This is a genomic window from Rouxiella sp. S1S-2 (assembly GCF_009208105.1).
Lineage (GTDB): Bacteria > Pseudomonadota > Gammaproteobacteria > Enterobacterales > Enterobacteriaceae > Rouxiella.
In genome coordinates this window covers 3,339,263-3,396,933 of the sequence record NZ_WFKL01000001.1, presented here as the reverse complement: position 1 = coordinate 3,396,933, position 57,671 = coordinate 3,339,263, and the positions used below count along the sequence as shown (strand labels likewise).

The following is a 57,671-nucleotide window of genomic DNA, read 5'->3' as shown; positions in this document are numbered from 1 at the left end:
TGGGTCGCTTCTTTGACCATCACGACTTCTCGCAGTATCCACTCGACGGACCGTTCCCTGACGTCGGCGATTTGGGACAAAACACCTTCCGTTCCACCACTGACCAAATTAAACGTCGTGCAAAAGAAGAAAATCTGTCGCTGCGCGATATTGCTTTCCAGACCACGCTGCCTAAAGGCGAGTTCTTTGGCACGCCTGAGCAGGTTGCCGACACCTTTATTCGCTGGGTTGAAGCCGGCGGTGCCAGTGGGTTTATCATCAGCGGCCCGATATTGACCGAAGCGCTGGACGACGTGACGCGTCTGGTTCTGCCTATTCTCGCCGAGCGTGGCTACTGGCATCCGACGAGTGAAGTGCAAACACTGCGCCAGCGTTTAGATATTCCGTTTAAAACCAACCGTTACGCCAATAAGAACAAAGTGCGTGAATCTAACGCCAGCGTCGCGGCCAAATAAATAAAAGGATAGGCACGTGCAACAGGGACCTTTTACCACTTCTTTGATAACCGGCGCGCGACTGCGCCGGTTTGTTTTACCTCTGATGATGGCCACGGCGCTCTCCGCCTGTGACAAACCCGCCGCCTCCTCCAGCGCAGATAATAAAGCGGCACCCGAAGCGCCGCACGTCGGTGGAAAACTGGTAATAGGGATTGATACCGATCCCAATTGCCTCGACCCGCAGCAGGTAGGGAATAACAATTCGCTTAATATTGGCCGCCAGTTAACTGACTCATTAACAGATCAGGATCCGGCGACCGGTAAAATTGTGCCATGGCTGGCCACCGATTGGCAGGTCAGTGACGACAACCGCCGCTTTACCTTTACTCTGCGCGACGGCGTAACCTTCAGCGACGGCACGGCGTTTACGTCCCAATCGGTGAAGGAGAATCTGCAGGCGATTGTTGCCATGGGGGCGCGCGCCTCGCTGGCTTCAACCTACCTGAAGGGCCTCACAGAAGTGGACACGCCTGATGCGCAGCACGTCACCATCGTTTTCGCTCAGCCGAATGCGCAGTTCCTGCAGGCAACGTCGACCATGAGTTTAGGATTCTTTGCCAGCAAAACGGTGCAGGCCACGGTTGATGCGCGCTGTCAGGGCGAGTTGGTCGGCACCGGACCGTTTGTGCTCTCGACATTTATTCACAACCAGAAGGTCGATATCAGCCGCCGCAACGGTTACAAATGGCCGTCTTCCCTGGCGCAACATCAGGGCGACAGCTATCTCGACGGCATTGAGTACCGCGTTATTCCCGAATCGGGCGTGCGCTTCGGCAGCTTGGTGTCGGGCCAACTCGACCTCAATGCAGGCGTTACGCCGCAGGATGAACCGCTGATACTGGCTAAAAAGTTACCGATTATTGCCCGCACGAATCCAGGGCTGGTTTACAGCCTTTACCCTAATCAGTCGATGGCACTGATGGCGGATAAAAACGTCCGACAGGCACTGAATCTCGCCGTCGACAGAGCTGCGCTACAGCCTATTTTGTCGCGTTATCAGGCACCTGCCAGCTCGGTATTAGCGAAGACTACGCCACTGTATCAGGACTTGAGCAGCGAGCTTAAACACGACCCGCAGGCGGCAGCCGACGTGCTGCAAAAAGACGGGTGGGTGCTGGGTGCGGATGGAATTAGGGTGAAAGACGGCAAGCGGTTGAGCTTCACGCTGACCTTCTGGCAGTCAGCACCGTTTATAGAACTGGTACAGCAGCAGTTTAAAAAAGTGGGCATCGATATGCAGCTTGAAAAAGCGCCAATAGGGCAGGTGATTGCCCGTCAGTCGAGTGGCACGCAGGAAACTGAGTTCTATAACCTGACGCGTTCCGATCCCGACGTTTTACGTACGGTGTTTGACGCCGGTCCGGGCGGGCGAAATGTCAACAAGCGCACAGCCAATGAGATTGACACCTCGCTGCAGCAATCAAGCCAGACGTTAGACACAGTGAAACGCCAGCAACTGGTGACTGACGCCGCTAAGGGTCTGATTGCAGATGGCGACGCTATTCCACTGGTGGAATTGGCGACCGTTATTGCGACTGGCAGCAACGTGCACGGTTTCCGCTATGATGCATCGTCACGGTTCCAGCTTTATGACACCTGGCTCGCGCCGAAGTCTTGATTGAGAGAGGAAACGCTATGACTGACAAAGCCTGGATCTCGGATAACCCGATCGACAAGATCAATGTCCCCGGACTGCGCCTGCATTGGCTGCTGAAGAGGGTGTTGATGAGTTTAGCGGTGCTATGGGCGGCGTATTCGCTGACGTTTCTGATCCTCTACATTTTACCGTCTGACCCGGTGACCATCATGCTCAATCAGGGTGAGCAGAGCACGGTGGACATCGCGCAGGTTAATGCGCTTAAGGCGCTGTACCACCTCGACAGGCCGTTTTATATTCAGTACGCCTGGGCACTGTGGGACCTGTTGCATCTTAATTTGGGGCGTTCAATCGTGAGTGGTGACCCAGTAACGCGTCTCGTGTTGCAGGCGCTGCCACCGACGTTGCTGCTGGCGCTTTGTGCGCTAGTGGTGGCGGTGTTGATTGGCGGAGGGCTGGCGGCGGGCGTCAGCGTACTGCCCGCGGGAAGAGTAAAATCGGCACTGTTGGCATTGCCTTCACTGGGGGCGGCGTTGCCGACCTTCTGGCTTGGGTTGCTGCTGTTGCAGGCTTTTTCGTTCAGCCACGCCTGGTTTCCGGCAATGGGTAATCAGGGATGGCAATCGCTGGTGCTGCCGACCTTAACGCTAGCGGTGCCCACGGCGGCAACGCTGGCTCAGGTGATGAGTCGTTCTCTGGCCGAAGTGTGGCGCAGGCCGTTTATCGACGCACTGCGGCTTAAAGGCGCGAGTACGGCGCATTTGCTGTGGCGGCACGTGTTGCCAAACGCGGCGATACCTCTGCTGACGCTGGCTGGCATGATTTTTGGCCATCTTTTGGCCGGTGCTGTGGTCACCGAAACTATCTTCTCGCGCGAAGGGCTGGGGCGACTGGCACAGGGCGCTGTCGCAACGCAGGATATTCCGGTGGTGCAGGGTGTGGTGCTGACAGCAGCGGTGGTGTTTGTACTGGTTAACTTCGTGGTCGACTTGCTTTACCCGCTGCTTGACCCGCGTTTGGGCAGCGTTTCTTCAGGAGGTGGAAAATGAGCCTCATTCTTCCCGCCGAACAGCGGCTTGCTTTGACAGCGCGTTTTGCCTTTACGCTATGGCTTAGCCTGGCGATTTTGCTGCTGGTTGCGCTGTGGGGCATTGCGCCGGGTATTTTTGCCCATCAGGATCCGCTGGTTGGCAATCCGCTGGTAGCGCTGCAGCCACCCTCGGGCCTGCACTGGTTTGGCACTGATCACTTGGGGCGAGACATTTACAGTCGCACCGTGTTCGGTACCGCGCTGACACTTAAGGCAACGCTGTTTTCGGTGGCGATTGCGCTGGTGGTCGGGGCTACGATTGGGGTGGTTTCTGGCTATGTCGGCGGACGTACCGATCAGCTGTTTATGCGCGTTATCGACGTGCTAATGGCCATTCCCAACCTGCTGCTGGCAATGGCCATTGTCACCGTATTGGGTTTCGGGACGCTGCATATTGCTATCGCCGTCGGCCTGTCATCGATTGCCACCTTTGCCCGTTTGTCACGCGGTGAAGTGTTGCGCAGCAAAGTCAATCTCTTTGTTGAAGCCGCTCGTGCTGGGGGCGTCAGCCATCTGACGATTATCCGTCGTCATATTATTCCTCACGCGCTGGCACCGGTGCTTTCGCTGGCGGCGCTTGAGCTGGGGTTTGCACTGCTTTCCGTTTCGGCACTGAGTTTTTTGGGGTTTGGCGCACCACCGCCGCAGCCTGAGTGGGGGCTTCTGGTCTCCGAAGGCCGTAATTACATTGCCGCCGCCTGGTGGTACACCACGCTGCCGGGACTGATGATTGTGCTCGCCGTGTTGGCAACGAATCGGGTAGCCGGGTTCATACAAGACAGAGCGGAGGAACAATGAGCCACACTATTGAACAGGACATTCAACCGGATGCTCAGCAGGGAGCTCGGCCCGTGCTGCTGTCGGTAGAGCAGCTCATCATTGACTATGTCTTGAAAGACGGGCAAACGCTGCGCGCGGTCGACAGTCTCGACTTACATCTCGCGCCGGGTGAAGTGTTAGCTATTGTGGGAGGCTCAGGTTCAGGAAAATCGACCACCGCTTCAGCGCTGGTCGGTCTGTTGGGCAAGCAGGCACGCCGCATTTCAGGCTCGATTGAGCTTGCCGGACAGCGGCTGGAAAATGCCAGTCAGCGTCAGTGGCAAAGGCTGCGTGGACTGGATATCGGTTTTGTTCCGCAGGACCCCGCACAGTCGCTCAACCCAATACAAACGATTGGCAAACAGATGCTTGAGGCGCTGACGCTGCACGGCGTCGGTAAAAAACAGGCGGCGCTGCGGGTTGAAAGCCTGCTGGCCGAAGTGGAGTTGCACGACGCGCAGCGAATATTGCACAGCTATCCGCATCAGCTTTCCGGCGGTATGCGACAGCGCGTACTGTTGGCGATGGCGATGAGTCATCATCCGAAACTGATTATTGCCGATGAACCGACCAGCGCGCTGGACGTTAGCGTGCAAAAACAGGTGCTGGATGCCCTTGAAGGTATTGTGCGCAGCAAAGGGATTGCACTGTTGTTGATAACACACGACCTGCAGGTGGCGCTTGAACGGGCAGACCGCGTGCTGGTGATGCAGCACGGTAAGGTGGTTGAAACCGGTCCGGCCTCCGCGCTGTTTAATCAGCCGCGTCATGCCTATACGCGGCAGTTGCTGCAGGCTTCACCGGCCTTTTTTGAGGTGCCGCGTCGGCCAGTTTTACACCCTACCGAGGTGCTGCTGCGTGCCGGCCAATTAGTTAAACGCTTCGCTTCAAGCCGCGGACAGGGCAGCTTTACCGCGGTCGATGGTGTTTCATTTCCGGTAGTGCGTGGCGGAACAACCAGCCTTGTCGGCGAGTCAGGCTCGGGGAAATCGACCACGGTGCGCATGCTTTTGGGCCTTGAAATCCCAGACAGCGGTCAGATTGAGTTTGACGGGCGTGATTTTAGCGCACCGAGTCGGGCCGAATGGCAGGCGTTTCGCCGTCGTGTGCAGGTGGTGTATCAAAATCCCTATGCTTCGCTGAATCCCAAACTGACGCTGGAGGAGATTATTACCGAGCCGCTGAGTGCTTTTCGCATCGGCGATAGACAGAGCAGGAGAGCGCGCGCCGAGTGGCTGATGGACAGCGTAGAACTGCCGCAGCGTTTGCTGGACGTGCGCCCGACTGCGCTCTCAGGTGGGCAGCGTCAGCGAGTGGCTATCGCCCGCGCACTGGCGATTTCACCGGAGCTGGTGGTGCTAGATGAACCGGTATCGGCGCTGGACGCTGCCGTGCAGTCACAGATTCTAACGCTGCTTGACCGTTTGCAGCGCGAGCTTGGGCTTAGCTACCTGTTTATTTCTCATGATTTGGCGGTGGTGAAGCAAATTTCTGATTATGTGGTGGTCATGCAGCACGGCAAGGTGGTCGAGCAGGCCGCCGTGGCACAAATTTTTGATAGTCCGCAGACGGACTACACGCGCCAATTGCTGAGCCATATTCCGGGCCGGGGCAGGGCAGCAGACGCACTCAGCGCCGTTAGCTAAGATCCTTCATCAGCACGCACCAAGTCAAGATAACCGCCGAATTTTAGCCTCGGCGGTTTTTTTATCCATCAGAATTGATATTTTTTAGTTTTGTTAATTTTTTATGGTAAAAATGATTTATTGCATCGTCTAATAACTATTAACAATAGAACTATTTTCTTTCAGGGATCCATCATGCCTCCTCCTTCCGCTAACCCGGATTCGCTACTGCAGCACCGCTCCTTTGTCGCCTTTTGGATAGCACGCGCCTCTTCAAGCTTTGGTTTTCAGATGCTGACCATCGTGGTGAGTTGGCAGATTTACTCTTTGACTGGCCGCGCTCTGGACTTGGGCCTGATTGGTCTGGTGCAGTTTTTGCCCTCAGTATCTTTGGCGCTGGTTGCCGGACATATTGCCGATCAGTTCGACAGGCGACGAGTGGTAGTATTGGCGCAGTGTGTGCAGGGCTTGGCCATTATTGGCCTGGCCGTACTGACCTTCACTCATCACGTTGATGAATGGGTCGTGCTGGGGTTGGTGTTTATCAACTCAACGGCTAAAGCCATGGAGGGGCCGTCTTTACTGTCGATGCTTCCGGCGCTGGTGCCACCGGCAATATTACCGCGCGCGATGGCGGCCAACAGCATTGCCGGTCAGGCGGCAGGTATGGTGGGTCCCGCCTTGGGCGGCGTGCTGTATATCGCCGGAGCTGAGGTGGTGTATGGCGTCTGCGCCGTGCTTTATTTCACCTCGGTGTTTATGGTCAGTCGCCTGCGATATGAACAAGCGCTGCCTCGCCGCGTGCCGGCTACCTTCAAAACGCTGTTTGCCGGCATTCACTTTATCCGCAACCGCCCTGACGTGCTGGGGGTTATCTCACTCGACCTGTTTGCCGTATTGCTCGGCGGTGCCACCGCGCTATTGCCGATTTTTGCTCACGATATTTTGCACACCGGTGCGTGGGGCCTCGGCCTGCTGCGCGGTGCGCCTGCGGTAGGTGCTCTGCTAGTGGGATTCTGGCTCAGCCGTCATGCGCTGACTCGCAATGTCGGTATGATTATGTTTGCCGCCGTGGCCGGCTTTGGCGTCGCTACGCTGGTGTTTGCGCTGTCGAGTACCCTGTGGTTATCAATGCTGGCGCTGTTTGCTCTCGGCGGATTTGACATGATAAGTATGGTAATTCGCGGTGCGCTGGTGCAGCTTGATACCCCGGACGATATGCGCGGCCGCGTTAGCGCGGTAAACTCAATCTTTATTAATACTTCCAACCAGCTTGGCGAATTCGAGTCCGGCATGCTGGCTGCCTGGCTGGGTGCCGTTCCCGCCGCGGCGGTGGGGGGGATAGGCACTCTGGTTGTGGTGGCGCTGTGGATGAAGTGGTTCCCAGGCCTGCGCCGTCGTCAGCAGTTGCAAAATGACCCGCCGCGGGTTGAAAGCGTAGCCTGATAGGAGAATGTATGCGAAGTGATACGGGTTGGCAAAAATGGGGTGCACTGTGCTTCAGCCTTGGCGGATTACAATATTTGCTGGCAGAAAAACTCAGCGCTCTGAGCTGGGCCAATCCACACTATTCATACAGTCAAAACTACATCAGCGACCTCGGGATCCCGCTTCGTTCCCCACTGCATGACCTGATGAACGGCGGATTTGCGATTGAGGGTGTACTGTTTTTCATCGCCTGCTGGTTGCTGCGCCATAATTTTAACGGTATCGGGCGCGGTGTGTTTATTGCCACCGGATTAATTCACGCCGTGGGCGGCGTGATGATTGCTCTGTTTCACAGCGGCGGTGAAAGCACCGGCGTTACACCGCATCAGGTCGGTGCCGTCATGGCCATCGCCGGCGGTAATTTGTGTCTAATTACCGTCGGCTGCGTGATGTGTTTCAGAGCGGGATTTCGCCGTTACGGCGCATTAAGCCTGATATTAGGCTGCCTTGGCCTGCTGTGTATGGTCACCCTTACCTATAATATTTTTCCTATCGGCGTTATAGAGCGCGCCTCGGTTTATCCCATTACTCTGTGGCAAATATTGACCGGCCTGGGCTTACTAATTAAAAGCCGCTAGGCTTAATACAATGAAATAATAAATCCTCCGGCGAAGAGCAGATAAAACCCGGCGCAGATAAGGTCGAAATAGCGGCGCGTGCGCAAGAAAAAGGCTTCGGCGGAGCGGGCCGAAAATGCTAGCGCGTAGAGGCAAAAAATTATCATACCGGTTAACGCACAGCTGCCAATCAGCAGGAATACTCCCCATGAAGGCGTGGCGGCGCTCATGCCGACGCTGGTTACCGTAAACCAGGTCAGTACGGCTTTGGGATTGGTCAGGTGAATGCCCAAGCCTTGAAGATAAAATCCCAGCGTTGAAGTCGGCGAAGTCTGCGGCTTTCTTGCCGATGCAGGTTTATTAGCAACGGCGCTTCTGACGGCTTTGCAACCCAGCCACAGCAGATAACAGGCACCGGCGATTTTTAGCCAGAAAATAAATTTGCCTGATGAAGTCAGCAGCGCCGACATGCCGAAACCGGTCATTGTCCCCCAACACAGCGAACCGGAAATAACGCCCGCGGCGAGGGTAAACCCTGCTCTTCGTCCATAGTTCATGGCGGCATTGGCAATAGAAAGATTTCCCGGTCCCGGCGTTGCCGTTCCGACGATATATACCAGCATCCCTGCCAGAAAAGCTGAAAGGCCTGTCATGATCATCCCAGTATCTAAGAAGTATGAAGTCATCATACTTGAGACATCGGGCAGATTTTAAGGTACAGAATCCCTTTATTTTTTGCAGTACAGATAACGCATTACTTTATTTCGTGCAGTGGATCGCGGCCATAAAGCGCTGAGCCTCACTGATTTGATTATTAGATAAGCATTACCATTTAAAGTATTTGCATAACCCTCGGTCAGCCCTTAATTTTGTTAAAAATTAGTGCGTTGTCACCGATTCTCCGTTTTACTTTTATCGCCGAAAATATCATTGGCGGACTGAATTATTGCAACTTTATCTGGGGTAGTAATGAAAGTATTATCAAAGGCAATCTTTTTTGCTGCCATGAGTCTGACGATGTTCAACGTCACGGCGGCAGAAAATAATAACAGTAACAGTATTATCCGCTACGCTATCTGGAGTAATCCAAGCGGAACTTTCCATCCTACTCTTTATTTCACTGATTATGATCGCGCCATCATATTTACCGTTTTCGGCCGTCTTTTTACGCTTGATGAAAATCAAAATCCCAAACCGTCGTTGGCAGAAAAATACGATTATTCCAATGACGGTAAAACGCTGACGCTGCATTTAAGGCCGGGTGTAAAATGGCACGATGGCGTTGCCTTCACCACCAACGATGTCTATTTCACTTATGCCACCGAAGCCGATGGCGGATTCCCTAAAGACACGCCTGATTTTGTGAAACACCTGGTGGGATATGAGGATTATCACGCCGGTAAGACGTCAACACTGGCGGGTATCAAGGTCATCGACCCGCAAACTATCAGTTTTACCTTCAATGCGCCGTATGCTGCTGCGTTCTCCCATTTTGCCGATCGTCCAGTACTGGCCGAACATATTTGGAGCAAGGTGCCAGTCAAAGAGTGGAACAAAGCGACCGAGTTGCTGCGAAAACCGGTCGGCACTGGACCTTACAAGTTTGTGGAATTTTTACCCGACCAGTACGTCAAACTTGAACGAAACGAAGACTACTTCGGCGGTGAACCTAAAACCAAGACGCTGATTTTTAAAATATCCAATGCGCAGACGGTTCAAAATGAACTGATTAACGGCGACGTTGATATTGCCGAGCTTTCGTCCTGGAACGGTCGTGATTTACAAACTTATAAAAATGCCGGTATTCAAATTGTTGAACAACCGGGCGTCGGGGCGCAGTATTTATCGCTCGACACGCGCAATAAAAATCTGGCTGACCGGCGGGTTAGACAGGCGTTGGTCTATGGCATCGACCGCCAGGCAATTGTCGATAAGCTTTTGTACGGACACGGCGAACTGTTTAACACTAAAGATAATCCGCACAGCCCTTACTATCCTAAAGACCTCAATAATTACGCCTACAATCCTGAAAAGGCCAAGGCGCTATTAAAAGAAGCAGGGTGGTCCGACACTAATGGTGACGGTTTTGTTGATAAGGACGGCAAGGATTTTATCTTTACCCTTAACTATCCGACGGGTAATAGAACCCGTGAACTGACAGCACCTATTATTCAGCAAAACCTGAAAAAAATAGGTATTAATGTCGTGCTTAACGTCGCCGACTTTAACGCAACGCTCTCCATTTTGCAGGACAAGAATAAGCGCTATGACGGCGTATTGATGGGCGGAACTTTCCGGCCCGGGCAATATGATAATAACTTCTGGTGGGAAAGATTTTCCACGCCGCAGTTAGACGGCGATGCCAATCAGTTTAACGCCACTATCGACCCTGACAAGCTTAAGACCCATATTGGCGATTGGCTAAAGGCCGTCAATGAAGAAGTGCCTCACGTCTGGCTCTACATTCCCAATCAGGGGTATGCGTTGAGCAAAAGGGTGACGCATTATCACTCTTATCCGTATGAACCTTTCGCCGATGTAACTAACTGGACCGTTAAACAGTAACCCATTCACAGTACAGGGTTTTATAGTGCAGACTGGCTATAAAACCCGTTCACTCTATTTCGGGAATTTTATGATAAGGGTTATTTTACGCAGAATACTTATTTCCATACCGGTGCTGATTGGCATCTCGCTGGTGGTATTCTTCTTAATAAAATTGCAGCCCGGCGATCCACTTGTTGGCATGATTTCACCCGAAACCACGCCCGAGCAAAAGCAGGAAATGCTGCGTCAGGCCGGTTATCTTGACCCCGTCGGGATTCAATATTTGCGCTGGGCTTCACGTGCGATATTTGGCGACTTGGGTTATTCGCTGCACAGTGGTGCACCGGTATTAACGCTTATCAATGAAAGAGTGTTAAATACGCTGCTTCTGGCGGGCAGTTCGCTTTTTATTACCCTGCTGATTGCTTTACCGCTCGGAATTTATCTCGGCCTGCGACGGGGTTCTTACGCAGATATCAGCGTCTCACTGTTGTCTTTTATTATCGTATCCATCCCGGTCTTTTTCATCGCTATATTGTTGGTGAAGGTCTTTGCCATGAATCTGCACTGGTTTCCGGTCTCGGGGGTCTCCACGCTGGGCAGTAATGACACCGGTATCGACAGAGTGATTGACGTTGGCAAACATCTTGTTTTGCCCGCAGTGACCCTGGCAGTAGGCAATATCGCGATATTTAGCCGCTATTTGCGCGCCAGCATTAGCGAGCTAACCCGTCAACATTTCATCAGGGCGTTGTTTGCCAAAGGGATGAAAAGGTCAGGCGTGATTTTCCCTCACTTGCTGAAAAATGCCGCCAAGCCACTCATAACAATGATCGGCATGGAGATCCCCGCGCTGCTCTCATCAACGCTGTTGACTGAAATTATCTTTAATTGGCCGGGCATTGGGCGCTTGAGCTTTGACGCTATTCAGGCACGTGACTACCCGTTATTGATGGGCGTAGTGCTGTTTTTGGCCGTTATTACCCTGGCAATTAATATTATCGCCGACATTCTTTATGCACTCGCCGATCCACGAGTGAGGTTGACACCATGATGCTCGAAAATGAAACCCTCGCCCGTCGGCAGAAGTCTCGATTACACCCGCTGTTTAAAGACAAGTATTTTGTGAGTGGCATAACCTTGCTGGTTATTCTGGCTGTTTTGGCGGTATTTGCGCCTTGGCTTACCGCCCACAGCCCCGACGAAATGGATTTATACGGTATTGAGGCACCGCCAAACGGTGAACATTGGTTGGGCACGGATGAAATTGGCCGCGACGTATTGGCAAGGCTGCTGTATGGCGGACGAGTTTCCATCATGGTGGCGCTGGCAGCGGTATTTTTTCAGGCCGTGCTCGGCATTTTACTGGGCAGTATTGCCGGTTATAAAAGCGGTATTGCCGATATGCTTATTATGCGCGCCACCGATATTATTATGTGTTTTCCCTTCTACGCGATGGCGATTACGCTCGCCGCTATCCTTGGCGCAAGCTCATGGAACGTTATTTTAATCATTGGTGTGCTTCACTGGACCGGAATAGCCCGACTGGTGCGAGCAGAGTTACTTTCGCTTAGAGAAAGTGGCTATGTTCAGGCCGCCAAGTCGATGGGGGTTAACAGTTTTACTGTCGTTTATCGGCATCTGCTGAGGAATGCCTATGCGCCGATAATCGTTAATCTCACGCTGGCGGTCGCGAATGCCATTCTGGCCGAAGCCGCGCTGAGTTTTATCGGACTGGGCGTTAAGCAGCCGCAACCCTCGTGGGGAAATATGCTTTCGGCGGCGCAGAGTATCAGGGTTATTGACTACGAATGGTGGCTGTGGGTCCCGCCAGGACTGACGATTGTGCTGATGGTATTAGCCATCAATTTTATCGGTGAGGGACTTTCAAGAGTGCTAAACCCCCGACCGGCAGTGCCGATTAAAGATATCCACCTTACCTAGCTGAAACTATCTCTACAGGAGAGACGTATGAGTCAATCACTTCAAGAAAACGGCTTTACCGGAAAGTTATCCGCAGAGGAAAAGATTTTTTCGGAAAAAATTGAGCACTGGTTTGAGCAACATCGTGAAGAATTTATTCAGGACCTGCTTAAGTGGGTGGCTTATCCGAGCATTGCCGACGAGAAATTAGCGCAGGACGGCAAGCCCTTTGGCATCGAAGTGCACAACGTTTTTCAGCATGTCAAAGCACAAGCGGAAAAACTCGGCTTTGCCACCGAAGAGCATCAGGGATATGCCATTTCTGTGCTTTCTGATAATCGTACCGATACGCAAGACCTGGGGTTAATCTCACACCTCGACGTGGTTCCGCCCGGCGACAACTGGACCTTTGCTCCTTTCGAGCCTTTTCACAAAGAGGGGTTCGTGATTGGGCGTGGCGCATCGGATAACAAAGGCCCGGCGCTGTTGGACCTCTACCTGCTGCGCGCTTTCCGTGACTTGGGCGTCTCACTGCATCATAAACTGCGCATTATTTATGGCGGGGCGGAAGAAATTGGCATGGGCGATATTAAATATATTGCCGAAAATGGACCGGTTCCGCGCTTTTCAGTGATTACCGACGGCGGCTTTCCGGTCAACTATGCGCAAAAAGGTGGCCTGAATCTTATTCTGCATATTCCAACCGGTCCGCTGTTAACGCGACTCTCGGCGGGCGTGGCGGAAAATGCGGTTCCGGCCAGCGCGACGCTGCGTTTTGCCGACACAGCGCTTTCGAAAATTGAAACCGCCATTGCAGGCCTCCCTGTCGCGTTGCGAGATAAAGTTTCGGTAAGCCTTGATGGCAGCGATGTTCTGCTGGTCTCGCACGGTAAATCTGGGCACGCGGCTTTCCCTGAAAACACCCAAAATGCCATACCGCTGCTGCTTAACGCCGCGGTTGCCGCAGGCTTGCTTGCCGATGCCGACCTTGCGGCCGCTAAACTGATTGCCCAACTGCTTGAAGACCCCTGGGGTGAGGGCGCAGGCATCGCCTTTGAGGACCAGCAAACCGGCAAGCTTACGCTGAATGGCGGATTGATTATTCCGGGTGAGCATGGTGTTGAGGTCTATTTTGATATTCGCTACCCAATATCCACCGACAAGGCGGCGCTGTTTGCCGCGTTGGAACGGGCGATTGAACCGATAAAGGGTGACCTAACGGTATTGCGCGATGACTCGCCGATGCACGTCGATAAAAATAGCCTGCTGGTGCAGCGCCTGCAGCAAACCTTTGATTCAATTGCAGGCACTAAAACCGAGCCTTATACCATGGGCGGCGGCACACACGCCCGCGTGCTGCCAGACTCCATCACCTTTGGCCCCGGCTTTGGGCGTAATCCGGCGCTGTCGTTTAACGGTGAAAGCGTTTCTGTTCGACCTGATTTTATCCCCGCCGGACATGGATCTCCGCATGGTCCCGATGAGTTTGTTTCTATCGAGAATCTAAAAAGGGCGTTTAAAGTTTACGCCATTGCTATTCCTCGATTAGACAGCTGGCTGGAGCAGGGGCTTATCACGCATGCCCGCTAACCCGCCACTGTTGAGTATTAAGGGGCTGTCCGTGCGCTATCGCGGATACGGCGGTGAGGTGACGGCGGTTAATCAGGTTAGCCTGAGTCTGAACGCCGGTGAAATTGTTGCGGTGATTGGCGAATCGGGTGCCGGAAAGTCAGCCATCGCGCAGGCCATTCCGGGCCTGCTGCCAGCGAATGCCGACATTAGCGGAAAGATCCTCTTTCAAGGGGTCGATCTGCTCGACTTAAATCATGCACAACTTTCCGCCCTCAGAGGGCGGGAAATCGCCATGATATTTCAGGACCCCAGTTCCTCACTCGACCCCGTGTTCTCGATAGGCAAACAGCTGGATGAATCTATCGCCCTGTGTGAGCCGCACCTTAACGCCAGGCAGCGCAAATCCCGCGCCGTAGCACTGTTGTCACAGGTAGGCATTGTGCAGCCGGAGAAACGTCTGAAGAATTTTCCCCACCAGTTCTCGGGTGGGCAGATACAGCGCATTATGATTGCCATGGCGCTGGCCGGACGACCGAAAATATTGATTGCCGATGAGCCTACCACCGCGCTTGATGTGACCACCCAGCAAGAGATACTCGACTTGCTGTTTAGCCTCAATCAGCAGTTTGGTATGGCGCTGCTGCTCATCACCCACGATATGGGTGTGGTGGCCGATATTGCCCAGCGAGTGATAGTGATGCGTCAGGGGAAAATAGTCGAAAACAGCGCGGCCAAAACGCTGTTCCACACCCCGGAGAATGCCTATACGCGGCAGCTGTTGGCGGCCATTCCGTCCTCTCACTCCGCGCTAACCGCGGTAAAGGAAAATTTCACTCCGCTTTTGCAGGTCGATGATGTGCACATAAGCTATTCATCAGGTTTTGGAAAGAAACATACCATTGTCAACGGTGTCTCTTTCAGCGTCGGCAAGGGCGAGTTTCTTGGCCTGTTGGGAGAGTCTGGATCGGGTAAAACCACGCTCGGGCGTAGCCTGCTCGGGGTGATAAAACCAGACCGTGGCACCCTGACTCTGGCGGGAGAACCTATTTATCAGCCGCGCAGTAAAAGCATTAAATCGCGCATCGGGGCTATTTTCCAGAACCCGTTAAGTTCGTTAAACCCGAGGATGACGCTGGGGCAATCGGTCGCTGAACCTTTACAGACTCACAGTGCCATGAATGACAGCCAAATTTTGAAGCGAGTTAAGTCACTGATTGATCAGGTTGGCTTGCCTGCAGAATGGCATCAAAAATATCCCTACGAGCTTTCTGGCGGCCAATGTCAGCGAATTGCCATCGCGCGTGCGATTGCGCTTAATCCACAGTTGCTGATTGCCGACGAGCCGACCTCCGCGCTGGATGTGTCAATCCAGGAAAGCATCCTTGCGTTGTTAAGGAATTTGCAAAAGGAGTATCAATTTGCCTGCTTGTTTATCAGCCATGACCTGGCGGTGGTGCGCAGTCTTTGTCAGTCGGCGCTGGTGTTAAAAAACGGTGCTGTAGTGGAGCAGGGAAGGGTATTTGAGCTTTTCTCACGACCGGCCAGCGATTATACCCGCTCGCTAATCGACAGTATTCCCGCAGCCGATCCGCTGTATCAGGAGCAAAAACGTCGTGCTCGAGCGCCCTGGCTGTTTGCTGATAATAACGCCGTCACTATGCGCTGATGCTGCCGATAATCCAGGTTTTTAACGCCTGAACGTCAGCGCGTTGGGCCTTCTCCTTACGGGTGACAAAATAATATTTGCCGCCGGGAAGGGCGTGTTCAAACGGTACGACGAGAATGTTTTTATCAATAAAATCTTTTGCCAGCAGGCGACTGACAATAGCGACACCTTGCCCGGCAATCGCCGCCTGAATGGCGTGAGTTTCGTCGGTAAACCGCAGTCCTGCATCGATATTCAACGACTCAGGCCCGTAAAGGCGATGCCAGTGCTGCCAATCGGGAGAAGGATTGGGAATATGACGATTCTCAACGTGAAACAGCGTGGTCCGTGTCAACTGATCGCGTTGGGTGAGTTCCAAATTCGGGCTGGCGACCAGCACAAAACTGTCTTCGTGCAGCAGGGTTGAGTCCAGCGTTTCATCAGGCTGCATACTGTAACGAATGGCAACGTCTACTGAATCCTTAACCAGGTCAACCAACTCTACGCTGGTGTGCAGCCGTAAATCCAACAACGGAACGCTGGCCTTGAGCTGTGCAAGGCGCGGCACCAACCAGTGGGTGAGAAAGTTTGAGGTGGTGGACAAGGTTAATGCGGGTGGCAATTGGGCGCGATAAATGTCGTTAACCGCCTCCTGCAGGTCGGCAAAGGCGCGCACGGTGGCCTGCTGCAATCTCAAGCCGGCCGTTGTGAGAGTCACTTCACGCGCATTGCGCACAAAAACCACCGCGTTCAAAGACTCTTCCAGCACGCGTATCTGATGACTAATGGCGGTAGGTGTGACCCCAATTTCATCGGCTGCGCGCTTAAAACTGCCAAAACGGGCGACAGCATCGAAAGCCTTAAGTGACCCAAGCGGTGGCAGGCGCTTCTCTTTCATGATGAGATATTTTCATCCATGGCTGAATTCTTTGACTTTGATTGACCCAAAGTAAGGGATGTAAGCTTGATTTGCAACGTTGGATAGATGAAATAAATTTATCTATGACAGACGTGAAAGCGCACAGAGGATGAAAAGAATGAGCAGCGAATCACAGACAGAAACTAAACCACTCAATCGGCAAACCCAGGGCCGTGTCCTTATGACCGTCTTATCTTCAGGACTGGCCACGCTGGCCATGGTGGGCCTGCTATTTGCCCTGGCAAGCTGGGTGCAAAACGGGTTAGCTTCCGAACTTAATCATCGCGCAAACGGCGCTGCAACGCTGCTACTGTTACTGCTGTGGGTAAATGAAAAATACAGCCCACAGCCGTGGATTAACAGAAACCTGCGTGCTCAGACCCGAAAACTAGCCACCGACTGGGCGGAAAGCCTTTACACGGTCATCGCGGGCGTGACGCTGATTTTGATTGCTGTTGCGTTTTATCGCGCCTGAAACATTGAGCCGTATCGGACCTTGGGCTGGCGAGGCGCAGAATAGGCAGGTACTATTTACCTCTCTGATGACGGTGTTGTTCATAACACTGACTGTGCAATGTTTAGGCCCCCAATGAGCACTGATAATACCGATTTTGAGAAACAGCCTTTCGAAACGATTGTCCTGCAACGGCTTACCGACCGGGTAGTTGTGGTCACTTTACATCGGCCGCAGGCTCACAACGCCTATAACAGCCAGATGGTGAGAGAGCTGGGCGAGGTTGTTGCCTATGCGGAAACAACCGCGACCATTGATGTGGTTATTCTTACCGGCAGCGGTGAAAAAACCTTTTGTGCCGGTGCTGACTTGCATGAAGCCTTTGTTGATGGCGGAAAGGGGCTACTTAATGCCAGCGGAGGATATAATCCTCTGCAATTTATGCCAAGACGCAAGGTGTGGGTCGCTGCCCTCAACGGTAATGCCTTCGGCGGTGGTTTGGAGCTGGCGCTGCAGTGCGATTTACTTGTTGCGGAGAAAAACGTTCGGTTGGCGCTGCCGGAAACACGTCACAGTCTGCTGCCAGTCGGCGGCGGTGTATCTCAGCTAACCCGCTTACTGCCTGCGGCGGTGGTCAAAGAGATGATTCTCGCCGGCACCGCGCTGGAGGCGGTGCGCGCCGCCGAGCTGGGGCTGATTAATCGGCTTAGTGACAGAGAAAGCCTGCTCAACGTGGCGCTGGAATTAGCGAACCGTATTACCCGCAATGCACCACTGGCGGTGCAGGCGTCTAATGCGCTGATAAACCACGGTCTTTATGGCGATCGAAGCACGCTGGAGGCGCAGATTGCGCAAGAGTTGCAGTGCATACAGCAAAGCGATGATTTTTTAGAAAGCGGACGCGCTTTTAGCGAAAAGCGTGAACCGATATGGAAAGGTCAATAATACCGCCCTTATGTCCTGGCTCAGGGCGGGTAATGGCATCAAAACTCAGCGGCTTTAAACAGTGCGCTGAGCCCAATACCCCCGGCGATGCCCAGCATGGCCATGGCAAACTGTGAGTCATTAGCCTGCGTCTCGGGGCTTTGCTGGCGTATCAGTTGGCTAAAAATTCGCGTCACCATAATTCCCCCCGACGCGCCATAAGGATGTCCGAGCGCAATCGCGCCGCCCTGCAGATTGATGCGGTTTTCGTCAATATTCAGGGCATCAATCGATCCCAGAACCTGAGCAGCAAAGGCCTCGTTGAACTCAATAACACTGATATTTTCTATATTCAGGGCCGATTGGCGGGCGAGCAGTTTTTGCGTGGCAGGCACCGGACCCAGTCCCAAAAGGTTGGGATCAACACCAGCGCTACAGGCATCAACAAATCTTAGGCCGCGGGTATAACCCATTTCGACGGCCTTTTTACGGCTCATGATCAGCACTAACGATGCACCGTCGTTCAGAGGACAGCAGTTTCCCGCCGTGACCGTTCCTCCTTCTGTAAACACCGGCGACAACTTTTCCAGAGCGCTGAGTGAGGCATTGTGGCGCGGGCACTCATCCAGGCCCAGCGGCTTGCCCTCAACCTCAACCGGCACAATTTCGTCTGTAAACAGGCCATTTTTGATAGCCTCGACCGCGCGCTGGTGGCTGCGCAATGCAAAATTATCCTGACGCTGGCGACTGATCGCACATTTCACCGCCACGTTTTCTGCCGCAAAGCCCATCTCTGGGTCGCCGATTTCATCGGGTGAGAATCGCGCTCGGGCATAAAAACGCGGCATCTGCTTGAGGCTGGTCGGTTTTTCTACCCGCCATGGCGCCGTGCTGACACTTTCAACGCCGCCGGCAATAAAACACTCACCGGCACCGGCCTGAACCAGGCGACAGGCGTTGATAATCGCCTCAAGTCCTGAACCGCACTGGCGGTCTATAGTGACTGCCGGAACCGACTGCGGCAATCCGGCGTGCAGGGCGGCCAGCCTTGCAATATTGCCGCCACCGCCCGTGGCATTGCCAAGAATGACTTCATCTATTTGCGCTGCGTCGATTTTTGAGTGGCTGAGGATTTTTTGAAATAACGGGGCAAGCAGCGCTTCCATCGGTAGAGTAGCAAACATGCCGTAGGCCTTGCCGACCGGTGTGCGGTAGGCTTCAACGATAACCGGTTCACCGTCGGGCGCAGGCTGATAGTTGAGTGCGATGTCATTTAATTTCATGATTGATGTACATTTTCTCCAGAACGCTGCGTTTGATTTTTCCGCTTGGCGTCAGCGGCCAATGGTCCAGCTTGCAGAACTGGGCAGGGATTTTATATTTCGCCAACTGTGACCGGCAAAGCGCAGGCAGTTGATCGGTTTCAAGAATATTACTTTCGAAAAAGGCGATCGCCTTTTTGCCGAGATATTCATCATCTACCGCCAGCACGACGGCTTCAATAACCTCTGGGTAAGATTTGAGCACCGATTCAATTTCTGAAAGATAGATATTATTGCCCCCGCTTATCACCATGTCACCGCTGCGACCGATGACGTGCAGCTGGCCCTGCGGGTTAATATAGCCGATGTCGCGCACGGTAGAACCCCAGGATTCGGTTTTAAAGGCGTTACCGTCGTCGCCCCACAAATACCCCGAGCAGACTTGCGCACTGGTCAGATAAATAAATCCGGGTTTGTTTTGCGCCAAAGGATGGCCGTGCTCATCACGAATCGACCAACTGACCTCAGGAAAGGGCAGGCCGACGGTTGGCAGCTGGCGCTCGACATTTTCATCATCCAGAGTAGAAACAGCAATAAAGCCCAGTTCCGATGCGCCATAATATTCTTGAATACGCGCATGGGGAAAAAGCCGGCGTGCAGTACGGTAGTGGTTCATTTCGAGCTTGGCACCGGCGCTGAGCAGGTGAGTGATGCTTGAAAAATGCGGTGCATCGACCGATTCAAGGCGTGCAAAAGCCGTCAGCATGGTCGGCACCAGCACCAGACGCTGCACCTGATGTGTCAGGATAATCTCAAGCGCCTTTGACGCCTGCCATTTCTGCATACAATAAAATGAGGTGCCTGCATCCAGTGATTCATTCAGGCAATAAAGGCCAATGCCGTGAAACAGCGGGCCGGGGAACAGCGTAGAAGATGCGGTGGCTAAATCAAAAATCTGCTGACCGTTCCTAAAGCTTTCCCGCCATGAATGACGAGAACGCATAAAGGCCTTAGGCGTGCTGGTGGTGCCCGACGTGAAGTTAATCAGAAAAGGGGTTGTGGCGTTTACGTCCTGCACAAAGGCGTCTTCATAAAAGCCAAGATGCGCGTCGGCGAGGTTTTCGACGTCCTCAATCGGCAGGCTGTCAATGTTTAGGCTTTTTGCCAGCGAAATAATTGCCGTTTGCGCACGCTTCACCAGAATCAGGCGCGGTGAAAGTCGGTTTAACACGTCGCGCAGTTGCTCGGTAGGTAACTGGGGGTCGATAACCGCACACACGTTTTTGTTGGCGGTGGCGGCAAGCCAGGCAGGCACAAACTCCAGGTCATTACCCAACGCCACGGCGATAGTCTGTTCTGTGTCAGGATCTTGTACCAGGGCGGCAAATATTGACAGCGCGCGCTGGAACAACTGCTGCCAGCTCAGGGTTTGCTCCTCGATATTAACGGCGGTGTGCGCCGCTTTATTTAAAGCGTAATATTTAACTTTATCGTGAACCGGCATGATGCGCATTTTCCCCGAGAGGTTTATTCTGCTGACCTTCTGCCTCAATAAAGGTAAATTTATTAATCAGCTGCGTTCGCGTCTCTTCGGGAATAGGACGCGGTTTATTGTCATCAATATTTACACAGACCCAGACCAGTTTTCCTTCGGCACAAATTACCTGTTGGGCTTTGACTGCAAGTTTGATATTAAAAATCAAACTGCTGTTGCCCAGTTTTTCAATATAAACCACAGGTGTAATAATATCGTCAACCGACAGGGGATGGAGGAATGTTGCCTCACATTTTTTGACATGATAGGACACGCCTGAAGTGGCGGGGCGGAAATACTGCATCATACCGTGGGCGCGTAATTGATTAACTACGGCATCTTCGAAGTAATCTAAATAGACTGAATTATGTACGTGCCCGTTGAGATCAATATCGCGCATTGATACTCGAAACGAGTCAGTCTCATTATGGCTATTCATTGATGCAACCCATATTCACACGACCCATTCTCAATTATCCTTAAACCCATTACACTAGCCCATTAAACGGCTTCTCTTAAGAAATTTTACATGAAAGATAAAGTGGTCACCAGAGCAATAGTCAGAGAGTTCGGTCATATCCGCGACGTTTTACATCTCGAAAATGTGGCGCAGCACGACCTTGCGCGAGGCGATGCTCGCGTTAAAATGGTCTATGCCACCATCAATCCTTCAGATATTATTACCATTTCTGGTGCCTACCGTTCACGTATTGCCGTGCCTTTTGTACCGGGTTTTGAAGGTGTTGGGGTGATTGAACAGTCACCGCTGGGGAGTCAACTGCCGGTCGGGCAAAGAGTGTTGCCGATAGGCAGCATGGGCAACTGGCAGACTTATAAAGATACGCGCCCCGAGTGGTGCTTTACGTTGCCGGATTTCATTAGTGACAGGCAGGCGGTGAACAGCTACGTGAACCCGATGACCGCGCTGCTGATGCTCACCGAGGCGCTGGACAATAAACCCGGACAGCGGATTTTGATTAACGCCGCGAACTCGGCGATCGGTAAAATGCTTATTCGCCTGGCCAATAATATGGGATTAACCCCGATAGCCGTGGTGCGCAAACCTGAAAACGTTGATATTTTCGACGACTGTCGGCTCGAGTCGGTGCATAATTCCAGCGATCCCGCTTATCCGCAGGCGTTAGCTGCCATTAAGCGCAGCGGCGGCGTGGAGGCTATTTTCGACTGTATCGGCGGTGACGAATCATTGGTATTTGCCGAAATGCTGAACCTTGGCGGACAATTTATTCACTATGGGCTGCTGTCAGGAAAACCTGTTCCCCCGCAGTTCTGGCGCTCACGACCGGATATTCGCTTTATGAATTTCCATTTGCGCCAGTGGGTGCACAGTCAGGAAAAATCGGCTGTACAAAATAAGATTGATCAGGTAATGGGGTTAATTCAGCGCGGCGTAGTGCACACTGAAATAGCCACGGAATTTAGCCTGGAGAATATTTCCGATGCTGTTGAAGCTGCATTGACGCATTCCAGCAAAGGCAAGATTTTGATTAGAATGTGAAAGCGTTAAATCCCGTGAGTCAATTAAAGCTGCGTCATAGTCTACGCAGCTTTTTAATTCTAACGGCTCTCTAAAGTCGGGTAGGCTTTTCTGACCGGCCTGACGATAAGCACCGCAAGAATAACTTTAATAATGTCGCCTGGGATAAAGCCCATTGCGCCGATCGCCGCCTGTGAAAGTGATATCTTAGCAAATGCGGCAATCCACGGAATGCCCGACGAGTAAATAATCACAATCCCGCCGAGGGTGATAAATAACGCCTCTTTGGCTACTGTAAGCGAGCGTATATTTTTTTCATACAGATAGCCAATAACCCAGGCGGCAATCGGCCAGGCGAGAATAAACCCGCCGCTCGGGCCGAGAAATATCCCTAGCCCCCCGCGTCCACCGGCCAGCAGCGGCAGACCAATCATCACTAACAGGTCAAAAAGGACCATCGCCAATGCGCCTCGCTTGGCACCCGCAATGGCTCCGGCCAGCATCGGTCCCATCGACTGTGCGGTGATCGGTACGGCAATAATCGGCAGAGTGAAGGCGGGGAAAAGCCCCATCGCGGCGGTGATGGCTGCAAATAATGCAATATAAACAATATCTTTAGTCGACATTCTGTTTCTCGTTTTTTGAGGATTTTTTGGTTCTATAAGGAGACTGTGGATCGTAGGCCCGCGCCTCGAGCGCCGCGGCAATACTATCCGCCATTTTGAGCGTGCGGACAATGACCGGAATAGCCACAGCAATCACGCTGTTATTTAAGCCTCGCGCCTTTTGCGCCTCACGCACATCATGCGTAATGGCCGCCAAAACCGGAATAAAACGCAGCGCCAGTGAGAGTGCAAGACTGATTTTTGCCGGATTAACGCCGATGAAATATAACCACGACAGCCGTTTTTCGAGTGCGTCTATCATGTCTGAGCTGCGGGTGGTCAGCGTGATCAGTGAGGCGGTTAGCATCAATGCGCACAAGCGCACCACCACCAGCGTGCCGGACTGCCAGTTCACCATAAATAGCTGAACCAAAAACAGCAGCACCAAAATAGCCATAAGCGGCCTAATTTGCCTGAGCATGACCCGAAATGAAATACCGGCCAGCGGATAGAGCAGCACAATAATCGCCAGCGTGGCGCAGGCAAACGACATGTTTGGAAATACGAAAAGCAGCGTGCCGAGCAGCGCTAAGAATAAAATTTTCAGCCCCGGTGGCATTCGGTGAATAAGCGAATTTCCCGGCAGGTATTCACTGACTGTCATGACATCATCCTGATATAGGCCGGTAATGCGACGGCGGGAATATCATCAATGACTATTTTTCCCTGTTCGAATACCAGGATGCGTTCGAAGTCCTGCAAAAACTCCAAATCGTGAGAAACCACGACGGTTTTTTGTTCCATCTCATTAATCGCCTGCGCAATACGCTTTTTATTTCGCAGGTCCAGCAGCGTAGTCGGTTCATCAAAAACGATATAATCAGGCTGCATCACCAATACGCCGGAAATCGCCATCAACTGCTTTTGCCCGCCGCTGAGCAAGTGTGAAGGATGCTGCCTGAAAGACTCCATGTCGTAACGCGCCAGCGTGGCATCAATACGTTCGCGGATCACTTCTTTCGACAGACCGAGGTTTTTCATGCCAAACGCCAGGTCCTCTTCAACGATAGGAAAAACAATCTGATTATCAGGATTCTGGAACACAAACCCCACTTTGCGCCTGACGGCTTTTCCGTTGTCGCGGGTGTTCAGGCCATCAACAATAACCTCACCCTGCTGCGGAATGAGCAACCCGTTGAGAAGACGGGCAAATGTGCTCTTGCCACAGCCGTTGCTACCCACGACGCCAATGCGTTTTTCATTGAGCTGCAGGCTAATATTGTTCAATACCTGACGCTCGCCGAACGCGTGCGAGACTTGTTTTAGTTCCAACATGTAAAAGGGGTACTCATTATTGGGAGGGACAAATGATGTTCATTATCTTCTCATGCGGCCGATCGTCAGTTGTTCCACCATGGCGGCCGGAGATAATGACATGACAAATTCTATAGCCCGACAAATGTCCAGGGTTTCAATCATTTGCTGCGACTCAAGGCCTGAGCCTCGGGCCATGTCGGTATCGACCACGTCGGGGCAAAACACGGTCACTTTAATGCCCTGCGTCGCAAGTTCGCGACTCAACGACAGGCTGTAGCCAACCAGTGCGTGCTTGCTGGCAGCGTAGCCTGCAATGCCGCCAAACGCCTGAATGCCGCTTACCGAGGAGAGGTTAAATATATGCGCCTTCGGTGAACGGGCCAGCGCTGGAATGCAAAGCTGGCAAAGATGATGAACGGCCGTGACGTTGGTGTCGAGCATGGCAGAAAAGTCACTCAAGGTAGCCTGGCTGGATCCCGGTCGAAAAATGCCTGCAGCATTCACCAGCACGTCGAGTCGAGAGACATTAGTCAGCGCGGCGGCAATCTTTTCTGCCACGGCGGGTGCATCACCGATATCGGTGGCAATGGTTTGCACCTGCTGATGGGGCTGAATGGGCAGCGACCTGGCAGCGGCCTCAAGGCCAAAGGGATCACGGGCCAACAGTATCAGACTGTAGCCCCGTTGGGCAAAATGCTCGGCAACCTGTCGCCCAATGCCCCGACTGGCCCCCGTAATCAGCGCTACTTGTTGAGTCACGAAAAGCCTTTTCTGTTTTAACTGATTGATGAATATATAACTATTTGAAAAGTAGGGTTTTGCTGGCCGTTAGCCGCCGTACATTATTCCGTTTTTATCACAGAAATACAATTTAGGCCCGCACGTCGTGTTCAAACAGTTGGTTTATTGACTGCGTTTGAATCGTTTCATACAGCGAAAACTCGTCGATAACGGCAGCACCCAGTGCGGACTCGAACGCCGCTTTATTAGGGTTTCCGGCGCTGACGTGGCCTTTCTCTGTGCCGAGATTGGACTGGAAAATGCCCGCGGCGCTGACCGGTAAAAAGTCTTCATAAATAATCGGTGTAACCACAACGATACCCTGTTCGATCAGTGCGTCAAGATGCTCGGGAGCGCGTTGGTCTTGTGGAATGACTGCACCAGCACTCAAGGAATAGCGGAAATAGCCTAACCCCTGGCAACGCAGTGGCTCAATCTCGTCGGGAAAGGCAGTAAAAATCGCGTCGAAATGACGCTGATGGCTGTCGTTATCTTTCGCGGTGTTAGATGACGAAGCCTCAAGCAGCAGTTTGTCATACAGTGCGCGGCCTTGAGGCGTCAGTGCCAGCCCACGCTGTTCAATTTCGCCAAACCGAGCAGTATGTTTGCCCTGCGCCGAGTCGATGAAAGTGATTTTTTCGCTGAGCGCCTTGAAGCTGGTTTGACGCAGCAAAATTGGCACGCGGCGGCGGGGCGGCCCTTCGATCACCTCTTTTGGCGTGATGCCGTAGTCGGGCATTTTATGCTGCACCGTATCGATATCCAGCGTTCGTGGCGTGAGGTGATTAATGTGCGGCCCCTTAAAACACACCACGTCGGCAATCAGACGATGATGCTCGAGCAGCGCAGTATACGTTTCGAGGTCTACCAACGCCTCACTGTGCCAGCGGAAGGTTTTCAGTGCTTCGATGACGAACTCGTTGGCCTCTGCATCGTCGAGTCCAGCCTGCTTCTTGCTGAGCGCAATCAGCTCGCGTACGCGTGGGGAAAATATTTCTCTCGCCGCCAATATCTGGCGCGCTTTTTCTCTAAGCTCAAGATTATCAATCAGCTCAAGACGCAGCAGCGAGGTGAATACCCGGAAAGGGTTAATCTGCAGCGCCGCGTCGCTTACCGGGCGAAACGCCGTGGAGTGCACCGGCACACCGGCTGCTGATAAATCGTAATAACCCACCGCCGACATGCCCATCACTGCGAACAAGTCCTTCATGGTGGTCAGTTCTCGAGCACTGCCCAGGCGAATTGCACCGTGCCTTTCCACGTCGAGCCGGTTTAGCGCCAAGGATTGCTCTTCGGTGGCAAAAGTAGCGGGGTTTTGACTCAAATAATGCGCGTTGGTTTCTTTAACAATTTCCAGCAACGTGCCGTACTGAGGCACTTCCTGCTGATACATGCGTGACATGGCTTTGGAAAAACGGTCACGGATTTGGTCTTGAGCAATCGTTTTTTTTTCCATCTCTGTCGCCTTATCCTTTTTTCAGTATTGACTGTCGCTTAATCAAAGATACACTGAAATCATTCATCAACCAGATACTAATAAGGAGGAACCCCCATGATTTTATGTGATTTGATTAAACACTCACATTTCTTTGGTGATCGCCTGTGCTCAAGCGTTTCCGGCCTCGTGCTGCGATAACCCTGCTTGAGCGAAGACATCAAGAGTTAACCTCGCACTTCCCTTCAGCATTCCGGGTTGTCGTCAGCTTTTTTGACGACGGGCATTCTATTGCCTGCAATTCTGGAATACATAATGAGCACATTACTATCAGCCCAATCTGTCTCCTATGAGACGCCGTTCGGTCCTCTGCTGACTGAGATTTCGTTCAATCTTAAAAAGGGCGATCGCGTTGGCTTAATCGGCCACAATGGCAGCGGGAAAAGTACCTTTATCAATCTTCTCAATGGCAATTTATCTCCGACCTCAGGCAGAGTAACGCGCGCGGGTCACTGCCTGTTGGCAACCATTGAACAGCATCTGCCTGAATCTTTAAAATCCCGCCCGCTGCTTGAGGTTATTAATGAGCGTCTGCCTGAAAGTCAGCGTATCAGCGAAAGTTGGCGCGCCGAAAAACTGCTCGCCACGCTAGACTTTGCTCCCTCAAGCTGGTCACAGGCGGTATCAACGCTGAGTGGCGGACAGCATACGCGTTTGATGCTGGCGCGCGCGCTGATCCTCGAACCTGATCTGCTGCTGCTCGATGAACCCGGTAATCATCTGGATTTGCCCACGCTGCTGTGGCTGGGTGATTTTCTACGGCAGTGGAACGGCAGCTTTATCTTGGTTTCCCACGACGCGGTTCTGCTCGACAGTCTGACTAATAGCACCTGGATCCTGCGTGATAAAACGCTGCACTACTTTGGATTGAGTTGCAGCGAGGCGAGAGCCGCCTTGGCGCATCGCGATAAAACTGATGCCGAACGGCATAACGCCGAACAGCGCGAAATAGACAGAGTGGAGAAGAGTGCAAACCGTCTGGCGATGTGGGGCAAGGTTTATGACAACGAAGGCCTTGCGCGCAAAGCTAAACAGATGGAGAAGCAGGTCGACCGAATGAAGGATGACCAAACGCAGATGGCCGCGGCCAATGCGTGGCGACTGCAGCTGTTGGGTGAACGCCTGGACGCCGACCGCGTGCTGGCGCTCACCGAACTGAACGTTTGCCCCGCTAAAGACGCAGCGCCGCTGTTTTCACTGCAAAATTTGCAGATTAAAAGCGGCGACCGTATTGCGATTATGGGCCGCAACGGCTGTGGGAAATCCTCAATGTTGCGTCTGCTGTGGCGTTCAATTGGTGACGGTGAACTGGGCGTAAACTGGCACCCTCGCGCCGAGGTGGGCTATTACGACCAGAGCCTTCAGCAGTTGCGCGACGACGACACTCTCAGTGAGGCGTTAAGCGCCTTTGCGCCGTTAACCGAAGAACAGCGGAAGAGGGCACTGATTGGTGCCGGTTTCCCTTATGTGCGTCATCAGCAGCGGGTGGGCGTTTTGAGCGGTGGTGAACGCTCGCGCCTGCTGTTTGTTGGGCTGACGCTGGCGAAATACTCGCTGTTGTTGCTCGATGAACCCACCAACCACCTCGACATGGAGGGCAAGGAGGAACTGGCCGAGACGCTGCGTGAGTTTACCGGCGCAGTGCTGCTGGTAAGTCACGACAGGGCACTGATTGAAAACAGCTGTAATCGTTTTTGGTTAGTGCATGAGAACAGGCTTGAAGAGTGGTATCAGCTTGAGCCGGTTTATGGACTGCTCAGTGGAAAAACCACCGTGCAGGGTGCGATGTCTGCCGAGTCTGGCTATAAGCTGCCACACCTGGTTGAGGCGGATGCGCCGATGTCTAATGAAGATTTGCTGTTGGCACGACTCTGCGAGCTTGAGCAGCGACTGGAGAGTGAGCTGATGCGCAAGGCGAAACATCAGAAGCCCGCCTTGCAGCAGCAAATTCGCCTCGATATTGAACGCGTTATGCAGCAACTGGGTATCGAATAGCTTTAAACAGCAGAGAAAAAGCCCTCTACTCACCACGAATAGAGGGCTTTCACACCGTCAATCGTCACTTAATGATGCAAAACAGGCTTGATATGTAAATAAAAATGATTATCATTTTCACTGTCATTTAATCGCCAATGGCCTCTACTATGTTGAGAAGCAGTCAAATTAATGCCATCCCCGCTTTTCAGTCAGAGAGTGAATCTTTGGCACCGCTGCTCATGCTACAAATTTTACACCGGTTGGCGTTTATTCAGCCTCAATGCTGGTCTATTGAATCCAGCATGCGGATGCAGGGCATTGATCTGTGATTTTTACGACTTTTTACCCGTTGGCGCCATATCCTCTATGAAGAGGGGATGCTCAATCTGCTACAGAATAATGAGTGGCAGTTTAAGCCTGATTTTTGGTAATTCCGATGACGGAATAAGCTCTCTAATGATGAGCCTTAATAATGTGTCTGTTTTCAATTTAATAACAAATAAGCATAAATTGTAACAAACACATTGTAAGCTTGAGTCAAGATTCGTAAGGAAAGGGCGGCTTCAGGTTACCCCTTCACTGTATATTCTCAGGGCGTTTTATTGCAGCCCCGGCAGGAGTATTCACGAAGCAAGCTACGAAAGTTGCCTGACAGAGTTATATTTTCTATTAGGGATCTATCATGAAGAGTACAGAATGTGCCTTTGGAAGGGTGGGGCGTTGGTTACTCGCACTCTTATTGGGCTTTTTCGGCATAGCCATGATTGCCGGAGGCGTTTGGCTTATTGCGCTTGGCGGTAACTGGTACTACGCGATTGCAGGGATTCTCAGCGTTATCAGTGCAGTATATCTTGCTCGCAGATCATCGAAAGCCACCGGGTGGTTTGGTGTGCTGTTCATCTTTACCCTTATCTGGACTATCGTCGAGTCCGGCACCGATTACTGGGGATGGGTGCCGCGTTTCGCCCTGATGCTGATTTTCGCCATCGCCTTCTCGTTTTTACTGCCTACCTTACACCGTGGACTCGCACGACGCGTATCTCGTACGGTATCAGGCATTCTGGTGCTGGCTTTCATCGTGGCAGGCGGACTGGCTTTCGTGCCGTACCATGTTACACAAGCGAAGGACGTGCCTACCGGAACGGATAATACATTCCAGGCTGACACAGGGAGCGGCGTGAATCACGTTATTCCGTCTACTGACTGGACATCTTATGGTGGTAATCAGGCCACAGACCGTTACTCTTCAGCCACGCAGATAACGCCCGATAATGTGAAGAACCTTCAGGTTGCCTGGCAGTCCGAAGCGGGCGATGTGCCTAAAGATACCCGCTGGGGCGTGCAGAATACGCCATTGAAGATTGGCAACACGCTGTATGTCTGCGGCTATCTTAATAAAGTGGTCGCCCTGGACGCATCAACAGGCAAGAAGCAGTGGGAGTTTGATCCGGGTATTACGCCTGAGTCGGTGCCTTATACTCCGTCATGCCGCTCTATGGCCTACTATCAGGACGCTGGCGTTTCCACCACAGCAGCCAGCTCTGGTGCTGCTGCCTGTGAACGCCGCGTCATTGTCGGTACGCTCGATGCTCGCGTTATTGAGCTTGATGCGCAGACAGGCAAGCGCTGTCAGGACTTCGGCAAGAACGGCGAGGTCAGCATCACCGATGATATGGGCAAGATTTATCACGGCTATGTCTCAATCACCTCACCTCCTGCGGTTATCCGTGACACGCTGGTGGTTGGCCACACCACGGTTGACGGGCAACGTGCTTTTGGTCCGGCAGGTGTGACGAAAGCTTACGACGTCAAGACGGGTCGACTGAAGTGGGTATGGGATGCCGCCGATCCCCAAAACACCGCGCCGCGTACCGGCGATGATCAGTACAAACGCGGTTCACCGGACGTATGGGCTCCCTTCACGGGTGACGACAAGCTGGGCCTGGTGTATCTGCCCGTAGCCAACGCTTCAGGGGATTACTACTCGAGTAGCCGCACGCCAAACGAGAACAAGTATTCTCCTTCACTGACTGCGTTGGATATTGAAACCGGCCAGCCGCGTTGGTCGTTCCAAAATACGCATAATGACGTTTGGGATTACGATCCGGGTGCTTCACCTACGCTCGTCGATTATCCTCAGGCGGACGGCACTAAAATTCCGGCAATAATCTTCCCCACCAAGAACGGTGAAACCTACGTGCTTAATCGCGCGACCGGTAAATCATTGTTCGGTGTTGAAGAACGCGCCGTGCCGCAGGGTGGCCTTGAGCCGCAGGCGCGCAGCAAGACTCAACCCTTCTCGCTGTTTAATTCGCTGGCCAAGCCTGATCTCAAACCTGAGAATATGTGGGGCCTGACGCCGATAGACCAATTGGTGTGCCGTATCCAGTTCGCTCAGGCGGATTATCGCGGTAGGTTTACGCCACCGAGTCTGGATAAACCGATCATCGATTACCCGGGTTACAACGGGGGCGTTGACTGGGGTGGTGTGGCGTTCGATCCGGCCCGAGGCCTGATCATTGCTAACTACAATGACATGCCCAACTATACCAAACTGGTCAGCCGTAAAGATGCGGATGCTATGGGCTGGAAGGCGCGTGATGTTCTTAATGACCCCGTCGCCGAAGCGCGTGCCGAAGGTGCTGGGGATCCACAAGAAGGCGTTCCTGTTGCGGTAAATGTTAATGCTGGCTGGCAGCTCCCGTTCACAGGTATGCTTTGCAAAGAGCCACCGTACGGCGGGATCCGCGCAATTGATATTCGCGATGGTCGAACTGTCTGGGATCGCCCGCTGGGCACCGCGCGCGAGAATGGTCCGTTTGGCTTGCCGACCGGTTTGCCTATCAACATTGGTACCCCGAACAACGGTGGCTCAGTGGTGACCCAGTCAGGTCTTATCTTTATTGCTGCCGCCACGGATAACCTTTTCCGTGCCATCGATATCACCACCGGCAAAACGATATGGTCAGTCGCCTTACCGGCGGGTGCGCAGGCTACACCGATGGTTTACGAGCAGGGCGGGCGCGAGTTTGTAGTGATTACCGCGACAGGTCACCATTTCATGCATACCCCACGCGGTAACTTCGTGATTGCCTACGCGTTACCTCAATAAACGTCGTTGTTAATTATCCCCTTATGAGTTTGACGCATAAGGGGATTTATCTCGTTTCACCCTTTCAAGAAATAATTAAGTCTATACACAAGAGCTAGGCTTTTTGGTACGTCATTATTTTGTCATTTTCTCGACAGACTTTTGTTGGTTCTCGCTGGGTATATTGTGAGTCACACCTTCACTTGAGTATCCATTATGAAATTACGCAATCTGTCTTTAATCGCCTCCCTTGTGCTTGCTGGAATGAGCGCCTCTGTTGTTCATGCCGACACAGCAACCAGCACAAAAACAACGTCTCCACAGGAAGTCACCAATATTGTTCTGGTTCATGGCTTATTTGCTGACGCCTCCAGTTGGTCTAAGGTTATCCCGTTGCTTCAGGCAAAAGGCCTCCATGTGACGGCAGTACAAAATCCAACGACCTCACTTGATGATGATGTCGCGGCGGTTAAACGTGCGCTTGCCTTGCAAAATGGCCCGGTTATTCTGGTGGCACACTCCTATGGCGGAATGGTGATCACCCAAGCCGGTAATGAGCCTGAAGTGAAAGGTCTGGTCTATATTGCGGCCCGCGCACCGGCCGCAGGAGAAGATTACCCGGCCCTGACAAAAAAATATCCAGCAGCTCCGGCTTCAGCAGGCTTAACATGGAATGACGGTTATGGGGCTTTGAGCGAATCGGCGTTTATTCATGATTTTGCGGGAGATTTACCTGTCAGTGAGGCCAAAGCCTACTACGCCGTACAACAGCCGATGGGTAAGGCTATCACCATGGCCAAAACGACAGTAGCCGCATGGCAATTCAAGCCAACGTTTTATGCGGTATCTACTGAGGATCGCACCATTAACCCCGATCTTGAGCGCTTTATGGCTAAACGTATGCACGCTCAAACGATAGAGTTAAAATCCAGTCACGTATCGTTAATATCCCAGCCAGTGGCTGTTGCAAATCTCATCATGAAAGCCGCCCACGTGCCGGGCTATTGAAAGTTCACGACGATAAAAAATAGAGACAAAGGGCGCATCATGCGCCCTTTGTCTCTATTCACAGATCCGAAACTGATATTACTGCACTAACCCTATATACCCTCAAGACTTTTTAAAACGCTTGCGTGAGCATTCGTGCTTTCAATGGGATGATACGTTCTAGGGGAAATATCTATCTGAAGTGCAGACATTTCTAATTTATTTACACTTGGTTACATTATTTTATTTAATTAGTATAATTGCAATCACTGCTGATACCAGTAGTAAATAATAACGTTAAAGGATGAACGAATGAAACGTATAACCCAAGTTGCATTGTGTGTCTCACTAGGACTGGCTTTTTCCACTGCTTTTGCGTCAACTGAATATCTCAGCAATGTATATATTGATGGCCCGACTACGATTAGCCGCGAATCAACACATGCGCGCTTTGAACTTAAAAATTCCGATGTGAATGAAAATGACATCAGTTGGTTTATTAATTATACAGCGTTAGGTGAATTCCCAGCTGAACGTGTTAGGGCAGTATTCCTTAAATCTTCTGGCAAAACGGCAACTACGGGTATTCCTTCGTTCCTGCCACGTAAGTCTCGCTTGCAAGCTGTTGTGGACAATAATGGTAAGTATGATGTCATCACCCATACATTTTGCCAGGATGGTTCGTTTTTTAAATGTGATGGCGTGAAAGTTACTGATTATGTAAACGCCGGGGCTAAAGCAGAGATCTCATTTGATATTCTCAACGGCAAGGAGGAACAAAATAAAAAATTCACCTATAAATGGGAAATGGACAACGCGACTACGCAGTTGTTGAAAAATACCAAGGTTGAAATTAACCATGACAAGCTTTCATTTATGGCGCCAAGTATCAGTAAAAGCCAAAAGGCAAAGTTTACAACAATTATCACAGTACCTACTGATGAACGCCGGTTAGACGTTGAAATATGCATTGTGGGCGCGGATAAAGGCAACTGCGGTGGGGTGGATAATAGTTCGCCGGCTGTATCTGATATCACGGCTTATGACTATTTATTGAGTGCTGATAAAATGGGGCAAATTGAGAAGGGTGATGTAGTGAGTTACAGAGGGATTATTTACACATGCGTTAATGAAGCACGATGTAATGCAATCGATCCGCAAGAACCTGTCATGGCTGATAATGCCTGGATTCGTAGTTATTTTTAAAGATATTGACCTTAGGAACCAAAGATTTTAAAGGGTTGAACAGATGATTTTAAGTTGCGGATTTTACTGTCGTTAAGAGACATGGGGTGGTCACTCCATAATCGAAGCGAAACGACCCCCAAATCAGGCCATCAATCTGAGTAACAACCGTAAAAGCAAAAAGCCCGCGCAAGTTTCCTTGTGCGGGCTTTTCTAAATTTGGCTCCTCTGACTGGACTCGAACCAGTGACATACGGATTAACAGTCCGCCGTTCTACCGACTGAACTACAGAGGAATCGTGTGAACGGGGCGCATCATATCCAGAGGGCGTGGGTGTGTCAACGCCAAATTACGATACGGCGTTCGACTGCTCAGCAACTGAGCAAAGTGAGCCAGAAATCAGCGTTCACCGGCATATTTTGGCTTACGTGGTGGAATGCTAACAGTCGCAGACTCGTCCACGGGCCTGGCGCATCAGGGGATCTTGCTTATAAAAACGGGTGAAATGGCCATAAACCAGTGGGAAGCGTTCAGAAAGAAGATCGGGGGCACTAAAGAAGTATTCGGAAAGCACCGCAAAACATTCTGCGGGGTCTGTTGCGGCGTAGGCGTCCATGCTGGCGGCCTCTTCGCCGACCATGTCAATTTCGTCCTGCAGGTTTTCCATGGCGGCGTGCAAGTCATGCTCCCATGCTACCACCTCACGTAGCGGAATAGGCGGAATACCGGTCGCCTCGCCGCCGTTGCGGATGTCAAGCTTGTGGGCGGCCTCGTGGATAACCAGATTAAACCCTGATGTGTCGAAAGAGTCCTGTACGTCTAGCCAGTTCAGGACGATTGGACCCTGATCCCAGCTTTGACCTGACTGAGTCTGCGTGCCGGAATGCACAATGCCGTTCTCGTCTTGCCAGGGTGTACTCACGATGAAGGGGGAGGGATAAAGCAGGATCTCATGAAAACCGTCGAGCCACTCAGCACCCAGTTCCATCACCGGTAGGGCGAAAAGCAGCGCAATTCTCGCCTGCATGGCCTCTTCAAGTTCAACACCTTGCAGGAGTTGCAATTTTTTTTGCTGCAAAAGCTGACCCGCGACGTGGATGAGCCGCTGTTGTTCATGGCTGTTTAAATCTGAAAAAAGGGGGATGTCTAGCGCCTGCTGCCATACTTCGCTTTTATCAATTATCAGTTCATTACTTTTCCACGGCCACTTGATCATGATTTTGCTCGCAAAGTGTGAACATTCAGTAGGTTATAAGAAAGTAGGGCTTAAATCCCGAAGAATAGTACCAATAATGGCGACTTATGCCACTTGAGCGTTCATCTTATCAAACGTAGCTCACGTTATTGTTTTCGTCGTGCCTGTTTCAATCAATTTTAGCGCTCTGCGCCAGTCTGTCTCTAGTATATAAGGCAGTATGCCTAAACAATTTGTCACTATTAATGATTCATTCTTGAAGCTAAACCCCTTAAAATTCGGCTCTTATAGCCCGCATATTGGCAATTTATCTGGGAAATTCCATGATCCGTTCTTTCAAAAAAGTGCTTTCCGTTTCTTTTCTGGCGTTCGCGTTGACCTCGGCCGCCGCTGTGGCCGCAGAGGCTCCCTCTTACGGGCCTCAACTGCAGGGTTTTGATTATCCTTATCCACTTAAACATTTTTCATTTAACTCTCAGGGTGTCCCGCTGCAAATGGGCTATATGGACGTGCAGCCGGTGGGTAAGAAAAATGGCCAAACGGTGGTGCTGATGCACGGCAAAAATTTCTGCGGCGCGACGTGGGGTGACACCATTAAGGCATTGCTGGGTAAGGGATACCGCGTCGTGGCGCCGGACCAGATAGGTTTTTGCTCTTCAACCAAACCGGAGCATTATCAATACACTTTTCAGCAGTTAGCGACGAATACCCACGATTTGCTCAAAAGTTTGAAAATTTCCAAAGCCGTTATTATCGGTCATTCAACCGGAGGCATGCTGGCTACGCGCTATGCGCTTATGTATCCGCAGCAGGTATCAAAACTGGTGCTGGTGAATCCTATTGGTCTTGAAGACTGGAAGGCCAAGGGCGCGCCTTATCGTACGGTGGATCAATGGTATGACCGCGAATTGAAACTGTCGGCCCAAAGCATCCACGACTATGAATTGAAAACGTATTATGTCGGTAAATGGAAGCCAGAATATGACCGCTGGGTCGATATGCTCGCGGGACTGAATAACGGTCCTGGGCACAAGCTGGTAGCGTGGAATTCGGCGCTGATTTACGACATGATCTTTACCCAGCCGGTGTTTTACGAGCTGAAAAATCTGCGTGTACCGACCACGTTGATGATTGGCACCTCCGATACCACCGCGATTGGCAGCGACATTGCTTCACCGGAGGTCAAGGCAAAGCTGGGGCATTACAACGTGTTAGGCAAGCAGGCGGCGAAGCTTATTCCGCATTCTAAACTGGTTGAATTTAAGGGATTGGGGCATGCCCCACAGATGGAAGAACCCGAGAAGTTCAATCAGGCCTTGTTCAAAGTACTGCGTTGATTGATCGCTCAATATAGTGATGAGAACCCATGAATTTGGGGGATCCTGCGATAATGGATCCCCTTTTTGAGCGACGTAACGATGTCCAATTTACGTGAATAAGTGATTAACGTAGATTTTCAGGAAAATCTTGGGGTAATTCACTGGCCGCGCAGTTAATCACGTCGTCATTGTCCGTACCACAGTCGCGCACAAAAGTGATAGTGGCGAATTCGTCAATCACTTCGGTTGGATAAGCCGGACCTGCCTCGCGGTAGGCTTCCATTTTTGCAATATGCTCGTTTTGGAAGCAGACGGTTTTTTGAGGATTGTTCATCACCCAGCGCGGAAAGAATATTGTGCCGTGAAACACCTTGTCGGCTAGGTTGACTATCAGGCTGACGTCGGTTCCGGTCGGCTCGGTCCATGAAACTTTATACACAAGCTGCGCCACCCTAACGATGTAGGCATGCTGGTCTTTGACCCAGCGGTTGGCCACGATGCCGCTGTGAATGCGGTAGTCGAGCGTGGTGGCATTTTTAACGTAGATCTCATAGTTCCAGCCATTATCGTAGGTATAAACCACGTGTTTGCCCAAAAAACCGCTTAAGTCTGTTTTATCAAAGCTGCTCATTGTTATCTCCTCGATGGCCTGTGATGCCGTGATTTGTTGCGATAGAACTAATCTACTCCTTGCAAATTCGATTGAATAACGCTGATATACGATGATATATATCTAATAATTAGATGGATTAGCTATGGAACTGCCACATACTACGCTGGAACAGTGGGTTGTATTACAGACGGTGGTCACTGAAGGAAGCTATGCTCAGGCGGCGGCAGTGCTGTTTCGCAGTCAGTCTTCAGTTAGTTATGCGCTTTCTAGCCTACAGGAGCGGATTGGGTTGCCGCTGTTGAAAGTTGTTGGGCGCAAAGCCGAGTTAACCGAGCAGGGCAGAGCGCTGCTGTCTCAGGCGCAGCCGTTGATCGCAGCCTTTACTCAGCTTGAGGCCCGAGCGCATGGATTACGTCAGGGAGCACGCACGCAGATAAGCCTGGTGGTGGATGCAGTGTTTGCCAAAGAAAGCCTTTTTTCAGCCCTGCAGGCTTTTCAACAGACTTTTCCCGACACCCAGCTGCAGTTGACTGAAATTTTACGTAATGAAACCGATCGCCAGCTGCAGGCGCGCACTGCCGATATCTACATCACCACTCAGCCCGCCGAAAATACCCTTAACAGCCGCTGGTTGGTTGACGTGGAGTTTGTACCGGTGGTCAAAAGCGGCCACCCTCTGTTGTTGAGTACAGTGCCGATTAGCAATACCGAGTTGGCGCGTTACCCATTGATAACGCTGGTAGACCGGGACTCGCAGCGTGACGAAAAACGTAAGCCTTATGAGACGGTAAACTGGAGTTTTACCACGATTGAATCGGCTATTGAGGCAATTGCACACGGCGTGGGCTACGGCTGGGTGCCGCTGCACAGCGTAAAGGCGCGTTTGCAGAGCGGTGAACTGATCATGCTGCCGTTGGGGAAACGCGCGGTGCGTAAAACGGCGCTGTATCTGAGCTACAACAGTGAAAAACACAGTTATGACCCGACGCTCAACGCCTTTGTAGCAGAAATTGAGCGGCGGGTCGGTTCATCATGATTTACTGGGCCGTTCTACAGCTCTTAAAGATATCCAGCGTGGGATCAATAGCCGCGGTTTTAACGTCCATGGCATCAAGAACGGTATGGAACAGGTTATCCTGCGAATAGTCATTCTTTGCCGCTTCGGCCTGTAAACAGCTCAGCGAAATTCCCTGTGCTGACGCGTACTGCGGCGAAAGCCAGAACATCATCGGTACGTGAGTTTGCTGCGGCGGTGCAACGCTGTAAGGCGTGCCGTGCAGATAGAGGCCATCTTCGCCCAGTGACTCCCCGTGGTCCGACAGATAAATCATCACGACATTGTACTTGTCCTGGTACTGCTTCGCCTTGGCAATCACCTGCGTCAGCACGTAGTCGGTGTAACGCACGGTATTGTCATAGGTATTGACCAGCTGTTCGTGACTGCAGTTTTCAATATCACTTCTCTCACAGTCGGGCATAAAGAAGCGGAAACTGTCGGGATAGCGCTGATAATAGGTCGGGCCGTGGCTGCCTATCAGGTGCAAGCCAATCAGTTTGTTCTTTCCGTCATCGACAATTTTGTCGTCCAGGTTTTCGAGCAAGGCGGCGTCGTAGCAGGTTTCACCGTCGCAGAATTTGCCGTCTTTTTTGGTATCGAGGGTGACGTTTGGCACACGATCGCACACGCCTTTACACCCTTCGTCGTTGTCTTTCCAATAAACGGAGACACCAGCACGCTGTAAAATATCGAGGAAACTGTCACTGCGATGCGCTCGTTCGTTGTTGAAATCGACGCGCTTCATGTCGGAAAACATGCAGGGGACGGAGACGGCCGTGGCCGTACCGCATGAACTGACATGATTGAAGAACACCGTGTCCGGCGTTTTTTGCGTGAAGCTATTGGTTGGCTTGTCGTACCCGTTGAAGGACTGATTCTGGGCGCGGCCTGTTTCGCCAATAACCAGGAACATCAGCGTCGGTTTTTCTCCGGCTTTTTGTACCAGTTTGGCATCGGTGCCCACTTTTTCATACGGCAACGGCGTGCTCAGATACTTGTGATTAATGTACTGAAAACCGCTGTAGAGGTAGTTGGTCGGCAATATTTCGAGATTTAGTGTACGGTTATTGCGGCCCACCGAGGCATAGTCTTTGTAATAAAGGGTCGCTACGCCCCCGATAAGCGCGAGTGAGACAAGCATTGAAAGTACGCGCACGCCGAGCCGTTTAAGTACCGTCTGATTATAAACGACCGGCACTTTGAGCAGCAGCAGCGCGGGCAACAGGCCGGTGAGCACAAACCAGATAACGACAGACGCGTTTAAATAAGAGGAAGCTTCACTTTGCTGGGTTTCAGCAATGTTTTCAATCATCCCACGGTCAAATATCACATGGAACACCAGCTGCGCATAGGCGGCGATGGCACTTATCAGTAGCAGGATAATAAAGAACGGCTTTAAAAGGGGTTTAAAGGTAAAAGGCGTAAATACAAAGTTCAGTGCGGCAAACAGCACCACCGGAATAGATAAGGCAAAGCCAATTTTGTAAGCCGAAAGAGCATGCAAGATTTGATAAAAATGCTGCAGAACCGGGAAGTTGACTACAAAAGTGAAATAAAGGCTTAGCAACAACGTCAGCCAAAAATAGCTGATTTTAGGAATGAAATTTCGCAATGCTGGCTCCAATTGGCTCAGGTTGGCAAAGATGCCTAAGAAAAACTGGCTTTAACGCATGCCGCGTTGAGCCGATCGCACATGCTGAACCGTTAAGCTTAAGAAAGCATTAATAATTAATTTCACGAACGTTCAACCCTTACAAGGTTCAAAAAATATATAAATTAAACCATGCTGGGTTAGCTGCCATTTTTCTTTAGTCTATGTGAGTCAGGTCACGTTTGGGCTTTGTTAACGCATGAGTCCCCCTGCATACCGCAGACAAAGAGTATTCACTCTCCTTTTCCTGCTCATTCCCTCCTTAATTTCGCCTTATGCGAATTAATTGCCGGTGTTTGTTTTCCTGTTCTCAGGGGAAGGGACATCTGGAGATTTTCTAACGTGATCCACTCTTCTGCCGTTATCGCGGGTAACAGTATTATTGAAAAGGGCGCGATTATCGGTGCAAACGTTCGCATCGGTCCCTTTTGTCATATTCAAAGCAATGTAGAAATAGGTGAGGGAACGATTGTTCTTTCCCATGGCGTGATTAACGGACATACCCGCATCGGCAGGGATAATTTTATCGATAGATTCTGCTCACTCGGTGAGATTAATCAGGATTTGAAGTATCGGAATGAGCCGACTCGGCTGGAAATTGGCCATCGTAACCAGATTGGTCAGAAAGCGACGTTTCATCGCGGTACTGTGCAGGGTTCGGGCGTAACGACCATCGGCGATGATAATATTTTTCTTAATCAGGTGCATATTGGACACGATTGCGTGGTGGGTAACGCAGTTGAAATTGGCCTCGGCGGCGTGCTGGCCGGACACGTTGAGGTAGATAACCAAGTGTGTCTCGGCAAGCTTGCCGCGGTGCATCAGTTTTGTATTCTTGGACGAGCCTGTGAAGTGTTGGCTGGCTCATGCGTGGTACAGGATGTTCCGCCGTTTGTCCTCGCCGAAGGTAATAGATGCAGGCCGATTGAGGTCAATGAAGCGGCGCTGCTGCGCTGGGTCGAGGACCCGCATTTAAGGCTAATTATTCGCCAGCTTTATCAGCGCATGTATCACTGTGCGGAGCCTATCGAGGACGTGAGGGAGGAAATTGCACACCAGCAGCAAGAATATTCGATGCTGGTGTGCTTTGAACACTTCTTTGCTCGCTCAAAGCGCGGCATTATTCGCTAAGCGCTGGCACAGCCTCTGTTCTCGCCCAACTCGGTGATGGCAGAGGCCCTGTGGTTATCAGGCCTCCAATGCCAGCAGGGCAAACGTTGCCAGCCAGTGTTCACCCGCATAATCGCTGTCGAGATGACCCAGCGCGCTGTTCAAGTGTTTATCGGCTGAGCGAGTCAGCAGGGTAATGCGAGCATCCCCAGCAGGCAGTGCGGCAGCAAGCGAACGCTGACACCAGGCACGGCTGAGGTTTAATCCATCCAGGTGACCAATTTTTCCGTCGGTGCGGTCGGTGACCGTAGCGGGAACAAACAGCGTTTCAGGCTGCCCCTGCGCCAGATGCGGCAGAAATCGACCAAACCAGGTAATAAACGCCTGAGGTGCCAATACGCGGCGCATCAGTTCGGCCTCCATTAGCGATGGCGAAAGAAACTCATCACCTCCCGGTTCCCACGCTTGACAGTTCACGTCTTCCAGATGCCAGCGCAGCGCCGTCTCTTCAATCAATGAAGCCAGCTTTTTACGCGACGCACTGCGGGCGTAGTCGAGCGTCAATGCCAGTGCGAAAGCCGTATTAAAATGGCTGCCGACGCGCAGAGGATAAGTGGCCTTGGGCAAAAAATCGCAGAAGCTTTTGACGAAAAATTCAGTCATTGGTGCCAGCGTTTTTGCCCAGCCTTTCGCCTGCGGTAAGGTCATGGCATCAAGCTGTTGAGCCAGCGCCAAAAACCATGCCCAGCCGTAAGGACGTTCGAAGCCGTTATGCTGTTTTTGTTGCAGGTAGTGCATCTCGCCCGCCACGTTCTCAGCGGTAAAATGTGCGTCTACCACGGCAATAATTTTGTCACGCTCTGGCAGTTCGGGATAACGCTCGAGCAGGCGCAGCAGCAGCCAGTAGCCGTGAACGCAAGAGTGCCAGTCATAGCTGCCGTAGAAAATAGGGTGCAGCGCGCGCGGTCCCTGTGCGTCTTCGGGGCCTGAAAGCGCGTGCGTCAGCTTATTCGGGTATTCACGGGTTAAATGATTTAACGCCAGTGAGGCAAAGCGTGACGCCATCTCTGGCGTCAATTGTAGGGTATTCGGCTGATTCAATTAACCGCCTCCATGAGTGTGCAGCTTCAGTTAGAAGCGGAACACGAAGAAATACAAAAACGCCGTGTTGACCAGCAGCAGTAACAGCCCGGTCATCGCCTGGGTTTTGATCACCGCATACTTGTCCTGTAACTCCAGCAGCGCCGCAGGCACGATGTTGAAGTTGGCGGCCATTGGGGTCATCAGCGTGCCGCAGAAGCCTGAAAGCATGCCGATTGCGCCCATAATGGCCGGATTGCCGCCCAACTGATGAACGATCAGCGGTAAGCCGATACCGGCGGTCATCACCGGGAATGCAGCAAAGCCGTTACCCATGATCATAGTAAATAATGCCATGCCAAAGGTGTAGGCGATCACAATTGCCAGCGGTGAGCCCATCGGGATCACATCTTTGACCAGATTGGCGACCACGCCGCCCACGCCCGCCAGTGCAAACAGGCCGCCCAGCGCCGCCAGCATCTGAGGCAAAATGGCCGCCCAGCCAACGGTATCCATCGTCTGTCCCGCGGCTTTAATCGATTTGATTGGCGAGTCGCGCAGCATCAATAATGCGACTAAAAACGCGACCAGCGTGCCGATAACCAGCGAAATCAGGGTCACGTTCTTGGTTTCGACCAGCGGTGTATATTTTAGTGTCAGGGTGCCTACCAGAGTGACCAACGGAATCAGCAGGGCAGGGATAAACAGTTTGTTTCCAAAGCGTTTGGCGTTGGCTTCGCGCTTAAGCTCAACGCCGGGCAGGTTGGCGTCATTTTTACCTTTACCTAGCTGACCGGTTCCTGCAATAACGGCCAGTAAAATGGCCATGCAGCCGGTAACAAAATGCGGTAACTCCGTGCCGACCAGGAAGGTTATGGCATAAATTCCCCAGAACAGCGCATTGATGAAACGTTTTGGATTGGTGTTATCGCGCAGGTTAAAAATAGCAAAGGCGGCAAACAGCAGTCCGGCAATAATATATACGGTATTTAAAGTGATCATTTGCCGAGGCTCCCGTGCTGGCCGTCAAAGCGTTTGGCAAGCGAGCGGTCAAGCAGCCAAAGGCGAATAAAGTGGATAATCAGGGCGGCGATGGCCGTTGGGATCGCCCACACGGAAAGATGCAGCGGTTCCACAAACACGCCATTTTGGTCCAGAAAGCCTTTGATCAGCAGGATCGACTGCACGGCAATAAAAATATCTTCACCAAAGAATACCGCGATGTTATCCACCGCAGCCGAATTGGCGCGAATTTTCTGGCGTACGTCGTTAGGCAAGTCGCCATATTTGGTGGTCGCAGCGGCCTCTGCCATCGGTGCGATCAGCGGGCGAACCATCTGTGCGTGGCCACCCAATGAGGTCAAACCCAGTGCGGCGGTTAACTGACGGATTAGAAAATAGAGCATCAGCACGCGACCCGTGGTCGCCGCATGTATTTTAGAGATCAGATGCTTAGCCTGCTCTCTCAGCCCGCTGCGCTCGAGAATGGCAATTACCGGCAGGGTGAGCCACACCAACCCCATATAGCGGTTGTCGGTAAACGCTTTGCCGAATGCGCTAACGATTTCGACCGTTTGCATACCGCCGGCCAGACCGGTCGAGATACCGGCAATAGTGACGACCAGCAGCGGATTAAACCGCAGCGCGAAGCCAAGGACGACGATGGGAATACCAATAAGAACCCACATTTTTTAACCCCTGTTGTTAAACTTTTTATACAAAAGTAATCGCGTGATGTAGAGTGAAAACAGTCTTATAAGATTGATTTATAGGTATATGTTTTTTATTAAAATATTTAATTAAAAATGCATTTAAAACAGCAAGACCGGAAAGTAACAAGCAGCGGCTCGTTAAGCAAGTTTCATTGTCGGAGGCATCATAGGATTTTGCGATAATGTGGAGGCGGGCAGAAAAAGCAGGGCATAACCCGACGCAAGGCCGGATTATTGAGTGGCGGGACGCACGGCGTATTATTCGTCTTCATCGTCCCCATAAAACTTCACGCCCAGCTTAATCAGCTCGCGGCCCTGAGATTTACGATGCAGGTTAGTGTCGCGTAGTGAGTACACGCAGCCGCAGTACTCCTGTTGATAAAAGTGTTCGCGTTTGCTGATTTCAACCATGCGTGCCGCACCGCCTTTTTTACGCCAGTTATAGTCCCAGTAAACCATTCCCGGATAAGGCGCGGCCGAACGGTGACCGCAGCCGTTGATCTGTTTCATGTCTTTCCAGCGCGAGATGCCAAGCGAACTGGAGATAGCGGTGTAGCCGTGCTCAAACGCGTAAAGTGCGGTTCGCTCGAAGCGCATGTCAAAACACATGGTGCAGCGAATGCCACGCTCTGGCTCTTTTTCCATGCCGCGTGCGCGTTCAAACCAGTTATCAGTATCGTAATCTGCATCGATAAAAGGAATGTTATGCTGTTCGGCAAAGCGAATGTTCTCCTCTTTGCGCAACAGGTACTCCTTTTGCGGGTGAATATTGGGATTATAGAAAAATATCGCGTACTCGATCCCTGAAGCCTGAATAGCCTCCATCACCTCGCCGGAGCAGGGCGCACAGCAGGAGTGCAGCAGCAGTTTGTTATGCCCGTGCGGCAGAGAAAGAGTGTCACGAATTAAATCGGTCATGTTTTAGCCTGTCAGTTCACATTGCTTTGTTTACTTTTAATAAATAGATGATAGAGAACTGAATTCTCCTGTCAAAAGTTTGATGAACCTGGCTTATGATTCTAGGCGAAGAAAGTTCAGTGCTATGATGTTTAAAAGGGCGGGGCGTGACCCGTGATTACGTTAAGTAAGGATGCAGAAATGCAAATAATGAGACCACATCATATCCGTTGGCTGAGTTTATTTATCATCCTGGGCGGGCTATTCGTGATCCTTCCGCTGCATCTATTGGGATGTTTTATTTCGGGCTTTATCGTTTATGAATTGGTTAATGCGCTGACCCCACATTTTCAAAAAATCATTCGCGGTGAACGTGCGCGTTGGCTGGTGGTGGCGCTGATTAGCACCGTCGTGGTGAGCGCGCTTATTCTGGCGGTGATGGGCATAGTGACCTTCCTGCTGCACGATGTTCGCAATCCGGCGGCCTTTAATGACAAGGTGAGTCACCTGCTTAGCGATGCGCAAAGTCGGCTTTCACCGGTGATGCTGCACTATTTGCCGGCTAACCTTGAGGAGCTGCAGCGCGAGTTTATTCAATGGATGCGCGAGCACGTTGTAATGCTGCAAACAGCGGGAAAAAATGCGGCGCACACCTTCGTGACCATGCTGGTGGGGATGATTCTGGGGGCGATTATCTCGCTGCAAAGGGGCGTTGGAGAAGAACAGCATGCGCCGTTGAAAAATGACCTGATGCAGCGGATGCGTTTGCTGAGTCAGTCGTTTCGCAATGTTGTTTTTGCACAATTTCAGATTTCACTGATCAATACCGTTTTGTCGGGCGTGTTCCTGTTCGGCATTTTGCCGATGTTCGGCATTCATTTACCGCTGTCGAAAACGCTGGTGGTGTTTACCTTCGTCTGCGGACTGCTGCCGGTGGTGGGGAATTTAATCTCCAATGCGGTTATCTGTATTGTGGGTTTGTCGATTTCGCTTTGGGTAGGAGCCATAGTACTGGGCTATTTGATTATTATTCATAAGGTTGAGTACTTCCTGAACGCCAGGATCGTCGGTACGCGCATCAATGCAAAATCCTGGGAAGTGCTGCTGGCGATGCTGATATTTGAATCAGCCTTCGGCTTGCCGGGTGTCGTTGCGGCACCTATCTACTATGCTTATCTCAAGAGTGAGCTGAAAACTGCACGACTGATTTAATCCCTCTTACTCCAGCGTCCCTGCAAGACGTATCAAATATTGGTTAAGCCTGTACGCTGTGCAGCGCTTAACCAAAAATCTTGAAAAAAACAGATTTAGGCAAGTACTGGCGAGGATCGTTATAACGATGTTCCTTTTAAAGTCTTCATAATCCATACCGGCGGCGACCCTCTGGTCGTCGCCTGAATTCTTTCGTTATCCCTCAGGAGAAAACAGATGACTCTTAACGTCCGAGGTTTTGCCGCACAGTCCCCAGAGACCGAGCTGGCACCCCACAACTTTATCCGCCGCGACCCACGCGATACCGATGTTGTTATCGACATCAAATACTGCGGCGTTTGTCACTCCGACATCCATCAGGCGCGTAACGAATGGCACCAGAGCGTTTATCCGCTGGTTCCAGGTCATGAAATCATTGGTCACGTGACGCACGTTGGCTCAAAAGTGACTCAGTTTAAAGTCGGCGATTCCGTCGGCGTTGGCTGCATGGTTGACTCTTGTCAGCACTGTGAAAATTGCGAAGCAGACCTCGAGCAGTACTGTCTCGAAGGCGCGACCATGACCTACAACACGCCTGACCGTCATGACAACATGATGACCTACGGCGGCTATTCTGAGCAGATCGTTGTTTCCGAGAAATTTGTTCTGCGCGTGCCAGAAGCTCTCGACTTTAAGGCGGCTGCACCTCTGCTGTGTGCGGGTATCACCACTTACTCTCCATTGAAACATTGGGGCGTGAAAGCGGGCCATAAAGTCGCGATCGTCGGTCTGGGCGGTTTGGGCCACATGGGTCTGAAGTTTGCTCACGCGATGGGCGCAGACGTGACACTGTTCACCCGTTCTGCCGGCAAAGAGCAAGAAGCTCGCCGCCTGGGTGCCAACCACGTTGTGCTGTCTACCGATGAAAAACAGATGGCAGAAGTGAAAGGCCACTTTGACTTTATTCTCGACACCGTGCCTCATCAGCACGACCTTAACCCGTACCTCGACACGCTAAAACGTGACGGCGTACATATTCTGGTGGGTCTGATTGAGCCGGTAGAGCCTGCGGTTCACGCCGGTAAACTGATCATGGGCCGTAAAAGCCTGGTTGGTTCACTGATCGGCGGTATTGCTGAAACTCAAGAAATGCTGGACTTCTGTGCCGAGCACGACATCGGCTGTGACGTTGAGATGATCAAAATGGATGAGATCAACGAAGCCTACACCCGCATGTTGAACAGCGACGTGAAATATCGCTTCGTTATCGACATGGACTCACTGAAAAACGCGTGATAAACCGCGCTTTTTAGTTATTTAGACGTTTCTGGCGCCTGTTCACTGCCGTGGACAGGCGCTTCTTGTTTAAATTTCACCTTTCCTTTCCCTGCCGACTTCTCCCGCTGTTGCCGCAGTGGTATTCTTCTGCTTTCGCCGAGCGAAGGAAAATCAGTGGCTAAGAATTTTGATGAATTAATCAGAGATATAGATCTGATTATTGAACACGTAGACAACCTGAAGAACCTGCCACCGCGCAACAAGCCGAGCCCGCAGAGTGCGCCTGCCGAAAAGCTGGCCTACGACTCGTTCTCTGAAATTTTTGCGCTGAAAGCAGTGATGCGGGCTTTTATCTCGTCTGTTGATACCATCGTTAAAGTACAGATCGCTCATAAAGTCGAGCAGGACATCGGCCATCTTGAGAACCGGGTGCGTTCGATTGGCGGAGACAGTGCAAAAGCTGAGGATTTGGCGCAAATCACGGCCTACGTGCGCCACGCCGTGTCAGAAATGATGGAGTAACCTCCTTACAATCTACACAAACCATTGACGCTGAATGTTTTTCCCGACATCAATTTCGGATAAAAGCCTTCAGCGTTTTTTTATTTCCATTTTCTTAAACCGTTTTTAACAGCAACTTATTTAAAAACAGCAGCATAAACGATGATTAAACCATCGTTATGCTCGTAAATAAGACAGTTTAGGGTGATTACTCACAGTAACTGTTAAAAAGAGTTGCTATTGATCGGCAGTCATGAGTAAATAGCTCTCGGCCTGTGGTACAGACCTATTTATGCACGACATCCTGAGTAAAGTTGTTCCAATTTAATGAGTTATCTTTGATAACACTGATCTGACGAATTTCCTTCTTAGTGCCTCCATAAGTAACGACTGAAATCCGGCTATAACATGCCCATGGCGGCAAAATTTATATTTAAAAGGTAATTCGCATGTCAAATTTGATGAAAGGTCAAGTTAAGTGGTTCAACGAGTCTAAAGGCTTTGGCTTCATCACTCCTGCAGACGGCAGCAAAGATGTATTCGTACATTTCTCTGCAATCCAGGATCAAGGTTTCAAGACCCTGGCTGAAGGCCAGAACGTACAGTTCTCTATCGAGAACGGTGCTAAAGGTCCGTCAGCGGCTAACGTTACCGCTATCTAATCTCGCTTATTCGCTGTTTTACAGCGCATAAAGTAGATTACAAAAACCCGCTGATGCGGGTTTTTTATTGTCTTTTTTTGGCCTCAAGAATAATTTCCTTTTCCGACGCCAACCTCTTAATCTCTGTATCTCCTCATCTTTTTCTTGCGCTTTGTCATTTCCCTCGCGCAATGTACTAGAATAAACTGACGATGAAGACATCCATACTTCACGCCATCGCGGCTCAAATCAATTTCACGAGGCACTCTAATGAAGGTTAACGATCTGGTGACGGTAAAAACTGACGGTGGTCCGCGTCGCGAGGGTAAAGTTCTGGCAGTTGAAACATTTTATGAAGGGGTGATGTATCTGGTCTCGCTGGAGGAGTATCCGGCAGGCATTTGGTTCTTTAACGAAACACAAAGTAAAGACGGGACTTTCGTTGAGCCGCGTGACGCGCATTAATCTCCGTATTGCTGGTGTAGAATGTCCCACCTGCGTCCAGTTTTCTTTGCAGGTGGGAGAGTTCTCCCGTTCGGGGCACGAGAATATTAGCCCGTTACACCTCTTTTCTGCATTCAATCATCGATTGTAGCGCCAAATCAATATCAACTTCTTCCGTCATCCAGTTGACCAGCGCCGCGCGAATACCGGGTTTACCGGCTAACGTAGTCGCCGTGCAGCGAACCACGCCCCCTTTGTCTAAGAGTTTAAGAAACTGATTACGTCTGGCGACTTCAACCGGCGTGCCATCGGCGGAATCAAGGGCAAAACAGACCACATTCAGTAAAACCGGTGTCAAAAGCCTAAATCCCGAGGTGTGTTCTAATTTACTTGCCAGTTTTTTTGCCAATTCAACGTTTCTATCGATAATCTCGGCGATGCCGTCACGGCCATAGGCCTTTAGTGCCATCCAGACCGGTAAAGCGCGAAAACGACGCGAGTTCTCCGGCGTAAGATGCAGGTAGTTGTCTGGCCTGACGCTCGGTGGCTCGAGATAGGCAGAGTGATTTTGAAATACCTGAACCTGCAAGGCGAGATGCTGCCCGGCGGTAAACTGCACCGCGCTGTCGTAGGGTACGTTCAACCATTTGTGAGCATCAACGGTGATAGAGTCGGCCTGTTGCCAGCCTTCAAGCAGTGGCGCATAGCGCGTAGATGCTGCAGCTACGCCGCCAAACGCCGCATCAACGTGCAGCCAAAAGCCAAAACGTTCACGCAGTGACAGCAGGGCGGGCAGGTTGTCGAAGGCCACGGTATTAACCGTTCCGGCACTGGCCAGCACCAGGGTTGGCAGGCCATCATTTTCGATGAGCGCCTGTTCCAGGGCTATCGGGTCAATGGCTTCACTGTTGGGCAGCGTCGCCACGTTGACCAGCGCATCGCGGCCAATTCCGAGCATGCTTAACGCCTTTACGCTGCTAGAGTGCGCCGCCGCAGAAATCACCCTAATAGGGCCGAGTGCGTGCAGGCCCTGTTGGGCAACATCTACGCCGCGTTGTTGTCCCAGCCATTGCCGCGCAATCGCCATGCTAACAAAGTTAGCCATGGTGGCGCCGCTGACAAAAGAGCCGCACTGGCTCTCCGGCAGCCCCAGCAGCTGTTTTAACTGGCTAATGGTTGCCAGTTCGATAGCCGATGCTACAGAGTCAAAATGCAACTGGGTATTCTGGTCAATCGCGCTCACTAGCCAATCTGCGGCCAGCGCCGCCGGCGTCGCCCCCCCGGTGACAAACGCGAAGTAGCGAGGGCCCGCGCTGGCAGAGAAACCTTGAGCATAATCTTGCCAGAATTGTGCTATTGCCTGCTGCGCTCCCACGCCGGTTTCCGGCAGCCGATCGTCACCGAGCTTTAAGTGTTGATGTTCTTCGGGGGCACAAACGGGGCGTTCAGGGAGAGCGCTAAGGTGTGCTAGCGCAGTATCACAGGCCTGTTTCAGAATCTCGGGTAGGTGGTCCAAGTCGTGTTGCAAAAGAGAATGCATAAATAACGTCCTGTTGAAGTCGCAATAACGGAGGAAAAGCGGTAATAAAATCTACGCTAGCTTATTTATTCGACGCTGAATAACGACTTATTTTCATGTTGAAGCAGATAAATTACGGACGTAAAGGCTCATTGGTTGCCATCCTCAGAAAGGATACCGGGCGTTTTTTGTTTATGACGTGTAACAGAATGGTCTTAAAAATCATTGTATAAGCGGGCCGTAATGCCAGGGATGAACGGCTTTACAGGTAATGCATATTTTATGCTCAGCCCGCGTGTACTCTAGCCTTAACACGCCGGAACTGCATTATGTTGCAAGCACTTTATTAGCCGAATGAATTCAATTTATGGTACTCGTGATGTGAATTTTAAGTTAGCCTTGAGGTCGTAATTTTTAACCTCGATGGCACCGCTGTTTAACGATGTTTGAGTTTGCTCGCATCCCAGAAAGTGCTGTCGGGATCATACATTTGCTAAGCCAAAGGAAACCTTTCCGGCATGGAACGAAGAGCATTTATTAAAGCTTCAATGGCGTTTGCTGCCTATTGTGGTGTGCCTGCAATGGCCTCACTGTTCACCGGTTCTGCCGAAGCGGCGCAGGGGAATGTAGCCGACGGCGGCGCTACCGCCTTTGATTTCTCCGTTTTGCAGAAAATGGCCGCTTCTTTAGCGAAACAACCCTATGGCGGCGCACCTGAGGCACTGCCGGATACGCTGGCGAACCTTACCCCACAGGCCTACAACAGCATTCAGTACGATCACGCCCATTCACTGTGGCACGATATTCCAAACCGCCAGCTGGACGTTGAGTTATTCCACGTCGGCATGGGCTTCAAACGCAGAGTGAAGATGTTTGCACTCGACGGTGACAAGAATCAGGCGCGTGAAATCCACTTCCGCCCAGAGTTGTTTAACTATCACGATGCGGGTGTTGATACCAAGCAGCTTGAAGGCAAATCGAATCTTGGATTTGCCGGTTTTAAAGTGAACAAGGCACCTGAGCTGACACAGCGCGACGTGGTCTCCTTCCTGGGTGCCAGCTATTTCCGTGCCGTTGACGACACCTATCAGTACGGTTTGTCTGCGCGCGGCGTGGCGATAGACACCTTCACCGACCAGCCGGAAGAGTTCCCGGATTTTGTCTCTTTCTGGTTTGAAACCCCTAAAGCTGACTCCACCACTTTCGTGGTTTATGCGCTGCTTGATGGCCCAAGCGTCACCGGAGCCTATCGCTTCACTATTCACTGCGAGCCAACGCGCGTAGTCATGGAAATCGACAAGCATTTGCATGCCCGTAAAGACGTCAAGCAGCTGGGCATTTCACCGATGACCAGCATGTTCAGCTGTGGCACCAACGAGCGTATGCGCTGTGACACTATTCATCCGCAGATCCACGACTCCGATCGTTTGGCAATGTGGCGTGGGAACGGCGAATGGGTTTGTCGTCCGCTGAACAATCCGCAGAAACTTCAGTTCAACGCCTATGAAGATGAGAATCCAAAAGGTTTTGGTTTGCTGCAGCTGGATCACGATTTCAATGATTATCAGGACGTGATCGGCTGGTACAACAAGCGACCTAGTCTGTGGGTAGAGCCAAAAGGCAACTGGGGTAAAGGATCGATTAATCTGATGGAGATCCCGACCACCGGCGAAACCCTCGATAACGTAGTGTGCTTCTGGCAGCCTGAAAAGCCGATTAAAGCGGGAGATTCAGTAGACTTTAGCTATCGCCTTTACTGGAGCGGCGAGCCGCCTGTGCGTAGCCCAATGGCCAAAGTATTGGCAACCCGCACCGGCATGGGCGGATTCCCAGAAGGCTGGGCGCCAGGTGAGCACTATCCCGCGGTGTGGGCACGTCGTTTTGGCGTGGACTTCATTGGTGGGGAGCTCAAAGCCTACGCTGATAAAGGTATCGAACCAGTGATAACGGTGTCATCAGGCAAGATAGGCAGCATTGAGATTCTTTACGTTCAGCCGTTTGACGGATATCGCATTCTTTTCGACTGGACGCCAACCAGCGACTCGGTTGAGCCGGTTGAGCTTCGTATGTTCCTGCGTTCGCACGACCATGCTCTGAGTGAAACCTGGTTGTATCAGTATTTCCCACCGGCAGCGGACAAGCGTAAGTACGTAGACGATCGCCAGATGTCTTAAACTGGAAAGTTTTTGATTTCAGAAGATAAGTAGTGGCAGGTGCAAGTGAATGCCGTATATTTTACGGCGTTCGCTTTATTTCTTGCTTGCTCGTGACATTGACTTCGGTATTTAACGAATTAAAAAGCCTTAACCAATAAACCGCTTTTAACGTCGTGACCGTGCTTAAGCAGATTATCAAAAGACCCTTCCGTTTTTTTCAGCTGTTCCAAAAACTCCTCAGGCGATAAATCGTGCGCTTTGCTGCTCATATAGGCCAATGCTAATTCTTTTGCCTGATAACGTTGAAAGTTGTACATAAAATTCCTATTAATCATCATTAATAATAAAATAGATAGCTTACAACGTGCTGGCTTTAGCAACTGACTATCTCTCTCGATGGCGTTATTTTCGCGGATCGACTTCGCAAGGTAAAACCGTTTTTATAGATAGATTTGATAGTTGAAATTAAGCAAAAGCTAAGTGGTTTTTAAGAAATACGGTCAAATCAATAATAACCCGACTGAATATTATTATTAAGTTAACTAAGTGTTATAAAGTTGTTTCGTTGAAGGTGTAAAGATTAAATATTGAATAAAATTATTTTAACTTATTGATTCAATGTCACATTTTAGTTATTTAGTCACGATTATTTCACCCATCGGTAATGAGTTTTGGTGTGTTGGAGACTAAGCTGAACGCCATGCATTCAGTAAGGACTATTTCCCAATCATAAAAACCAATCATAAAAACTTCCAATACAGAGGTGTGAATTATGAGTAAATTTATCTTTTCTTCCCCACGTAAATACGTTCAAGGTCGTGGCGTAATTGACGAACTCGGCGAATACCTCCCCGCGCTAGGCGGAAAATCTTTTCTGATAGCGGATGAAATGGTGTGGGGTATTGTCGGTGAGCGAGTCAAGCGCTCGTTGGATAAAGCCAATGTTGAATTCAGCTATGAACTGTTTAACGGTGAAGCTTCAAGCAACGAGATAACCCGACTGGTAAACCTGGCGCGTAAGCAGGGTACCCACGTCGTGGTTGGACTCGGCGGCGGTAAAACGCTGGATACCGTTAAGGCCATCGCCGACGAATTAAAGCAGTGTGTCGCGATTGTCCCTACCGCCGCGTCAACCGATGCACCCTGTAGCGCACTCTCGGTTATCTATACCGATGAGGGCGTGTTTGATACCTACCGCTTTTACGATAAAAATCCTGATCTGGTGCTGGTGGATACTCAAGTCTGTGCTCAAGCACCGGTGAGGCTTTTTGCCTCGGGTATTGCCGACGGTTTGGCAACCTACGTTGAGGCCCAGGCGGTGCTGCGCTCCCACGGCTCTTCAATGGTCGGCGGGTCGCCGACTATCGCCGGTATGGCCATTGCCGAGGCCTGTGAGAAAACGCTGCTCACCCACGGCTTTAGCGCCTACGCCGCTGTTGAACAAAAGCTGGTTACGCCAGCTGTTGATGCAGTGGTTGAGGCCAACACGCTGCTCTCCGGTTTGGGATTTGAAAATGCCGGTCTTGCCGGTGCTCATGCTATTCACAACGGTTTTACCGCCATTAAAGGTGACGTGCATCATCTTACGCACGGCGAAAAGGTTGCCTATGGCACACTGACTCAGATGGTGCTAGAACAGCGTCCCGATGACGAGATAGCAAAATACGTGCGTTTCTACCGTTCTATCAATATGCCAACAACCTTGAAAGAGATGCATCTCGACCAGGAGAGCTATGAAAATCTGGTTAAGGTGGGGGCATTAGCGGGAGGTGAAGGGGATACGCTGGGCAATCTTAACCCGAATCTTACACCGGAGGACGTCGCCAATGCCATTCTTGCGGTAGATGCCTTCAGTAAAACGGTGAAATAACAACACGTGGAGTTCTCAAGCCGCCTCAAAGAAAACTCATGTTTTTATCAGGCGACTTGGGAATATACTTTTTATTATCAGTCAGTAACGTGTTAGCGAACGTATTGCCATACCATTGGAACAACCTGAGGAAGTTGTGAAATAAGGTAAAGTATCAGCCCGATCCCCGCACCGACCAGCGTGCCGTTGATACGAATAAACTGCAGGTCTTTACCAATATTTAGCTCAATCTGTCGCGACATGTCTTTCTCGTCCCAACTTTTAACTGTATCGCTAATGTGGCGGGTCAGGAACTGGGCGAAATCAGGTGCCATTTTCTCGGCCAGTATTTCCATTTGTGTATTCATCGACTCACGCAGACCAGGGTCACGGCTCAGCATATTTCCGAGCCACAGGCCTGATTCAGTAACCCGCGCATGCAACATGGAGTCAGGGCGGTCAAGATCGTCCTTAATCCACTGACGCAGATCGCCCCAAAGTCCGATAACATATTGATTAAGCTTTGGATCGTTTTTCAGGTAACGTTTAATTTCTTCCGCTTTAGCCGCCATTGTCGGATCGTTTTGCAGACGAGTAATAAATTTTTCCACAACCCGGTCAAAGCTTTGGCGCAGGGCGTGGCCGCGATCGTTGCCGATATCATCAAGCAGCGAATTGACTGCATTTGACACCATCGAGGCACCGTTTTCACCCAGCCACTCCGTTGGCAACATTTTTGACTTGATCGGGTGCTCACGTTTCACCCAGCGCACTATCTGCATGGCAATAAACTCCCGGCTCGCCGGTTGCTCAAGCAGGGCAATAAGTTTTTGCATCGCCTGGTCCAGCAGTGCCTGATGTCGACCGTCTTTGGTCAGGCTTTCGAGCAGTGTGGCGACCGATTTCGACAGGTCAACCTTATCAATTGCCGCATAGAGCGCGTCTTTTACCAACTGCTGAATGCGCCGGTCGTCGGTAATATCGAGAAAGTTGCGCATGATGCTGACCAGATATCCGCCAAATTGTCGGGCGTTATCCTCGGATGTCAGCCAGTTGCCGATGGCCTTCGCCGGATCATGCTGGCGAATCAACCGTACCAGTGACCCTGGGTCAAGAAACTTTTCCTGCACGAAAATCGCCAAATTATCGGCAATCTTGTGTTTGTTTTTGGGAATGATCGCGGTATGTGAGGCAATAAAGGGGATGGGCACTCTTTTAAACAGCGCCACAACCGCAAACCAATCGGCGAGTGCGCCCACCATAGCCGCTTCGCTGATGGCTTTTAACCCGGAAACCCAAAAGTTTGGCGGCAAAAAAAGGGTGATCGCGAACAGCCCTGCGGCAGTTAACAGCAGCAGCAGCGCGTTACGTTTACTTCTTCTGAGTTCATTTTCTTTGTCCATTACAGAAGTTTAGGACGATGTGACACCGTATGTCAGCTTTTTTACGCACGCTTTCAGACTTTAAGAGTATGAGAGAAAATGAGAATTAGTCTTGATCTCATTGGCCGGGCCTTTACACTGCGTCCAGTCAAAAAATTAATAGAGATTAACGATAGATGGAGCTTTTGCGCGTCGTTTTTAAACAATATCGCTGGCCGTTCCTCGGCGTGATTGCGTTAAGCCTGGCCAGTGCGGCGTTGGGGATTGGACTCATCGCCTTCATTAATATCAAGCTTATTGTAACTTCACACGCCTCTATGGCCGTGCTGCCGCAGTTTTTGGCGCTTTTACTGCTGCTGATGCTGATTACACTCGGCTCCCAGCTGGCGCTTACCGTCCTCGGGCACCATTTCGTCTATAAGCTGCGCGGTCAGTTTATCAAACGCATTATGGATACTGATATTGAACGCATCGAACAGATTGGCAATGCGCAGCTGCTCGCCAGCCTGAGCAGCGATATTCGTAATATCACGCTGGCGTTTGTGCGCCTTCCCGAGCTGCTTCAGGGCATGATTCTCACCCTTGGTTGTGCCGCGTATTTGGGCTGGCTATCGCCTAAAATGCTGGCGGTAACCGCCGTCTGGCTGGTGGTAACGATTTGGGTTAGCTTTAAACTGGTGGCGAAAGTTTACAGTCACCTCGGCCACGTGCGTGAGGCGGAGGACCGTTTGCAAAAAGACTATGAAACGGTGATTCAGGGTCGCAAAGAGCTGGCGCTTAATCGTCAGCGCGCGCAGCAGATTTATCAGGACGATTATCAGCAGGATGCGGCTACCTATCGCAAGCATATTATTGGCGCAGACACTTTCCACCTGAGTGCGGTTAACTGGTCGAATATCATGATGCTCGGCGCCATCGGCATGGTGTTTTACATGGCAAACTCGCTGGGATGGTCAAACAATGCCGTTGCTGCAACTTTTTCACTGACGCTGCTGTTTTTACGCACGCCGCTGTTGCAGGCGGTGGGGGCCTTACCGACTCTGCTCTCTGCACAAGTGGCTTTTAGTAAGCTAAAAACGCTGCGCTTGGCCGAATACCACCCAACGTTTGCCCAAGCGCAGCCAAACAGGCAGTGGCAGCGACTCGAACTGCGTGATTTAACGTTTGCTTATCAGGGACAGGGGTTTGCCTTAGGCCCGCTCAATCTCACTATCAAGCGCGGTGAAAGGGTGTTTTTGATTGGCGGTAACGGCAGTGGAAAATCAACGCTGGCCATGCTGCTGACCGGGCTGTATACCCCGCAGTCTGGCCAGATTCTGCTCGATGAGGAGGTGATAGAGGCAAAAAATATTGAAGACTATCGCCAACTTTTCTCAGCGGTGTTTACCGATTTCCACCTGTTTGGTCAAATGATGGGGCCAAACGGCCAAAAGCCCGATCCCAAAATTGTAGAAAACTGGCTGAACCACTTAAAAATGACCGCTAAGCTAGAAATCGATAACAATAAAATTGCCAATCTGCAGCTTTCTCAGGGACAGCGAAAGCGCGTTGCTCTGCTGCTGGCGGCGGCGGAAGGGCGAGACTTTCTGCTGCTTGACGAATGGGCTGCAGATCAAGATCCGCAGTTTCGCAGCGTATTTTACCGCGATCTGTTGCCGCAGCTCACGGCAATGGGCAAAACTGTATTAGCTATCAGCCATGACGATCGCTACTTCCTGCACGCCGACCGATTGCTCGAAATGCGTCAGGGACAACTTCGAGAGCTCATTGGCAGCGAACGCGACGAGGCGTCGCGTGATGCCGTGGCGGCTATAAACTAGCTTTCTATCGATGCGGGGGCCTCGGTTCCCGTACTTTCTGCTGTCGCCATTCTCTTTTTCTTCGTTTTATATTTTTAAGAGTTGGCTTACATAGCATACCTCTGCTGAACAGTTTAAAATTACCCAAACCATTAGTTCTCTTTCCTGAAAATTTGAATTCGTTTTCGACACATAAAACTTTGGGTAATTCACCTCATGCAAAAGCTTTTCCGGGCACCGATCCTCGTCGCCCTGTTATTGGCGTTAACGTTTTCCCCACTGCTGGCCAACGCGGCGTCTGACGATGCCAATGACCCACAGCAATCTAGCGCCGATACACCGGCGGCCAAGCCCATTGATGCGCCTGCCGCGCTGTCTGCTTTGCAGAAACGACTGGATAATATTAAACAGCAGGTTTCCAGTGCTAAAAACGACAAATCGCTAAGCGGACTCAACGACGACGCGCTCAAGCTGGCCGGTGACGCCGACACATTAGGCACCGCTTTGCAGCCTTTGCGTCAGCAGGTGCAGGCCAAAGTGGATGTATTGGGACCTGCGCCGGCGGCCGGGGCGCTGCCTGAAACGCCGCAGGTCATTAAGCAGCGTAAAGATCTTAATGCCAGTAAAACGGCGTTGGATAACCAGATTGCGCAGGCCGGGGCGATTAAAACCGGCGCCAATAACCTCTCTGCACAGATTGCCGGGCTGCGTCGTGATGCACTCAAAACGCAGTTGGCGCTGAACACCGGCAGTATATTAGGCGGCAATTTCTGGTCGGCGCTAACGTCGCCATCGGACGATGACTCAGAGCGCTTTGGTGAATATCGCCAGCAGATGAAAGATGCCTGGCATCTCGCGTTTCAGCCTGAGTGGCGCATCGGCAGCGGG

The 57,671-nt window shown here is 51.3% G+C and carries 52 protein-coding genes and 1 tRNA gene (2 of these 53 running past the window's edge); 32 read left to right on the top strand and 21 right to left on the bottom strand.

Annotated elements, in window-relative coordinates; genetic code table 11:
- From GA565_RS15630 to GA565_RS15600, 7 genes are all read left to right on the top strand, one after another.
- On the top strand, positions 1 to 455 hold the 3' end of the coding sequence (locus GA565_RS15630) for an LLM class flavin-dependent oxidoreductase (RefSeq protein ID WP_152199236.1). It extends 898 nt beyond the left edge of the window; the window shows 455 of its 1,353 coding nt (coding positions 899-1,353); the start codon falls outside the window, past its left edge; it ends in the stop codon at positions 453 to 455.
- Between the two features lie 16 nt (positions 456 to 471).
- A complete protein-coding gene (locus tag GA565_RS15625) occupies positions 472 to 2,115 on the top strand; it encodes an ABC transporter substrate-binding protein (protein ID WP_226950976.1) in 1,644 nt (547 codons plus the stop codon).
- 17 nt (positions 2,116 to 2,132) lie between these two features.
- Entirely contained in the window at positions 2,133 to 3,143 is a 1,011-nt protein-coding gene (locus GA565_RS15620) for an ABC transporter permease (RefSeq protein WP_152199235.1), read from the top strand.
- Positions 3,140 to 3,982 carry an ABC transporter permease gene (locus GA565_RS15615; protein WP_152199234.1) on the top strand — a complete coding sequence of 281 codons (843 nt, stop codon included), beginning with the start codon at positions 3,140 to 3,142 and terminating at the stop codon, positions 3,980 to 3,982. The genes GA565_RS15620 and GA565_RS15615 overlap by 4 nt, the downstream gene beginning before the upstream one ends.
- Complete coding sequence (locus GA565_RS15610; RefSeq protein ID WP_152199233.1) at positions 3,979 to 5,649, top strand: ABC transporter ATP-binding protein; 1,671 nt, start codon at positions 3,979 to 3,981, stop codon at positions 5,647 to 5,649. Before GA565_RS15615 ends, GA565_RS15610 begins: the two co-directional genes overlap by 4 nt.
- Positions 5,650 to 5,823: 174 nt before the next feature.
- Complete coding sequence (locus GA565_RS15605) at positions 5,824 to 7,074, top strand: MFS transporter (RefSeq protein ID WP_152199232.1); 1,251 nt, start codon at positions 5,824 to 5,826, stop codon at positions 7,072 to 7,074.
- An 11-nt stretch (positions 7,075 to 7,085) separates the two neighbouring features.
- Positions 7,086 to 7,694, top strand: coding sequence for a DUF998 domain-containing protein (locus GA565_RS15600; protein ID WP_152199231.1), 609 nt, complete (start codon positions 7,086 to 7,088; stop codon positions 7,692 to 7,694).
- Between the two features lie 2 nt (positions 7,695 to 7,696).
- Here the strand turns inward: GA565_RS15600 and GA565_RS15595 are convergent, their stop codons facing one another.
- A complete protein-coding gene (locus GA565_RS15595) occupies positions 7,697 to 8,326 on the bottom strand; it encodes a LysE family translocator (RefSeq protein ID WP_152199230.1) in 630 nt (209 codons plus the stop codon).
- 316 nt (positions 8,327 to 8,642) lie between these two features.
- Between GA565_RS15595 and GA565_RS15590 the strand changes: the two genes are divergently transcribed.
- The 5 genes from GA565_RS15590 (at position 8,643) to GA565_RS15570 (ending at position 15,381) form a co-directional block, all read left to right on the top strand.
- Positions 8,643 to 10,238 (top strand): ABC transporter substrate-binding protein, encoded by a 1,596-nt coding sequence (locus GA565_RS15590; protein ID WP_152199229.1) that lies wholly within the window; start codon positions 8,643 to 8,645, stop codon positions 10,236 to 10,238.
- Positions 10,239 to 10,308: 70 nt separating this feature from the next.
- On the top strand, positions 10,309 to 11,274 hold the full coding sequence (locus GA565_RS15585) for an ABC transporter permease (RefSeq protein WP_152199228.1): 966 nt from the start codon (positions 10,309 to 10,311) through the stop codon (positions 11,272 to 11,274).
- Positions 11,271 to 12,164 carry an oligopeptide ABC transporter permease gene (gene opp4C / locus GA565_RS15580; protein WP_152199227.1) on the top strand — a complete coding sequence of 298 codons (894 nt, stop codon included), beginning with the start codon at positions 11,271 to 11,273 and terminating at the stop codon, positions 12,162 to 12,164. Before GA565_RS15585 ends, opp4C begins: the two co-directional genes overlap by 4 nt.
- Positions 12,165 to 12,191: 27 nt before the next feature.
- Positions 12,192 to 13,733 (top strand): Sapep family Mn(2+)-dependent dipeptidase, encoded by a 1,542-nt coding sequence (locus GA565_RS15575; protein ID WP_152199226.1) that lies wholly within the window; start codon positions 12,192 to 12,194, stop codon positions 13,731 to 13,733.
- Positions 13,723 to 15,381 carry an ABC transporter ATP-binding protein gene (locus GA565_RS15570; protein ID WP_152199225.1) on the top strand — a complete coding sequence of 553 codons (1,659 nt, stop codon included), beginning with the start codon at positions 13,723 to 13,725 and terminating at the stop codon, positions 15,379 to 15,381. The genes GA565_RS15575 and GA565_RS15570 overlap by 11 nt, the downstream gene beginning before the upstream one ends.
- Here GA565_RS15570 and GA565_RS15565 read toward each other — a convergent pair.
- Positions 15,371 to 16,258, bottom strand: a complete 888-nt coding sequence (locus GA565_RS15565) for a LysR substrate-binding domain-containing protein (protein WP_152199224.1) — start codon at positions 16,256 to 16,258, stop codon at positions 15,371 to 15,373. The genes GA565_RS15570 and GA565_RS15565 overlap by 11 nt on opposite strands.
- Positions 16,259 to 16,397: 139 nt before the next feature.
- Between GA565_RS15565 and GA565_RS15560 the strand changes: the two genes are divergently transcribed.
- Positions 16,398 to 16,754 carry a hypothetical protein gene (locus tag GA565_RS15560; RefSeq protein WP_152199223.1) on the top strand — a complete coding sequence of 119 codons (357 nt, stop codon included), beginning with the start codon at positions 16,398 to 16,400 and terminating at the stop codon, positions 16,752 to 16,754.
- A 114-nt stretch (positions 16,755 to 16,868) separates the two neighbouring features.
- A complete protein-coding gene (locus GA565_RS15555; protein WP_152199222.1) occupies positions 16,869 to 17,678 on the top strand; it encodes an enoyl-CoA hydratase/isomerase family protein in 810 nt (269 codons plus the stop codon).
- 38 nt (positions 17,679 to 17,716) lie between these two features.
- Here the strand turns inward: GA565_RS15555 and GA565_RS15550 are convergent, their stop codons facing one another.
- The 3 genes from GA565_RS15550 to GA565_RS15540 are packed head-to-tail and all read right to left on the bottom strand — an operon-like array spanning position 17,717 to position 20,892.
- Complete coding sequence (locus GA565_RS15550; RefSeq protein WP_152199221.1) at positions 17,717 to 18,940, bottom strand: thiolase family protein; 1,224 nt, start codon at positions 18,938 to 18,940, stop codon at positions 17,717 to 17,719.
- Positions 18,927 to 20,423 carry a class I adenylate-forming enzyme family protein gene (locus GA565_RS15545; protein ID WP_152199220.1) on the bottom strand — a complete coding sequence of 499 codons (1,497 nt, stop codon included), beginning with the start codon at positions 20,421 to 20,423 and terminating at the stop codon, positions 18,927 to 18,929. The genes GA565_RS15550 and GA565_RS15545 overlap by 14 nt, the downstream gene beginning before the upstream one ends.
- Positions 20,407 to 20,892 (bottom strand): thioesterase family protein, encoded by a 486-nt coding sequence (locus tag GA565_RS15540; protein WP_152199219.1) that lies wholly within the window; start codon positions 20,890 to 20,892, stop codon positions 20,407 to 20,409. The genes GA565_RS15545 and GA565_RS15540 overlap by 17 nt, the downstream gene beginning before the upstream one ends.
- A 90-nt stretch (positions 20,893 to 20,982) precedes the next feature.
- On the opposite strand from GA565_RS15540, the gene GA565_RS15535 reads away from it, so the two are divergent.
- Entirely contained in the window at positions 20,983 to 21,972 is a 990-nt protein-coding gene (locus GA565_RS15535) for a zinc-dependent alcohol dehydrogenase family protein (RefSeq protein WP_152199218.1), read from the top strand.
- Positions 21,973 to 22,031: 59 nt separating this feature from the next.
- Here the strand turns inward: GA565_RS15535 and GA565_RS15530 are convergent, their stop codons facing one another.
- From GA565_RS15530 to GA565_RS15510, 5 genes are all read right to left on the bottom strand, one after another.
- On the bottom strand, positions 22,032 to 22,577 hold the full coding sequence (locus tag GA565_RS15530; RefSeq protein WP_152199217.1) for a biotin transporter BioY: 546 nt from the start codon (positions 22,575 to 22,577) through the stop codon (positions 22,032 to 22,034).
- Positions 22,567 to 23,220: an energy-coupling factor transporter transmembrane protein EcfT gene (locus GA565_RS15525; protein WP_152199216.1), complete on the bottom strand. Its 654-nt coding sequence runs from the start codon at positions 23,218 to 23,220 to the stop codon at positions 22,567 to 22,569. Before GA565_RS15525 ends, GA565_RS15530 begins: the two co-directional genes overlap by 11 nt.
- Positions 23,217 to 23,891, bottom strand: a complete 675-nt coding sequence (locus GA565_RS15520; protein ID WP_152199215.1) for an energy-coupling factor ABC transporter ATP-binding protein — start codon at positions 23,889 to 23,891, stop codon at positions 23,217 to 23,219. Before GA565_RS15520 ends, GA565_RS15525 begins: the two co-directional genes overlap by 4 nt.
- 42 nt (positions 23,892 to 23,933) lie before the next feature.
- On the bottom strand, positions 23,934 to 24,632 hold the full coding sequence (locus tag GA565_RS15515; RefSeq protein ID WP_152199214.1) for an SDR family oxidoreductase: 699 nt from the start codon (positions 24,630 to 24,632) through the stop codon (positions 23,934 to 23,936).
- Between the two features lie 112 nt (positions 24,633 to 24,744).
- Positions 24,745 to 26,109: a VOC family protein gene (locus GA565_RS15510; RefSeq protein ID WP_152199213.1), complete on the bottom strand. Its 1,365-nt coding sequence runs from the start codon at positions 26,107 to 26,109 to the stop codon at positions 24,745 to 24,747.
- 294 nt (positions 26,110 to 26,403) lie between these two features.
- On the opposite strand from GA565_RS15510, the gene GA565_RS15505 reads away from it, so the two are divergent.
- The 5 genes from GA565_RS15505 (at position 26,404) to GA565_RS15490 (ending at position 33,409) form a co-directional block, all read left to right on the top strand.
- The gene (locus tag GA565_RS15505) at positions 26,404 to 28,143 is read left to right on the top strand and encodes an ABC-F family ATP-binding cassette domain-containing protein (protein ID WP_152199212.1); all 1,740 of its coding nucleotides are present in this window, start codon (positions 26,404 to 26,406) and stop codon (positions 28,141 to 28,143) included.
- A 149-nt stretch (positions 28,144 to 28,292) separates the two neighbouring features.
- Positions 28,293 to 28,454: a hypothetical protein gene (locus GA565_RS24635; RefSeq protein WP_193311920.1), complete on the top strand. Its 162-nt coding sequence runs from the start codon at positions 28,293 to 28,295 to the stop codon at positions 28,452 to 28,454.
- A gap of 353 nt (positions 28,455 to 28,807) precedes the next feature.
- A complete protein-coding gene (locus GA565_RS15500) occupies positions 28,808 to 31,237 on the top strand; it encodes a membrane-bound PQQ-dependent dehydrogenase, glucose/quinate/shikimate family (RefSeq protein ID WP_152199211.1) in 2,430 nt (809 codons plus the stop codon).
- Positions 31,238 to 31,432: 195 nt separating this feature from the next.
- Positions 31,433 to 32,224 carry an alpha/beta fold hydrolase gene (locus GA565_RS15495; RefSeq protein ID WP_152199210.1) on the top strand — a complete coding sequence of 264 codons (792 nt, stop codon included), beginning with the start codon at positions 31,433 to 31,435 and terminating at the stop codon, positions 32,222 to 32,224.
- Positions 32,225 to 32,515: 291 nt separating this feature from the next.
- Positions 32,516 to 33,409: a hypothetical protein gene (locus GA565_RS15490; RefSeq protein WP_152199209.1), complete on the top strand. Its 894-nt coding sequence runs from the start codon at positions 32,516 to 32,518 to the stop codon at positions 33,407 to 33,409.
- Positions 33,410 to 33,608: 199 nt separating this feature from the next.
- On the opposite strand, the gene GA565_RS15485 is transcribed toward GA565_RS15490, so the two are convergent.
- A tRNA-Asn gene (locus GA565_RS15485) sits at positions 33,609 to 33,684 on the bottom strand.
- A 144-nt stretch (positions 33,685 to 33,828) separates the two neighbouring features.
- Positions 33,829 to 34,605, bottom strand: coding sequence for a DgsA anti-repressor MtfA (gene mtfA, locus GA565_RS15480; RefSeq protein WP_152199208.1), 777 nt, complete (start codon positions 34,603 to 34,605; stop codon positions 33,829 to 33,831).
- A 302-nt stretch (positions 34,606 to 34,907) separates the two neighbouring features.
- Between mtfA and GA565_RS15475 the strand changes: the two genes are divergently transcribed.
- Entirely contained in the window at positions 34,908 to 35,921 is a 1,014-nt protein-coding gene (locus tag GA565_RS15475) for an alpha/beta fold hydrolase (RefSeq protein ID WP_152199207.1), read from the top strand.
- 106 nt (positions 35,922 to 36,027) lie between these two features.
- Here GA565_RS15475 and GA565_RS15470 read toward each other — a convergent pair whose 3' ends face one another.
- Positions 36,028 to 36,534 (bottom strand): phenolic acid decarboxylase, encoded by a 507-nt coding sequence (locus GA565_RS15470; RefSeq protein ID WP_152199206.1) that lies wholly within the window; start codon positions 36,532 to 36,534, stop codon positions 36,028 to 36,030.
- A gap of 124 nt (positions 36,535 to 36,658) precedes the next feature.
- Between GA565_RS15470 and GA565_RS15465 the strand changes: the two genes are divergently transcribed.
- Positions 36,659 to 37,552 (top strand): LysR family transcriptional regulator, encoded by an 894-nt coding sequence (locus GA565_RS15465; protein WP_152199205.1) that lies wholly within the window; start codon positions 36,659 to 36,661, stop codon positions 37,550 to 37,552.
- A gap of 1 nt (position 37,553) precedes the next feature.
- Here GA565_RS15465 and GA565_RS15460 read toward each other — a convergent pair whose 3' ends face one another.
- Positions 37,554 to 39,185 (bottom strand): phosphoethanolamine transferase, encoded by a 1,632-nt coding sequence (locus GA565_RS15460; RefSeq protein ID WP_152199204.1) that lies wholly within the window; start codon positions 39,183 to 39,185, stop codon positions 37,554 to 37,556.
- A gap of 381 nt (positions 39,186 to 39,566) precedes the next feature.
- Here GA565_RS15460 and lpxA point away from each other — a divergent pair, with 381 nt between their 5' ends.
- A complete protein-coding gene (gene lpxA, locus GA565_RS15455; RefSeq protein WP_152199203.1) occupies positions 39,567 to 40,355 on the top strand; it encodes an acyl-ACP--UDP-N-acetylglucosamine O-acyltransferase in 789 nt (262 codons plus the stop codon).
- A 57-nt stretch (positions 40,356 to 40,412) separates the two neighbouring features.
- Here the strand turns inward: lpxA and GA565_RS15450 are convergent, their stop codons facing one another.
- From GA565_RS15450 to GA565_RS15435, 4 genes are all read right to left on the bottom strand, one after another.
- Positions 40,413 to 41,399, bottom strand: a complete 987-nt coding sequence (locus GA565_RS15450) for a DUF2891 domain-containing protein (protein ID WP_152201546.1) — start codon at positions 41,397 to 41,399, stop codon at positions 40,413 to 40,415.
- 66 nt (positions 41,400 to 41,465) lie between these two features.
- Complete coding sequence (locus GA565_RS15445) at positions 41,466 to 42,416, bottom strand: DUF979 domain-containing protein (RefSeq protein WP_152199202.1); 951 nt, start codon at positions 42,414 to 42,416, stop codon at positions 41,466 to 41,468.
- Positions 42,413 to 43,102, bottom strand: a complete 690-nt coding sequence (locus tag GA565_RS15440; protein WP_055773685.1) for a DUF969 domain-containing protein — start codon at positions 43,100 to 43,102, stop codon at positions 42,413 to 42,415. Before GA565_RS15440 ends, GA565_RS15445 begins: the two co-directional genes overlap by 4 nt.
- Before the next feature lie 282 nt (positions 43,103 to 43,384).
- Positions 43,385 to 44,044, bottom strand: a complete 660-nt coding sequence (locus GA565_RS15435) for an epoxyqueuosine reductase QueH (protein ID WP_152199201.1) — start codon at positions 44,042 to 44,044, stop codon at positions 43,385 to 43,387.
- A 180-nt stretch (positions 44,045 to 44,224) separates the two neighbouring features.
- On the opposite strand from GA565_RS15435, the gene GA565_RS15430 reads away from it, so the two are divergent.
- From GA565_RS15430 to dsrB, 5 genes are all read left to right on the top strand, one after another.
- Positions 44,225 to 45,235, top strand: coding sequence for an AI-2E family transporter (locus tag GA565_RS15430; RefSeq protein ID WP_152199200.1), 1,011 nt, complete (start codon positions 44,225 to 44,227; stop codon positions 45,233 to 45,235).
- 216 nt (positions 45,236 to 45,451) lie between these two features.
- Positions 45,452 to 46,510: an NAD(P)-dependent alcohol dehydrogenase gene (locus GA565_RS15425; RefSeq protein ID WP_152199199.1), complete on the top strand. Its 1,059-nt coding sequence runs from the start codon at positions 45,452 to 45,454 to the stop codon at positions 46,508 to 46,510.
- 156 nt (positions 46,511 to 46,666) lie between these two features.
- Positions 46,667 to 47,014, top strand: coding sequence for a hypothetical protein (locus GA565_RS15420; protein WP_055773681.1), 348 nt, complete (start codon positions 46,667 to 46,669; stop codon positions 47,012 to 47,014).
- 428 nt (positions 47,015 to 47,442) lie between these two features.
- A complete protein-coding gene (gene cspE, locus GA565_RS15415) occupies positions 47,443 to 47,655 on the top strand; it encodes a transcription antiterminator/RNA stability regulator CspE (RefSeq protein WP_009635141.1) in 213 nt (70 codons plus the stop codon).
- A gap of 249 nt (positions 47,656 to 47,904) precedes the next feature.
- A complete protein-coding gene (gene dsrB, locus GA565_RS15410) occupies positions 47,905 to 48,099 on the top strand; it encodes a protein DsrB (protein ID WP_152199198.1) in 195 nt (64 codons plus the stop codon).
- Positions 48,100 to 48,193: 94 nt separating this feature from the next.
- On the opposite strand, the gene GA565_RS15405 is transcribed toward dsrB, so the two are convergent.
- Positions 48,194 to 49,618, bottom strand: coding sequence for a pyridoxal-dependent decarboxylase (locus GA565_RS15405; protein ID WP_152199197.1), 1,425 nt, complete (start codon positions 49,616 to 49,618; stop codon positions 48,194 to 48,196).
- Positions 49,619 to 50,115: 497 nt separating this feature from the next.
- Here GA565_RS15405 and GA565_RS15400 point away from each other — a divergent pair, with 497 nt between their 5' ends.
- Entirely contained in the window at positions 50,116 to 51,771 is a 1,656-nt protein-coding gene (locus tag GA565_RS15400; protein ID WP_152199196.1) for a glucan biosynthesis protein D, read from the top strand.
- Positions 51,772 to 51,890: 119 nt separating this feature from the next.
- On the opposite strand, the gene GA565_RS15395 is transcribed toward GA565_RS15400, so the two are convergent.
- On the bottom strand, positions 51,891 to 52,070 hold the full coding sequence (locus tag GA565_RS15395) for a hypothetical protein (protein WP_055773677.1): 180 nt from the start codon (positions 52,068 to 52,070) through the stop codon (positions 51,891 to 51,893).
- A gap of 455 nt (positions 52,071 to 52,525) precedes the next feature.
- On the opposite strand from GA565_RS15395, the gene GA565_RS15390 reads away from it, so the two are divergent.
- Positions 52,526 to 53,623 carry a glycerol dehydrogenase gene (locus tag GA565_RS15390; protein ID WP_152199195.1) on the top strand — a complete coding sequence of 366 codons (1,098 nt, stop codon included), beginning with the start codon at positions 52,526 to 52,528 and terminating at the stop codon, positions 53,621 to 53,623.
- A 92-nt stretch (positions 53,624 to 53,715) separates the two neighbouring features.
- Here the strand turns inward: GA565_RS15390 and GA565_RS15385 are convergent, their stop codons facing one another.
- Positions 53,716 to 55,005, bottom strand: coding sequence for a DUF445 domain-containing protein (locus GA565_RS15385; RefSeq protein WP_152199194.1), 1,290 nt, complete (start codon positions 55,003 to 55,005; stop codon positions 53,716 to 53,718).
- A gap of 155 nt (positions 55,006 to 55,160) precedes the next feature.
- Between GA565_RS15385 and GA565_RS15380 the strand changes: the two genes are divergently transcribed.
- Both GA565_RS15380 and GA565_RS15375 read left to right on the top strand, forming a co-directional pair.
- On the top strand, positions 55,161 to 56,804 hold the full coding sequence (locus GA565_RS15380; RefSeq protein WP_152199193.1) for a multidrug ABC transporter permease/ATP-binding protein: 1,644 nt from the start codon (positions 55,161 to 55,163) through the stop codon (positions 56,802 to 56,804).
- Between the two features lie 195 nt (positions 56,805 to 56,999).
- Positions 57,000 to 57,671 carry the beginning of a DUF3772 domain-containing protein gene (locus GA565_RS15375; protein ID WP_152199192.1) on the top strand. It continues 1,770 nt past the right edge of the window, so 672 of the gene's 2,442 nt are visible here — the first part of the coding sequence; its start codon is at positions 57,000 to 57,002; its stop codon lies beyond the right edge, outside the window.

Bases quoted from the DNA above. Each gene is read 5' to 3' on its own strand.
- GA565_RS15570 (WP_152199225.1), top strand. From the start codon at position 13,723: ATGCCCGCTAACCCGCCACTGTTGAGTATTAAGGGGCTGTCCGTGCGC.
- mtfA (WP_152199208.1), bottom strand. From the start codon at position 34,605: ATGATCAAGTGGCCGTGGAAAAGTAATGAACTGATAATTGATAAAAGC.
- GA565_RS15585 (WP_152199228.1), top strand. From the start codon at position 10,309: ATGATAAGGGTTATTTTACGCAGAATACTTATTTCCATACCGGTGCTG.
- GA565_RS24635 (WP_193311920.1), top strand. From the start codon at position 28,293: ATGTTGAGAAGCAGTCAAATTAATGCCATCCCCGCTTTTCAGTCAGAG.
- GA565_RS15475 (WP_152199207.1), top strand. From the start codon at position 34,908: ATGATCCGTTCTTTCAAAAAAGTGCTTTCCGTTTCTTTTCTGGCGTTC.
- GA565_RS15555 (WP_152199222.1), top strand. From the start codon at position 16,869: ATGAGCACTGATAATACCGATTTTGAGAAACAGCCTTTCGAAACGATT.
- GA565_RS15390 (WP_152199195.1), top strand. From the start codon at position 52,526: ATGAGTAAATTTATCTTTTCTTCCCCACGTAAATACGTTCAAGGTCGT.
- GA565_RS15425 (WP_152199199.1), top strand. From the start codon at position 45,452: ATGACTCTTAACGTCCGAGGTTTTGCCGCACAGTCCCCAGAGACCGAG.
- GA565_RS15450 (WP_152201546.1), bottom strand. From the start codon at position 41,399: ATGGCGTCACGCTTTGCCTCACTGGCGTTAAATCATTTAACCCGTGAA.
- GA565_RS15470 (WP_152199206.1), bottom strand. From the start codon at position 36,534: ATGAGCAGCTTTGATAAAACAGACTTAAGCGGTTTTTTGGGCAAACAC.
- cspE (WP_009635141.1), top strand. From the start codon at position 47,443: ATGTCAAATTTGATGAAAGGTCAAGTTAAGTGGTTCAACGAGTCTAAA.
- GA565_RS15510 (WP_152199213.1), bottom strand. From the start codon at position 26,109: ATGGAAAAAAAAACGATTGCTCAAGACCAAATCCGTGACCGTTTTTCC.
- GA565_RS15535 (WP_152199218.1), top strand. From the start codon at position 20,983: ATGAAAGATAAAGTGGTCACCAGAGCAATAGTCAGAGAGTTCGGTCAT.
- GA565_RS15380 (WP_152199193.1), top strand. From the start codon at position 55,161: ATGGAGCTTTTGCGCGTCGTTTTTAAACAATATCGCTGGCCGTTCCTC.
- GA565_RS15615 (WP_152199234.1), top strand. From the start codon at position 3,140: ATGAGCCTCATTCTTCCCGCCGAACAGCGGCTTGCTTTGACAGCGCGT.
- GA565_RS15395 (WP_055773677.1), bottom strand. From the start codon at position 52,070: ATGTACAACTTTCAACGTTATCAGGCAAAAGAATTAGCATTGGCCTAT.
- GA565_RS15440 (WP_055773685.1), bottom strand. From the start codon at position 43,102: ATGTGGGTTCTTATTGGTATTCCCATCGTCGTCCTTGGCTTCGCGCTG.
- GA565_RS15610 (WP_152199233.1), top strand. From the start codon at position 3,979: ATGAGCCACACTATTGAACAGGACATTCAACCGGATGCTCAGCAGGGA.
- GA565_RS15490 (WP_152199209.1), top strand. From the start codon at position 32,516: ATGAAACGTATAACCCAAGTTGCATTGTGTGTCTCACTAGGACTGGCT.
- GA565_RS15530 (WP_152199217.1), bottom strand. From the start codon at position 22,577: ATGTCGACTAAAGATATTGTTTATATTGCATTATTTGCAGCCATCACC.
- GA565_RS15495 (WP_152199210.1), top strand. From the start codon at position 31,433: ATGAAATTACGCAATCTGTCTTTAATCGCCTCCCTTGTGCTTGCTGGA.
- GA565_RS15620 (WP_152199235.1), top strand. From the start codon at position 2,133: ATGACTGACAAAGCCTGGATCTCGGATAACCCGATCGACAAGATCAAT.
- GA565_RS15590 (WP_152199229.1), top strand. From the start codon at position 8,643: ATGAAAGTATTATCAAAGGCAATCTTTTTTGCTGCCATGAGTCTGACG.
- GA565_RS15500 (WP_152199211.1), top strand. From the start codon at position 28,808: ATGAAGAGTACAGAATGTGCCTTTGGAAGGGTGGGGCGTTGGTTACTC.
- GA565_RS15405 (WP_152199197.1), bottom strand. From the start codon at position 49,618: ATGCATTCTCTTTTGCAACACGACTTGGACCACCTACCCGAGATTCTG.
- GA565_RS15445 (WP_152199202.1), bottom strand. From the start codon at position 42,416: ATGATCACTTTAAATACCGTATATATTATTGCCGGACTGCTGTTTGCC.
- GA565_RS15525 (WP_152199216.1), bottom strand. From the start codon at position 23,220: ATGACAGTCAGTGAATACCTGCCGGGAAATTCGCTTATTCACCGAATG.
- GA565_RS15540 (WP_152199219.1), bottom strand. From the start codon at position 20,892: ATGAATAGCCATAATGAGACTGACTCGTTTCGAGTATCAATGCGCGAT.
- GA565_RS15505 (WP_152199212.1), top strand. From the start codon at position 26,404: ATGAGCACATTACTATCAGCCCAATCTGTCTCCTATGAGACGCCGTTC.
- GA565_RS15605 (WP_152199232.1), top strand. From the start codon at position 5,824: ATGCCTCCTCCTTCCGCTAACCCGGATTCGCTACTGCAGCACCGCTCC.
- GA565_RS15575 (WP_152199226.1), top strand. From the start codon at position 12,192: ATGAGTCAATCACTTCAAGAAAACGGCTTTACCGGAAAGTTATCCGCA.
- GA565_RS15595 (WP_152199230.1), bottom strand. From the start codon at position 8,326: ATGACAGGCCTTTCAGCTTTTCTGGCAGGGATGCTGGTATATATCGTC.
- GA565_RS15565 (WP_152199224.1), bottom strand. From the start codon at position 16,258: ATGAAAGAGAAGCGCCTGCCACCGCTTGGGTCACTTAAGGCTTTCGAT.
- GA565_RS15520 (WP_152199215.1), bottom strand. From the start codon at position 23,891: ATGTTGGAACTAAAACAAGTCTCGCACGCGTTCGGCGAGCGTCAGGTA.
- GA565_RS15465 (WP_152199205.1), top strand. From the start codon at position 36,659: ATGGAACTGCCACATACTACGCTGGAACAGTGGGTTGTATTACAGACG.
- GA565_RS15545 (WP_152199220.1), bottom strand. From the start codon at position 20,423: ATGCCGGTTCACGATAAAGTTAAATATTACGCTTTAAATAAAGCGGCG.
- dsrB (WP_152199198.1), top strand. From the start codon at position 47,905: ATGAAGGTTAACGATCTGGTGACGGTAAAAACTGACGGTGGTCCGCGT.
- GA565_RS15435 (WP_152199201.1), bottom strand. From the start codon at position 44,044: ATGACCGATTTAATTCGTGACACTCTTTCTCTGCCGCACGGGCATAAC.
- GA565_RS15550 (WP_152199221.1), bottom strand. From the start codon at position 18,940: ATGAAATTAAATGACATCGCACTCAACTATCAGCCTGCGCCCGACGGT.
- GA565_RS15385 (WP_152199194.1), bottom strand. From the start codon at position 55,005: ATGGACAAAGAAAATGAACTCAGAAGAAGTAAACGTAACGCGCTGCTG.
- GA565_RS15400 (WP_152199196.1), top strand. From the start codon at position 50,116: ATGGAACGAAGAGCATTTATTAAAGCTTCAATGGCGTTTGCTGCCTAT.
- opp4C (WP_152199227.1), top strand. From the start codon at position 11,271: ATGATGCTCGAAAATGAAACCCTCGCCCGTCGGCAGAAGTCTCGATTA.
- GA565_RS15430 (WP_152199200.1), top strand. From the start codon at position 44,225: ATGCAAATAATGAGACCACATCATATCCGTTGGCTGAGTTTATTTATC.
- GA565_RS15560 (WP_152199223.1), top strand. From the start codon at position 16,398: ATGAGCAGCGAATCACAGACAGAAACTAAACCACTCAATCGGCAAACC.
- GA565_RS15600 (WP_152199231.1), top strand. From the start codon at position 7,086: ATGCGAAGTGATACGGGTTGGCAAAAATGGGGTGCACTGTGCTTCAGC.